Origin of the sequence: uncultured Streptomyces sp. (assembly GCF_947488945.1) — a bacterium.
Taxonomy (GTDB): Bacteria; Actinomycetota; Actinomycetes; order Streptomycetales; family Streptomycetaceae; genus Streptomyces.
Window position 1 is genome coordinate 55546 of the sequence record NZ_CANLBS010000023.1, and the last position, 57661, is coordinate 113206.

43 protein-coding genes (1 of these 43 cut by a window edge) are annotated in these 57661 nt (G+C 71.5%); 18 read left to right on the forward strand and 25 right to left on the reverse strand.

The features are described 5' to 3' along the window. The 3 genes from murC to Q0994_RS28500 all read right to left on the reverse strand — a co-directional run. Window positions 1-917, reverse strand: partial view of a UDP-N-acetylmuramate--L-alanine ligase gene (murC, locus tag Q0994_RS28490; protein WP_299540152.1) — the 5' portion only. It extends 481 nt beyond the left edge of the window; only the first 917 of its 1398 coding nucleotides appear in the window; its start codon is at window positions 915-917; the stop codon falls past the left edge of the window. Between the two features lie 41 nt (window positions 918-958). After that, window positions 959-1411, reverse strand: a complete 453-nt coding sequence (locus Q0994_RS28495; protein ID WP_299540155.1) for an indole-3-glycerol phosphate synthase — start codon at window positions 1409-1411, stop codon at window positions 959-961. A 201-nt stretch (window positions 1412-1612) separates the two neighbouring features. Beyond that, window positions 1613-2416 (reverse strand): pyrimidine reductase family protein, encoded by an 804-nt coding sequence (locus Q0994_RS28500; protein ID WP_299540157.1) that lies wholly within the window; start codon window positions 2414-2416, stop codon window positions 1613-1615. 37 nt (window positions 2417-2453) lie between these two features. Between Q0994_RS28500 and zapE the strand changes: the two genes are divergently transcribed. From zapE to Q0994_RS28520, 4 genes are all read left to right on the forward strand, one after another. Next, window positions 2454-3548, forward strand: coding sequence for a cell division protein ZapE (gene zapE / locus Q0994_RS28505; RefSeq protein WP_299540159.1), 1095 nt, complete (start codon window positions 2454-2456; stop codon window positions 3546-3548). Between the two features lie 82 nt (window positions 3549-3630). Next, window positions 3631-4056 (forward strand): OsmC family protein, encoded by a 426-nt coding sequence (locus Q0994_RS28510; protein WP_299540161.1) that lies wholly within the window; start codon window positions 3631-3633, stop codon window positions 4054-4056. 394 nt (window positions 4057-4450) lie between these two features. Continuing rightward, a complete protein-coding gene (locus Q0994_RS28515) occupies window positions 4451-6043 on the forward strand; it encodes a nucleobase:cation symporter-2 family protein (protein ID WP_299540163.1) in 1593 nt (530 codons plus the stop codon). A 64-nt stretch (window positions 6044-6107) separates the two neighbouring features. Continuing rightward, window positions 6108-6974, forward strand: a complete 867-nt coding sequence (locus Q0994_RS28520; RefSeq protein ID WP_299540258.1) for a polysaccharide deacetylase family protein — start codon at window positions 6108-6110, stop codon at window positions 6972-6974. A gap of 110 nt (window positions 6975-7084) precedes the next feature. Here Q0994_RS28520 and Q0994_RS28525 read toward each other — a convergent pair whose 3' ends face one another. Both Q0994_RS28525 and Q0994_RS28530 read right to left on the reverse strand, forming a co-directional pair. Continuing rightward, on the reverse strand, window positions 7085-7264 hold the full coding sequence (locus tag Q0994_RS28525) for a hypothetical protein (protein ID WP_299540165.1): 180 nt from the start codon (window positions 7262-7264) through the stop codon (window positions 7085-7087). A 131-nt stretch (window positions 7265-7395) separates the two neighbouring features. After that, window positions 7396-8073 carry an AIM24 family protein gene (locus Q0994_RS28530; protein WP_299540167.1) on the reverse strand — a complete coding sequence of 226 codons (678 nt, stop codon included), beginning with the start codon at window positions 8071-8073 and terminating at the stop codon, window positions 7396-7398. A gap of 86 nt (window positions 8074-8159) precedes the next feature. Here Q0994_RS28530 and Q0994_RS28535 point away from each other — a divergent pair, with 86 nt between their 5' ends. The 4 genes from Q0994_RS28535 (at window position 8160) to Q0994_RS28550 (ending at window position 12436) form a co-directional block, all read left to right on the forward strand. After that, entirely contained in the window at window positions 8160-8945 is a 786-nt protein-coding gene (locus tag Q0994_RS28535) for a peptidyl-tRNA hydrolase (RefSeq protein ID WP_299540260.1), read from the forward strand. Window positions 8946-9112: 167 nt separating this feature from the next. Then, window positions 9113-10426, forward strand: a complete 1314-nt coding sequence (locus Q0994_RS28540; protein WP_299540169.1) for a DUF692 domain-containing protein — start codon at window positions 9113-9115, stop codon at window positions 10424-10426. Further along, a complete protein-coding gene (locus Q0994_RS28545) occupies window positions 10423-11457 on the forward strand; it encodes a TIGR04222 domain-containing membrane protein (RefSeq protein ID WP_299540171.1) in 1035 nt (344 codons plus the stop codon). The genes Q0994_RS28540 and Q0994_RS28545 overlap by 4 nt, the downstream gene beginning before the upstream one ends. A 124-nt stretch (window positions 11458-11581) precedes the next feature. Then, window positions 11582-12436: a TIGR04222 domain-containing membrane protein gene (locus Q0994_RS28550; RefSeq protein WP_299540174.1), complete on the forward strand. Its 855-nt coding sequence runs from the start codon at window positions 11582-11584 to the stop codon at window positions 12434-12436. Between the two features lie 376 nt (window positions 12437-12812). Here Q0994_RS28550 and hemQ read toward each other — a convergent pair whose 3' ends face one another. Together hemQ and hemG are read right to left on the reverse strand one after the other, a co-directional pair. Further along, complete coding sequence (gene hemQ, locus Q0994_RS28555) at window positions 12813-13526, reverse strand: hydrogen peroxide-dependent heme synthase (protein ID WP_299540177.1); 714 nt, start codon at window positions 13524-13526, stop codon at window positions 12813-12815. A 4-nt stretch (window positions 13527-13530) separates the two neighbouring features. Next, window positions 13531-15045, reverse strand: coding sequence for a protoporphyrinogen oxidase (gene hemG, locus Q0994_RS28560; protein ID WP_299540180.1), 1515 nt, complete (start codon window positions 15043-15045; stop codon window positions 13531-13533). Window positions 15046-15315: 270 nt separating this feature from the next. Here hemG and Q0994_RS28565 point away from each other — a divergent pair, with 270 nt between their 5' ends. Together Q0994_RS28565 and Q0994_RS28570 are read left to right on the forward strand one after the other, a co-directional pair. After that, window positions 15316-16245 (forward strand): DUF4349 domain-containing protein, encoded by a 930-nt coding sequence (locus Q0994_RS28565; RefSeq protein WP_299540263.1) that lies wholly within the window; start codon window positions 15316-15318, stop codon window positions 16243-16245. A 42-nt stretch (window positions 16246-16287) separates the two neighbouring features. Further along, entirely contained in the window at window positions 16288-17670 is a 1383-nt protein-coding gene (locus Q0994_RS28570) for an FAD-dependent oxidoreductase (protein ID WP_299540183.1), read from the forward strand. A 96-nt stretch (window positions 17671-17766) separates the two neighbouring features. Here the strand turns inward: Q0994_RS28570 and hemE are convergent, their stop codons facing one another. Continuing rightward, entirely contained in the window at window positions 17767-18840 is a 1074-nt protein-coding gene (hemE, locus tag Q0994_RS28575) for a uroporphyrinogen decarboxylase (RefSeq protein WP_299540186.1), read from the reverse strand. 92 nt (window positions 18841-18932) lie between these two features. Here hemE and Q0994_RS28580 point away from each other — a divergent pair, with 92 nt between their 5' ends. From Q0994_RS28580 to Q0994_RS28600, 5 genes are all read left to right on the forward strand, one after another. After that, window positions 18933-19592 (forward strand): DUF3000 domain-containing protein, encoded by a 660-nt coding sequence (locus tag Q0994_RS28580; protein WP_299540188.1) that lies wholly within the window; start codon window positions 18933-18935, stop codon window positions 19590-19592. A gap of 227 nt (window positions 19593-19819) precedes the next feature. Continuing rightward, a complete protein-coding gene (locus tag Q0994_RS28585; RefSeq protein WP_299540191.1) occupies window positions 19820-20482 on the forward strand; it encodes a response regulator transcription factor in 663 nt (220 codons plus the stop codon). Window positions 20483-20642: 160 nt separating this feature from the next. After that, complete coding sequence (locus Q0994_RS28590) at window positions 20643-21917, forward strand: ribonuclease D (RefSeq protein WP_299540194.1); 1275 nt, start codon at window positions 20643-20645, stop codon at window positions 21915-21917. 541 nt (window positions 21918-22458) lie between these two features. Then, entirely contained in the window at window positions 22459-23688 is a 1230-nt protein-coding gene (locus tag Q0994_RS28595; RefSeq protein ID WP_299540196.1) for an acetyl-CoA C-acyltransferase, read from the forward strand. Beyond that, window positions 23685-25814 carry a 3-hydroxyacyl-CoA dehydrogenase NAD-binding domain-containing protein gene (locus Q0994_RS28600; RefSeq protein WP_299540199.1) on the forward strand — a complete coding sequence of 710 codons (2130 nt, stop codon included), beginning with the start codon at window positions 23685-23687 and terminating at the stop codon, window positions 25812-25814. Before Q0994_RS28595 ends, Q0994_RS28600 begins: the two co-directional genes overlap by 4 nt. Before the next feature lie 137 nt (window positions 25815-25951). On the opposite strand, the gene Q0994_RS28605 is transcribed toward Q0994_RS28600, so the two are convergent. The 6 genes from Q0994_RS28605 to galE form a co-directional block, all read right to left on the reverse strand. After that, entirely contained in the window at window positions 25952-27343 is a 1392-nt protein-coding gene (locus tag Q0994_RS28605) for a hypothetical protein (protein WP_299540202.1), read from the reverse strand. A 49-nt stretch (window positions 27344-27392) separates the two neighbouring features. Then, complete coding sequence (locus tag Q0994_RS28610) at window positions 27393-30266, reverse strand: stealth conserved region 3 domain-containing protein (protein ID WP_299540203.1); 2874 nt, start codon at window positions 30264-30266, stop codon at window positions 27393-27395. Continuing rightward, window positions 30263-31225 carry a hypothetical protein gene (locus tag Q0994_RS28615; RefSeq protein WP_299540205.1) on the reverse strand — a complete coding sequence of 321 codons (963 nt, stop codon included), beginning with the start codon at window positions 31223-31225 and terminating at the stop codon, window positions 30263-30265. The genes Q0994_RS28610 and Q0994_RS28615 overlap by 4 nt, the downstream gene beginning before the upstream one ends. After that, window positions 31222-33024, reverse strand: coding sequence for a stealth family protein (locus tag Q0994_RS28620; RefSeq protein WP_299540207.1), 1803 nt, complete (start codon window positions 33022-33024; stop codon window positions 31222-31224). Before Q0994_RS28620 ends, Q0994_RS28615 begins: the two co-directional genes overlap by 4 nt. A 247-nt stretch (window positions 33025-33271) precedes the next feature. After that, window positions 33272-34321, reverse strand: coding sequence for a hypothetical protein (locus tag Q0994_RS28625; protein WP_299540209.1), 1050 nt, complete (start codon window positions 34319-34321; stop codon window positions 33272-33274). Between the two features lie 216 nt (window positions 34322-34537). Then, window positions 34538-35524 carry a UDP-glucose 4-epimerase GalE gene (gene galE, locus Q0994_RS28630; RefSeq protein WP_299540211.1) on the reverse strand — a complete coding sequence of 329 codons (987 nt, stop codon included), beginning with the start codon at window positions 35522-35524 and terminating at the stop codon, window positions 34538-34540. A gap of 182 nt (window positions 35525-35706) precedes the next feature. On the opposite strand from galE, the gene Q0994_RS28635 reads away from it, so the two are divergent. Then, window positions 35707-36819, forward strand: coding sequence for an LCP family protein (locus Q0994_RS28635; RefSeq protein WP_299540214.1), 1113 nt, complete (start codon window positions 35707-35709; stop codon window positions 36817-36819). Window positions 36820-36874: 55 nt separating this feature from the next. Here Q0994_RS28635 and Q0994_RS28640 read toward each other — a convergent pair whose 3' ends face one another. The 9 genes from Q0994_RS28640 to ngcE all read right to left on the reverse strand — a co-directional run bounded on the left by Q0994_RS28640 (window position 36875) and on the right by ngcE (window position 49000). After that, window positions 36875-38395, reverse strand: coding sequence for an amino acid permease (locus tag Q0994_RS28640; protein WP_299540217.1), 1521 nt, complete (start codon window positions 38393-38395; stop codon window positions 36875-36877). Window positions 38396-38537: 142 nt separating this feature from the next. Further along, the gene (gene dxs / locus Q0994_RS28645) at window positions 38538-40466 is read right to left on the reverse strand and encodes a 1-deoxy-D-xylulose-5-phosphate synthase (protein ID WP_299540220.1); all 1929 of its coding nucleotides are present in this window, start codon (window positions 40464-40466) and stop codon (window positions 38538-38540) included. A gap of 189 nt (window positions 40467-40655) precedes the next feature. Beyond that, the gene (locus Q0994_RS28650) at window positions 40656-41948 is read right to left on the reverse strand and encodes a sugar ABC transporter permease (protein ID WP_299540223.1); all 1293 of its coding nucleotides are present in this window, start codon (window positions 41946-41948) and stop codon (window positions 40656-40658) included. After that, window positions 41945-42733, reverse strand: a complete 789-nt coding sequence (locus Q0994_RS28655; RefSeq protein ID WP_299540226.1) for an ATP-binding cassette domain-containing protein — start codon at window positions 42731-42733, stop codon at window positions 41945-41947. Before Q0994_RS28655 ends, Q0994_RS28650 begins: the two co-directional genes overlap by 4 nt. Window positions 42734-42953: 220 nt before the next feature. Continuing rightward, a complete protein-coding gene (locus Q0994_RS28660; RefSeq protein ID WP_299540228.1) occupies window positions 42954-44069 on the reverse strand; it encodes a sugar ABC transporter substrate-binding protein in 1116 nt (371 codons plus the stop codon). Window positions 44070-44188: 119 nt separating this feature from the next. Further along, window positions 44189-45388, reverse strand: a complete 1200-nt coding sequence (locus Q0994_RS28665) for an ROK family transcriptional regulator (RefSeq protein ID WP_299540266.1) — start codon at window positions 45386-45388, stop codon at window positions 44189-44191. Window positions 45389-45655: 267 nt separating this feature from the next. Next, window positions 45656-46585, reverse strand: a complete 930-nt coding sequence (locus Q0994_RS28670) for a carbohydrate ABC transporter permease (protein WP_299540231.1) — start codon at window positions 46583-46585, stop codon at window positions 45656-45658. Continuing rightward, window positions 46585-47505 carry a carbohydrate ABC transporter permease gene (locus Q0994_RS28675; RefSeq protein WP_299540233.1) on the reverse strand — a complete coding sequence of 307 codons (921 nt, stop codon included), beginning with the start codon at window positions 47503-47505 and terminating at the stop codon, window positions 46585-46587. Before Q0994_RS28675 ends, Q0994_RS28670 begins: the two co-directional genes overlap by 1 nt. A gap of 49 nt (window positions 47506-47554) precedes the next feature. Further along, complete coding sequence (gene ngcE, locus Q0994_RS28680) at window positions 47555-49000, reverse strand: N-acetylglucosamine/diacetylchitobiose ABC transporter substrate-binding protein (RefSeq protein WP_299540236.1); 1446 nt, start codon at window positions 48998-49000, stop codon at window positions 47555-47557. A 495-nt stretch (window positions 49001-49495) separates the two neighbouring features. On the opposite strand from ngcE, the gene Q0994_RS28685 reads away from it, so the two are divergent. After that, window positions 49496-53338 carry a GH92 family glycosyl hydrolase gene (locus Q0994_RS28685; protein ID WP_299540239.1) on the forward strand — a complete coding sequence of 1281 codons (3843 nt, stop codon included), beginning with the start codon at window positions 49496-49498 and terminating at the stop codon, window positions 53336-53338. A gap of 106 nt (window positions 53339-53444) precedes the next feature. Here the strand turns inward: Q0994_RS28685 and Q0994_RS28690 are convergent, their stop codons facing one another. Then, entirely contained in the window at window positions 53445-54062 is a 618-nt protein-coding gene (locus Q0994_RS28690) for a histidine phosphatase family protein (protein WP_299540241.1), read from the reverse strand. A 197-nt stretch (window positions 54063-54259) separates the two neighbouring features. On the opposite strand from Q0994_RS28690, the gene Q0994_RS28695 reads away from it, so the two are divergent. Beyond that, the gene (locus Q0994_RS28695; protein ID WP_299540244.1) at window positions 54260-54892 is read left to right on the forward strand and encodes a hypothetical protein; all 633 of its coding nucleotides are present in this window, start codon (window positions 54260-54262) and stop codon (window positions 54890-54892) included. Between the two features lie 102 nt (window positions 54893-54994). On the opposite strand, the gene yicI is transcribed toward Q0994_RS28695, so the two are convergent. Further along, window positions 54995-57235: an alpha-xylosidase gene (gene yicI / locus Q0994_RS28700; protein WP_299540247.1), complete on the reverse strand. Its 2241-nt coding sequence runs from the start codon at window positions 57233-57235 to the stop codon at window positions 54995-54997. Window positions 57236-57661: the final 426 nt, after the last annotated feature.

Genomic DNA, 57661 nt, shown 5'->3' on the forward strand with positions numbered 1-57661 from the left:
TTGTGCGCGGGGATGCCGAGCGCGACGCCCGCCGCGAGGGCGGCGACGGCGTTCAGGGCGTAGTGGCGGCCGGGCACGGAGACGGTGAAGGTGAGGAACTTGCCGTTCAGCAGGACCGTGACCTCGCTGGTGAGGCCGCGCGGGGTGATCTTGTGCACCTTGACGTCGGCGTCGGCCGCCTCGCCGTAGGTGACGACGGTGGTGTCGCCGGCGGCGCGGACCCGGCGGGTCAGTTCGACCGCTCCGGACTGGTCGGCCGAGATCACCAGGGTGCCGCCGGGGACGATCTTGCCGGCGAACGTCTCGAAGGACGCGTAGATCTCGTCCATCGAGGCGTAGTTGGCGTGGTGGTCCAGCTCGACGTTGAGGACGATCGCGACCTCGGGGTCGTACTTCTGGAAGCTGCGGTCGCTCTCGTCGGCCTCCGCCACGAAGAGGTCGCCGTCGCCGTGCGTCGCGTTGGTGCCGGGGCCCTCCAGGTCGCCGCCGATCGCGTACGACGGGTCGAGGGAGAGCGAGGACAGGGCGACGGCCAGCATCGACGTGGTGGTGGTCTTGCCGTGGGTGCCGGCCACCGCGATGGCGCGGGTACCGGTCATCAGGGAGGCCAGCGCGTCGGAGCGGTGCACGACCGGAACGGCCAGTTCGGCGGCGCGCACCAGCTCGGGGTTGTCGGCGCGGATGGCGCTGGAGACGACCACGCAGCTCGCGTCGTCCGCCAGGTGGGCGGCGGCGTGGCCGATGTGGACCGTCGCCCCCAGGGCGCGCAGGGCCTCGGCGGTGGGCGACTCCTTGGAGTCGCTGCCCGCCACCTTCGCCCCGCGCAGCGCGAGGATCTTCGCGATGCCCGACATTCCGGCTCCGCCGATGCCGATGAAGTGCGGCCGTTCCATGGCGGCAGGAATACCGGGTGCCATGCGCGTGTCTCCCAAGGTCGATCGAGGTACGGCCCCCAAGCCTATTCGCTGTGCGCGAAGAGCTTGAGCACCGGTACGCCGACCTTGTGGCGCGCCCGGGAGGCCCAGTCGCGGTGGAAGAACTCCTCGACGTAGTGCGGGGCGGTCATCACGATCACCTCGTCCGCGCCGGAGTCGTCCACCACGGTCTTCAACTTGTCGAGGGGATGTTCCTCGACGACCTCGCCGACCGCCTCGGAGCCCGCGGCGCGCAGGGCGCGCAGCGAGTACTCCAGGGACACGGCGGCGGTCTCGCGGGCCTCGTCGCCCTCGGGGAGGTCGCCCTCGCGGACCGCTTCCTTGAGCTCCCCCATCGCCACGTCGTCGATCGCGCGCAGCAGGACGTCGGCCTGGTCGCCGCGCGGCTGCATGAGGACGATGAACGAGATCTGCTCCTCGCCGTGGAGGGTCGTGACGAAGTCCACGTCCTCGGGGCTGAGGGGCTTCTCGATCATCAAAACGCTTCTGAACACGACAGGCGCCCTTCCGCTTCAATCCGTACGGCCCGGTGAGGGCCGCCGCTTACGGCCGGTGGGGCCGCTGCTGAAACCATCCTTCCCCGTGATCGCACGAGGACTACAGCATTCATAGTGCCCAGCCCGGAGCGAAGCGGAACGAGGAATTCCGATTCTCGTGCCGATCCGGCGGGCACCGGGTCAGGACCGGATCCGCCGGTACCGGGTGAAGAGGAAGCCCTCCTCCTCCAGCAGCGACGCCAGGGCGAACCGTTCCGGCACCGCGACCGGCGGGCCGCCGGCGATCCGCTGGGCGTCGCCGGCCGTCAGCAGCGGCGCGACGGTCAGGCACAGCTCGTCCAGCACCCCGGCGGCGACGAACTGGCCGAGCAGCCTCGGTCCGCCCTCGGTGAGCTGCCGGTCCAGGCCGCGCGCGGCCAGTTCGGCGACGGCCCGCGCGGGGTCCACCCGGGTCCCCTCGCCCGCGACGACCACCTCCACGCCCGCCTCCCGTGCCGCCCGCAGCCGGTCGGCCGGGGCGTCCGCACCGGTCAGCACCAGGGTGGGGACCAGCGGGGCGGCGTACAGCGGGAGCGAGAAGTCCAGGTCCAGGCTGCCGCTCACCACGGCGATCGCGGGGGCGGGCCCCTGTCTGGCGGCCTCGCGGCGGGCGGCGAAGACGTCCCGCGCCCGCGCGGGCCGGTACCCCTCGGACCGTACGGTCTCGGCCCCGGCGATCACCACGTCCGCGAGGCCGCGCAGGGTGCCGAAGATCCGCATGTCCGAGGCGCAGGAGATGCCCTGCGAGCGGCCGTCGTGCTGGGCGGCCCCGTCGAGCGTGGAGACCATGTTGGCGCGCAGCCAGGAGCCGCCGGAGGCGGGGTAGGCGTACGCGTCGGCCAGCTCGTCGACCGTCCACTCGCGGTCGTCCTGGCCGGTGGGAGCGTTGTCGGCGGCCCGGCCGGTCGCGGATGTCGGGTGCGTCACAGGGAACAGGCTTCGCATGCCGTGCAGTCTGGCACGGCCCGTAGAGTGGACGGTTGTGTCGTCCTCCACCTCCGCTCCGGGGCCGGGCCCCGTCTCCGAAGCGTCCCCGCTGTCCCTGTGCGCCCGCGAGCCGCACGTCCCCGCCGACCGCCTGGTCGCCGAGATGGTGCCGCCGCCGCGCTTCGACTCCGTACGGTTCGATACGTACGTCCCCGACCCGAACCAGCCGAGCCAGAGCGAAGCCGTCACGGTGCTCTCCGGCTTCGCGGCCGGCCTCGGCGGGGCGCACGCCTCGGGGGCCGGCAAGCGCAAGTGGTTCGGCAGGAAGACGGAACCGGCGTCCTCCGGGCCGCGCGGTGTGTACCTCGACGGCGGCTACGGCGTCGGCAAAACCCACCTGCTGGCCTCCCTCTGGCACGCCACCCCGGCGAGGCCCGAGCTGAAGGCGTTCGGGACGTTCGTCGAGCTGACCAACCTGGTCGGCGCGCTGGGTTTCCAGCAGACCGTGAAGACGCTGAGCGGCCACCGCCTGCTCTGCATCGACGAGTTCGAGCTGGACGACCCGGGCGACACCGTGCTGGTGTCCTCGCTGCTCAGTCGGCTGGTGGAGGCGGGCGTGGCGCTGGCGGCGACCTCCAACACCCTCCCCGGCAAGCTCGGCGAAGGCCGCTTCGCCGCCGCGGACTTCCTCCGGGAGATCCAGGGCCTGTCCGCGCACTTCCGGCCGCTGCGGATCGACGGCGAGGACTACCGCCACCGGGGCCTGCCGGACGCCCCGCCGCCCTACTCCGACGAGCAGGTGACGCGGGCCGCGTACGCCACCGCCGGTGCGTCCCTGGACGACTTCCCCGCGCTCCTCGACCACTTGGCGCGGGTGCACCCCAGCCGCTACGGGGCGTTGACCGACGACGTGCGGGCGGTCTGCCTGACGGACGTGCGCCCGGTGCCCGACCAGTCCACCGCGCTGCGGCTGGTGGTGCTGGCCGACCGGCTGTACGACCGGGAGGTCCCGGTGCTCGCCTCGGGCATGCCGTTCGACCGGCTGTTCAGTGAGGAGATGCTGAACGGGGGGTACCGCAAGAAGTACTTCCGGGCCATCTCGCGGCTCACCGCCCTGGCGCGTGACGCGAAGGACTTGGTGGAGCAGTAGGTTCGGGGGCGTACCACCACGGGGCGTCCCCGGACGGCCCGTACCTCCCGTGCGACAGCGCACACCGTTCGAAGGGATCAGCATGGCTACCACGCGTCAGGCGCACACCGTCTGGGAAGGCAACCTGGTCGAGGGCAAGGGTGTCGTCACCCTGGACTCGTCCGGCATCGGGGAGTACCCGGTCTCCTGGCCGTCGCGCGCCGAGCAGGCCAACGGCAAGACCAGCCCCGAGGAGCTCATCGCGGCCGCGCACTCCAGCTGCTTCTCGATGGCGCTCTCCAACGGTCTGGCGACGGCGGGCAACCCGCCCACCAAGCTGACCACGCAGGCCGAGGTCACCTTCCAGCCCGGCACCGGCATCACCGGCATCCACCTCACCGTCCAGGGCGAGGTGCCCGGTCTCGACGAGGCGGGCTTCGTCAAGGCCGCCGAGGACGCCAAGGCCAACTGCCCCGTCAGCCAGGCGCTTTCGGGCACCACCATCACGCTGACGGCCTCGCTGGCCTGATCTTCGCCCGCCGCCCGGCCCCGTCGGGTCCGTGCGGGCAGGGGCCACCGCCCGTTCCGGGAGACCGGGACGGGCGGTGGCCCTTCGGCGTTCCGGGGGACCCGGACCGACAGTGGTCCCTCGGCGTTCCGGGGATCGTGGGGGGCGTGTTTCCTGCGGCGTTTCCGCTGTCCGGGGCCGCCGGGACCGACGGCCCGTCCGGGCGCGGGGCGGCGGCCACGCGGATGCGGGGCAGCCGATCCCGCGGGGCGGGACAACAGCCACGGGTGGCCGGAAAACGCCTCCGCACACCCGTTCGTGCCGTAACGCACGCGTAATCGCCCGGTCGCACGTCCTCAAAAAATGCCTGGCTCAATGCACTTCACCGCACCAGCCTGCAGCGAAGGGCACGACATTGAGCGATGCAGTAGTCTCCGCCACGCCATCGGTCACGGGGGGCCTGCACCCCGTCGACCGGCGTCCGCCGCTGGGCAAGCTGGCGACCTTCGGATTCCAGCACGTGCTGATCATGTACACCGGCTGCGTGACCGTGCCGCTGGTGTTCGGAGCGGCGGCCGGCCTCTCGACCTCGACCATCGGGCTGCTGATCAACGCGGACCTGCTGGTGGCCGGCATCATCACGCTGCTGCAGAGCCTCGGCGTCGGCAAGATCCTCGGTGTCCGGCTGCCGATCGTCACCGGCGCCACCTTCGCGGGCGTCACACCGATGATCCTGATCGCCGGTGAATACGGCATGCAGGCGGTATACGGCTCGATGCTCGCGGCGGGGCTCTTCGGCCTGCTGATGGCGATACCCTTCGCCAAGCTCGTACGGTTCTTCCCGCCACTGGTCAGCGGCGTGGTGATCACCGTGGTCGGCCTCTCCCTCATCGGCGTCGCCGCCGGGCTGATCACCGGCAACGACCCCGAGGCTCCGGACTACGCCTCGACGACCCGGCTCGGCCTGGCCGCCGGCGTCATCCTCTTCATCGTCCTCTTCGCCCGCTTCGTACGCGGCTTCGCCGGCCAGATCGGCATCCTGATCGCGCTGGTCATCGGCACGCTGGTCGCCGTACCGCTGGACCTCACCGACTTCTCCGGGATCTCGGACGCCGACTGGGTCGGACTGACCGGCCCGTTCCACTTCGGCGCCCCCGAGTTCCCGGTCTCCGCGGTCATCTCGATGTGCGTCGTGATGCTGGTGATCTTCACCGAGTCGACGGCGACCATGATGGCGGTCGGCGAGTCGGTCGGACGCCCCGTCACCGACAAGGACCTGGCCCGCGGCCTGGCCGCCGACGGCCTGTCCGGCGTGCTCGGCGGCACCATGAACTCCTTCATGGACACGGTCTTCACCCAGAACGTCGGTCTGATCCAGCTCACCCGCGTCTCCAGCCGGTACGTCACCGCGGTGGCCGGCGGGATGCTCGTGGTGCTCGGCCTGATCCCGCGCCTCGGCGAACTGGTCGCCGCGCTGCCGGGTCCGGTGGTCGGCGCCGCCGCCCTGGTGCTGTTCGCGACCGTCACCATGGTGGGCATCAACACCCTGCGCCGGGTGGAGCTCGACCGCGGGCACAACCTGACCATCGCGGCGGTCGCGCTCGCCGTCGGCCTGCTGCCCGAGATGTCCGAGGGCATCTACGGCGGCCTTCCGTCGTGGGCCCAGATCGTCTTCGGCAGCGGCATCACGAGCGCGGCGTTCACCGCCTTCCTGCTGAACCTGCTGTTCAACCACACCCCGTGGGGCCGCCCGGAGCCGCAGGGCGCGACGGAGGCCGGGGCGGAGGCGGAGGCCGACGGCGCGGCGGAGGCCGCGGCGACGAAGGCGGCTCCCGCGGTCGATCCCGTCGGTTCCGTCGATTCCGCGAAGGACGCGGCGGTCGGCGCGAAGGCACCCGTCGAGGAGCCCGTGACCGCGTCGGAGCCCGCAACCCCTTCCGAGCCCGTGCCCGCGGCCGGGAGCGCGTCCGCCGATCGGGGCGCCCCGAGCGCCACGAGCACTCCTTGACCAACTTGTACGACTTGTCCGTTATTTTCCGTGAGTGACCACTCATGCACGGAAAGTTTCACCACTGATCACTTTGACCGCACTCGCGGTCCTGGGTGGGGTGGTCGCCGGGTGCGGAAGCCCCGACGGCCACCCCACCGGCACGTCGGGGGGCGCCGCCTCCCCCGTGCCCCGGTCCCCCGGCCCGGAGCCGACCGCCACGCAGTCCCCTGCTCCCGGGCCGCCCACCCTGGCGGCGGGGCCTGCGGGCCGCACGCCCGTCTTCGAGCGCAGGCCGAAGACCGGCCCGCATGCCGGGGAGAAGGTGGTCGCGCTCACCTTCGACGCCGACATGACCGCCGACCAGGGCGAGCGGGCGGCCGGTGGCGAGCGCTTCGACAACCCCCAGCTGATCTCACTGCTGCGCGGCCTGAAGGTGGAGTCGACGCTCTTCATGACGGGCCGCTGGGCCGAGGAGTACCCGGAGGAAGCCCGCTCCATCGGAACCGATCCGATGTTCGAGATCGCCAACCACTCCTACAGCCACTACGCCTTCTCCTCGCCCTGCTACGGCCTGCCGGTGGTCGAGGGACCTCAGATGCGCGAGGACGTGGAGCGCGCCTTCGAGGCGTTCCGCGCGGCGGGGGCCCGCAACGTCGTGCCGTACTTCCGCTTCCCCGGCGGCTGCTACGACGACGAGGCGCTGCGCGCGCTGGCCCCGGCGAAGGTGACCGCGGTCCAGTGGGACGTCGTCAGCGGCGACGCGTTCGCCACGGACGCGGACGCGGTGGCCGACCAGGTACTGGAAGGGGTGCGCCCCGGGTCCCTGGTCGTCATGCACTGCACCCGGTCCGCCGCCCCGGTGACGGCCGACGCCCTCCGCAGAATCGTTCCGGAGCTGCGCGAGCGCGGTTACCGCTTCGTGAAGGTCTCCGAGCTGATGCGGGGGTGACGCCCGGAGCGGGCCGAAGGGCGCGCCGTCGGCGGGCGGGCGTCGGGAGACGCGCGGGGCGGGCGGGCGGCCGGAGCGCGGGCAGGCGGGGGCGTACGGCGCGGGGCCGCTCAGCCCGAGCAGGCCGTGCGGCCCGCCTCCTGCCATGCGCAGACCGGACAGAGCGTGGCGCCCTTGGTCGACTCCGGGTACTCGGTCGGCTTCCGGCACAGCACGCACTCCGCGTACGGGGGCCCCGCGTCGGCCGGTACCGGCGGGGGCGCGGGCGTCTCGCAGTAGGCATCGTCCATGCCCACGAGCGTACCCACGCCCCCGGCGCGACCGGGCGGCGGCGGGGCGTGGGCACGGACGCGGGCGGCGGGGCGTGGGCACGGACGCTGGTGGGGTGTGCAGCTTCAGCCCCCGGACGTCTTCTCCGGCTTCAGCCCGCCGAGGGCTTCTCCGGCTTCAGCTCGCTCGGGCGCACGATGACGAAGCCCTCACCCTGGAGCATCAGCTGCACCGCCTCGCCGGAGCCGCCGCGCAGCATGGAACCGACGCTCTGCGAGCGGTGCAGCGAGGTCGACAGCCGGGCACTCCAGCCGACGACCGCGTCCGTGTCGACGTACACCGGCTGCTGCGCCGTGACCGGGATGACCAGCGGGTTGCCGTCACAGATCAGGCCGAGCTTGCCGTGGCCGGTGAAGACGCTGTTGAAGAGGCCGCCGCCGGTCATCCCGGCCCCCTTCACGGTCTTGATCTCGTAGGAGAGCGTCGCGTCGAAGCAGAGCACGTTGCGGCCGTTGACGGTGATCTCGTCGCCCTGTTCCATCTCGACGATGAAGCAGTTGGCGGCCTCGTGCGCGAACCACGCCTCGCCCCGTCCGCGCACGGCCATCAGCGCCAGCCCCTCGCCGGTGACCGCGCGCTTGAGCATGCCGCCTATGCCCTGCCCCTTGCGCTCGAACTGGAGGTCGCCGCGGAAGGCGATCATCGATCCCTGCCGGGCGTGCATCTCCCCGTCCACCGCGTACTTGATGGACTTGGCGTTCTGCAGGGTCATGCCGGGTGCGGTCGCCGGCTGGGCCAGGTGCTCCGAGGAAAACAGGTCGCTCTTCATGGACCGTATCTTCGCCCGGAGCATGTCATTCCGTCACGTCGTCGCGCGGAACCGCCTGGCAGACTGGTCCGGTGAGCAGCAACGACGTGAGTACCGACGACACCACCGCCCCCGCACCGGCCCCGGCTTCCGCGACCGCGCCGGCCGTCCCGGTCGCCGACCCGGCGGACAGCCCCTTCCGGACCGAGCCGACGTCCCGCGACGAGGCGCCGCAGTACGTACTGCCGCTGGTCGTGCACCTGGAGAAGACGGAGCCGCCGGCCAGGAACGACGCCCTGCGGACGGCGGCGCGGGCCGTGCTCACGATGCTCTCCGACCCCCGCTCGCTCGACGAGGGCGAATGGGCGCGGGCCGTGCGCGACTGGCAGGACGCCCGCATCCGCAAGGTGGTGCGCCGGGCTCGCGGGGCGGAGTGGCGCAAGGCGTCCGCACTGCCCGGCATCACGGTCACCGGCGCCGGGGCGGAGGTCCGGGTCTATCCGCCGGTCCCGCTGGACGGCTGGCCCAAGGAACTCGCCAAGCTCCAGGTCTCCGGCACCGACCTGGACGACCCGGAACCGCCGGCCGCGCCCGCCCCCGGCGAGCCGGTGCTGTGGCTCAACCCGGAGCTGGACATGTCGGCCGGCAAGACGATGGCCCAGGCCGGCCACGGCGCGCAGCTCGCCTGGTGGGAGCTGACCGACGACGAGCGCGACGCCTGGCGCGAGGCGGGCTTCCCGCTCGCGGTGGCCACCCCCGACCCGGACCGCTGGCAGGCCCTCACCACGAGCGGCCTGCCGGTGGTCCGCGACGCCGGCTTCACCGAGATCGCCCCCGGCTCCTGCACCGTCGTCGCCGACCACCCGGCCCTGCGGAGCCGACTGGCGGGGTGAGGCGGGCGCGACGCCCCCGGACACGTCCCCCCGCCGCCCCGGAACCTCAAATGTTGCTCTGAACGTCCTCCCGGACGGATTCGGCGCGGTCCGGCGGGGCCATCACCCCTGCACACGCCGCGAGGGCACACGGCGCGGTGGCACGGGGCGCGGACAGGGGGAGGACCATGGAACTCACGAGGCTGGGGACCGGTATCGGGTGGCGGCCGGAGATCGCGGACGCGGTGGAGACGCTGGACGGCGTCGACTGGGTCGAGGCGGTCGCCGAGAACATCTGCGAGGACCATCTCCCGGAGCCGCTGGCGCGGTTGCGGGCGCGCGGCGTCACCGTGGTGCCGCACGGGGTGTCGCTGGGGCTCGGCGGGGCGGACCGCCCCGACCCGGTCCGCCTCGCGGGGCTGGCCGCCCGCGCCGAACTGCTGGGCGCGCCGCTGGTGTCGGAGCACGTCGCGTTCGTACGGGCCGGGGGGCCGCTCACCGGGTCGGCGGGGCTGGAGGCGGGGCACCTGCTGCCGGTCCCCCGCACCTGGGACGCGCTGGCCGTGCTGTGCGAGAACGTACGGATCGCGCAGGACTCGCTGCCGGTGCCGCTGGCGCTGGAGAACATCGCGGCACTGATCGCCTGGCCCGGCGAGGAGCTGACCGAGGGGCAGTTCCTCGCGGAACTGGTGGAGCGCACCGGGGTGCGGCTGCTCATCGACGTGGCCAACCTGCACACCAATCACGTGAACCTGGGCGAGGACCCGGCGCGGGCCCTGGACGAACTGCCGGTGGAGGCCGTGGCGTACGTCCACGTGGCGGGCGGGACGCAGGTGGACGGGGTCTGGCACGACACCCACGCCCACCCGGTGACCGCCCCGGTCCTCAAGGTGCTGGCCGAGCTGCGGAAGCGGGTGGATCCGCCGGGCGTGCTGCTGGAACGCGACGACGACTTTCCGCCCGCCGCCGAGCTGGCCGGTGAACTGGACGCGATCCGGGCCACGTTGGCGGCCGGGCCGGCCGTCCCGCGCCCGGCACCGCGTGCCGCGCGGCCGGCCGGGCCGGCAACGCTCGCACCGGGTGGCCGGGACCGGGTGGCCGGCGCGCAGGAGACGCTGCTGCGGTCGCTGGTCGCGGGGGCGCCCGCGCCGGAGGAGTTCGACGCCGACCGGCTCGGCGTGCAGAGCCGGGCGCTCGCCGCGAAGCGGGCCGGGGTGGTGGCCAAGCTGGTGCCGGACCTGGTGGTGATCCTCGGCGACGGCTTCCGGGCGGCGTTCCTCGCGTACGCGGCGGCCCGCCCGATGTCCGGCGGGTACCGCCGGGACGCCCTCGCCTTCGCCGAGCACCTGCTGGTCGCCGGGGAACCGGCCGACGACGCGGCGCGGCGACGGCTGACGCACTGGTGGGAGGACCGGGCGGGGGCCCGGCCGACCCCGCGCGCCGCCAAGCTGCTCCGTGCGGCCCGTTCGCTCGTGTCCGCCCGTGGGGAGGTGACCTCGTGAACGTTCTGGCTCTGCTGCTGACTCTCGCCGCCGCCGTCTCCTCGGTCCTGCTGGTCGTTTCGACCGTCCGGGCCGGGCACCGCCGGACCGCGCCGAGCGATCTGGTCCTGCACGACCTGTACGAGGCGGCCTTCCTGAGCGGCGGGCCGCCCCGCGTGGTGGACACCGCGCTCACCGGCCTGCAGGCCGACGGGCGCGTCGCGGTGGGCGGTCCCGGCATCGTCGTCGTACTCCGCGCGGAGGCCCGCGACCCGGTGGAGCGCGCGGTGTTCGAGGAGGCGGCCCGGCTGCCGGCGGGCTCGCTGTCCGCCCTGCGGGCGGCCGTGATGACGCACCCCGCGGTGCAGGAGATCGGCGACGGACTGGCGGCGCGCGGGCTGATGCTCGCGCCGCGCGACCGCCGGCCCCGCCGCCGGTGGGCGATCGTCCAGACGGTCTGCTGCTTCGCGCTGTTCCCGCTGTCGATGCTGCTGACCTTCGTCGAGTACGCGGCGATCGACGGATACGGGGACATGCCCCTGCCGTTCGTGGTGAAGATGCTGCCGACAGTCTTCGTCGGCGGTCTCCTCGGGATCGTGGTCGCGGCCGGCTCGAAGTCCCGTGTCACCAAGGCGGGCCGCGCGGCGATCGTCGGCTTCCGGACCGCGTTCGCCCATGTCACCACACCCCAGCACCTGGTGGCGGTCCTGGGCCTGGGCGCGCTGCCCGACCCGGAGCTGAGGGCGCAGTTGCTGGCCGCCGCCCGGGTGCGGCGGACCCCGCGCGGCGCGTACGTGAGCGCCGGGTCCTCGCCCGCCGCGGTGCCGGTGGTGTGGTGTGCCGGGGTGGGTCCCGGCGGATCGAGCTGCGGCTCCGGCAACGGCGGCTCGGGATGCGGCTCCGGGTCGGGTTGCAGCTCGGGGTCGAGTTGCAGCTCCGGTTCCGGCTGCGGGTCCGGTTCCTCCGGTTCGAGCTGCGGCGGGAGCAGCGGGGGCGGCGGTTCCAGTTGCGGCGGGGGCGGCGGGTCGAGCTGCGGCGGCGGGGGAAGCTGACGGACACCGCCGGGGCCGCCCGGCGCCCTCGCACGGGGCCCCGGCGGCACGGTTCTCCGTGGCGGGCGGTCCGGATGCCGGACAGCCCATGGCGCTCGTCCCGGCGGTCACATATGAATCCGGCATGATCTGGGTCATCCTGCTGCTGGTCGCGTGGTTCGCGGCCATGCTCACCTGCCTGCGCTTCTGTCTCGCCTCCGCCAGGGCCGCCCGGCCGCCGTCCGACACGCCGCCGACGACGGCCGACGCCGGGCTCACGCTGTACGAGACGGCGTTCCTGGCGGGCGGACCGGAGCGGGTGGTGGACGTGGCGATGGTCACCATGCACGTGCGCAAGAGGCTGCTGCTGGCCCACACCGGCTGGGTGACCGTCGTCGACCCGGAGGGCCGCGACGACGTGGAGCGCACGGTGATACGGGCCGTCGGCCCCGGCCGGCAGTCCCCGACAGAGCCGGTCCGGGCCGCGACCGCGGCGGCCGAGGCGGTGCGTTCGCTGGCGGACCGGCTGGTCGGGGCGGGTCTGGCGGTGCCGCACGCGGTGCGTTCGGGCCTCGACGCGGCGCACGCCGCGGTGCGAAGATCCGCGGTCCTCGTGGTCGTACTGGCCGTCGCCGCGGTGCTGCTGCCGGGTCAGGAGGGGCAGCTCGACTGGCTGGTGGCGGCCTGGTTCGGGCTGCCGCTGCTGCTGTCCCTCGGCTGCCTGGCCATCCAGCGGGCCGAGAGCCGTTCCTACAGCGCCTGGGCGTCCCCGGTGGGCCAGGACCGCCTGGACGCGCTGCCGAAGCCCGTACGGGGCGTACAGCGGCCGGCCGACGGGGCGGACGGAGGTGGCGCGGACGGGAACGGGCCGGACACGGTGGCCGGGGAGCGTGCGCTGCTGGTCGCCGTCGCCGTGAGCGGGGCCCGCGCAGTGCGCGATCCGCTGCTGCGGGCGGCGCTGACGGGCAGTCGCCGGGTACGGGCCCCGTACGCCGGCTGAGCCCGCCCGGACCGGTGGGGCGAGGGACGGGGCAAGGGGACGGCGACGGGTGCAGGGCGGGGGCGGGGCCCCGGACCGGAGACCGGTACCGGAGACCGGGTCGAAGTGCTGAAGAAGTCCCGGAGAGAGTCCCGGAGAGAGTCCTGGAAAAGACGCCGGTGCGGCGCGCTGGAGGCGCGCCGCACCAGGAGCCGGACCCGGTGTCGCTGGAGCGGGGCCGCACGCGTGAGTGCGCGACCGCCGTCTGATCTTCCGGGTCGGGGTGGCCGGGAAACGCTGGCTTTGCGAGTCCGGTCACCAGGTCTGCGGGATGCTCCCGCACCCCTGCCGGCAGGTCGTGGGCAGGGCCGCCCGCGAAACAACCGACCGGAGGACCCTACGCGAGACCGGCGACGAGGTCCGCCACCGACTTCCGCCGACCGGTGTAGAACGGCACTTCCTCGCGCACGTGCAGCCGTGCCTCGGAGGCGCGCAGGTGGCGCATGAGGTCCACGATGCGGTGCAGTTCGTCGGCCTCGAACGCGAGGATCCACTCGTAGTCGCCGAGCGAGAACGAGGCGACCGTGTTGGCGCGCACGTCCGGGAATCCGCGGGCCATCTTGCCGTGGTCCGCCAGCATCCTGCGGCGGTCCTCGTCGGGCAGCAGGTACCAGTCGTAGGAGCGCACGAAGGGGTAGACGCTGATGTAGTCGCGGGGGGTCTCGTCGGCCAGGAAGGCCGGGACGTGCGACTTGTTGAACTCGGCCGGCCGGTGCAGGGCCATGTTCGACCACACCGGCTCCAGCGCGCGCCCGAGCTTGGTGCGGCGGAAGAGGTTGTACGCGTCCTGGAGCTCGTCCGAGGTCTCCGCGTGCCACCAGATCATCAGATCGGCGTCGGCGCGCAGGCCGGACAGGTCGTAGGTGCCGCGGACCGTGACGTCCTTGGCCGCCAGCTGGTCGAACAGCTCCTGGACCTCGTCCGCGTACCCCACGCGGTCGGTCGGCAGCACGTCGCGCAGCTTGAACACGGACCACAGCGTGTAGCGGATGACCTCGTTGAGGTCCTTGGCCTTCTTGCCGGCGTTGGGGATCTTCTCAGGAGCACTCATGCGGCTATTCTCCCGCCTCGTCGCGGGTGCCCGGTACCGGGGTGGGCGTGGCGATGATCTCCCCCGCCGTCTCCCCCGCCGCCCTCCGCCCCGCCGACTCCCCGGCCAGGTCGCGGACGAGTTCGTCGGCCGCGCGGTGGGCGCTCGCGACGCAGGCCGGGATGCCCACGCCGTCGTAGACCGCGCCGCAGAGCCGCAGTCCCGGCAGCGCCTCCACACCCGCGCGGATGCGGGCGACCCGGTCGAGGTGGCCGACCGGGTACTGGGGAAGGCCGCCGATCCAGCGGGTGACGGTGCTGTCCACCGGTTTCGCGGTGAGCCCGGTGGCGGTGGCGAGGTCGCCGAGGGAGACGTCGACCAGTTCGCCGTCCTCGCGGTGCAGGTGCGCCTCGTCGCCGTACCGGCCGACCGAGGTGCGCAGCACGAAGAGGTCGGGAGCGGCGTCCGCGACCCACCGCCACTTGTTGCTGGAGAAGGTGGACGCCTTGATCGTGCGGCCGTCGACCGGCGGCACGAGGAATCCCGAGCGGCCCTCCAGGGCGGGCACGGAGGCGAGGTCGGAGCGCCGGAAGGCCATCGTGATCAGCGCCATCGACGCGTACTCCACGGCCGCCAACTCCGCGGACACCGCCGGGGATTCGGCCGCCAGGAGGGCGGACGCGGACCAGGCGGGGGTGGCGAGGACGATGCCGTCGGCGGTGAGCACACCGGTGTCGGTGAGGACCGTCCAGTCCCCGCCGGTGCGGGTCAGGCCGAGGACGGGCGTCTCGGTGCGGATCTCCGCGCCGCCGGCCCGTACCGCGTCCGCGACCGCGCCGGGCAGGGTGCCGATGCCGCCGGCCAGTCCCTGGAAGACGGGGCCGGTCTGCTGCCGGGCGGCGGCCCGTTCCTGGATGGCGCGTACGCCGTCGAGGAGCGGGCCGCCCGCGCGGGCGACCTCGAAGAGCTGGGGCACGGCGGCGCGCAGCGAGATGCGGTAGGCGTCTCCGGCGTACACCCCGCCGAGCAGCGGCTCGACGAGGCGGTCGACTACCTCCCGGCCGAGCCGTCCGGCGACGTACTCGCCGACCGCGACGTCGTCGCCGACCTCGGCGGGCGGCAGGTCGCGCTCGGCGGCGATGCGGGCGATCCCCTCGGGGCTGAGCAGGCCGGCCAGGGCCTCCGGGTCGCCGGGGACGCCCATCACGTGGCCCTTGGGCATCGGTTGCAGGGCGTCGCGCGTCCAGACCGAGGCGGTCGCGGTGGCGGGCGGCTGGAGGCGGTCGCCGAGGCCGGCCGCGCGGGCCAGGCCGACGGCCTCGGGGCGGCGGGCGAGCATCGACTCGGCCCCGAGGTCGACCTGGACGCCGGCCACCTCGCCCGTCATCAGTTTCCCGCCGAGCCGGTCCGTCGCTTCGAGGACGGTGACCCGGAGCCCGGTGCCGAGCAGCCGGTGGGCCGCGGCGAGACCGGCGATGCCGCCGCCGATCACGACGACGTGACCCGGGTGTGTGCGCGCGTGCTGTGAGGAACCCTGCATGGCTCCACTCTCTCAAACCCGGCCGGGACCGTGACCGTTTCGAGACGGGCGAACGGCAACCGGGGCGCGGGACGCCACGTCGAACCGGCGTCAGCCACCGATGCCTTGGGGGGACCAGGTATGCAGCAGGAACAGCGGGACCGGCCGGAGCACAGCGGGTCCGTGACGGCGGCGCACGCCGTGCGGACGCGGAAGCGGCGGGGAGGCGCGGTGTTCGCCGCGGGGACGCTCGCCGTCCTGCTCGCCGTGGGCGGGTGCGGCGCGAACGACATGGGGGCGAGCAGCGGGGACTCCAAGCCCGCCTTCTCCGGCCGCGGCGTCGCGGGCGGGGAGAGGGCGGACGACACCGCCGGCGCGAAGGAGGGTTCCGACGGCGCGAAGCCGGACGGGACCGCGAAGAAGGCCGCGGTCAGCCAGGTGATCCGGACGGCGTCCCTCAGCGTGCGGGTGAAGGACGTGCCGAAGGCGGTGGCGGCCGCCCGCCGCGCGGCCGAGGGCTCCGGAGGGCTGGTGCAGAGCGAGACGACGGAACGGGTGGACGACGCCTACGACACCTCCACCCTGGTCCTGCGGGTGCCGGAGGACCGCTACCAGCGGGTGCTGTCGGACCTGGCCGGCGCCGGGAAGCTGCTGTCGCGGAGCTCGGAGGCGAAGGACGTCACCGACCAGGTGGTGGACGTGGAGAGCCGGATCGCCACGCAGCGGGCGAGCGTCGACCGGGTCCGCGCGATGATGGACAAGGCGGAGAAGCTCAGCGACGTCGTGCTGCTGGAGGGCGAGCTGAGCAGCCGCCAGTCGGAGCTGGAGTCGCTGCTGGCCCAGCAGGCCACCCTGAAGGACCGCACCTCGCTGGCGACGATCACGCTGGACCTGTACGAGCCGGAGGCCGTCCCGGACGACGCCGCCGACGACGACCCCGGGTTCCTGGACGCGCTGGAGGGCGGCTGGAACGCCTTCGTGACGATGCTCCGCTGGATCGCGGTGTCGATCGGCGCCTCCGCGCCGTTCCTGGCGGCGCTGGCCCTGCTGTACGCGCTGGTGCGGGCGGTCTCCCGCCGGCGCCGGGCAGCCGGGCCGGCGGCGGACACGGACGACGCCCCGGCGGCGTCCCGCGCCCCGGCGGCGTCCGGCGCCCCGGCGCGGCCCGTGGCGGCCGACGCCGACGGGACCGGGGAGGCGCGGGACACGTCCGCCGGCTGAGCGTCGTAGCGTGGTCCCCACACTGCGGCGAAGGGACCGGCAATGGCGGCGGAGCGACTGGTGGTCATCGGGGGCGACGCGGCGGGCATGTCCGCCGCGTCGCAGGCCCGCAGGCTGAAGGGCCCGGACGAGCTGAGCATCGTCGCGTTCGAGCGCGGCCACTACTCCTCGTACTCGGCCTGCGGCATCCCCTACTGGGTCGGCGGGGAGGTGGACGCGCTCGACGATCTGGTGGCCCGGACGCCCGAGGAGCACCGGGAGCGCTCCATCGACCTGCGGATGCGCACCGAGGTGACGGAGATCGACGTGGCGGGCCGCCGGGTGCTCGCCCGCGACCTGGACGGCTCCACCACCGCCTGGACGCCGTACGACAAGCTGGTGATCGCCACGGGTGCCCGTCCGGTGCGGCCCGATCTGCCCGGCATCGACGCGCCGGGGGTCCACGGGGTGCAGACGCTGGACGACGGGCGGGCGCTGCTGGACTCGCTGGAGCGGGCGAAGGGGCGGCGGGCCGTCGTGGTGGGAGCGGGGTACATCGGTGTCGAGATGGCCGAGGCGATGCTGAACCGGGGCTTCGAGGTGACCGTCCTCAACCGGGGCGAGCAGCCGATGGCCACCCTCGACCCCGACATGGGGCGCCTCGTCCACGACGCGATGGACGGGCTGGGCATCACCACGGTGAACGGCGCCCGGGTGACGAAGATCCTCACCGGTCCGGACGGCCGGGTCGCCGAGGTCGCCACGGAGGCGGACACCTATCCGGCGGACGTGGTGGTGCTGGGCATCGGCGTGGAGCCGGAGACGACGCTCGCCGCGGCGGCCGGGCTGCCGCTGGGGCCGCACCGGGGCCTGCTGACCGACCAGGCGATGCGGGTGGTGGGCCACGAGGACATATGGGCCGGCGGCGACTGCGTGGAGGTGCTGGACCGGGTGGCCGGCCGTACCCGGCACATCGCGCTCGGCACCCACGCCAACAAGCACGGGCAGGTCATCGGCTCGAACGTGGCGGGCGGCTACGGCACCTTCCCGGGTGTGGTGGGCACCGCGGTCAGCAAGGTCTGCGACCTGGAGATCGCCCGGACCGGGCTGCGCGAGAAGGACGCCCGCGCGGTCGGCCTGCGGTACGTCACGGCGACCGTCGAGTCCACCGGCCGGGCGGGCTACTACCCGGGGGCGCGGCCGATGACGGTGAAGATGATCGCCGAGTACCGCACCGGCCGGCTGCTGGGCGTGCAGATCGTGGGCCGTGACGGCGCCGCGAAGCGGGTGGACGTGGCGGCGGTGGCGCTGACGGCCGGGATGACGGTGGAGGCGATGACCGCCCTCGACCTCGGCTACGCGCCGCCGTTCTCCCCGGTCTGGGACCCGGTCCTGGTGGCGGCCCGCAAGGCGACCACAGCGGTGCGCGAGGCGGGCACCGCCTGACGGACGCACGTCCGCCGGAGGACCCGGCACGCACGCGACGCGGCGGCCACCGGACACCCGGTGGCCGCCGCGTCGCGTTCTGGCGTCCTCGGCGTCTCAGCGCGCGGTGCGGGTGTGCACGTACTCCACGAGTCGGGTGAGGGCGGCCGGGTCGGTGGTCGGCATGACGCCGTGGCCCAGGTTGAAGATGTGCCCCTCCAGGCCGGCGGCGGACTCCAGCACCTCGTCGGTCTTCGCCTCGACCGTCGCGGTCGGCGCGAACAGCACGGCCGGGTCGAGGTTGCCCTGGAGCGCCTTGCCGGGGCCGACACGGCGGGCGCCCTCGGCCATCGGGACGCGCCAGTCGACGCCGACGACGTCCGCGCCGGCCTCGCCCATCGGACCGAGCAGTTCGCCGGTGCCGACGCCGAAGTGGATGCGCGGGACGCCGTATCCGGCGACCGCGTCGAAGACCTTGGCGGAGGCCGGCATCACCGAGCGGCGGTAGTCGGCCGGGGCGAGCGCGCCCACCCAGGAGTCGAAGAGCTGCACCGCGGAGGCGCCCGCCTCGATCTGGACCTTCAGGAACGCGCCGGTGATCTCCGCGAGACGGTCCACCAGGTCGGCCCAGAGGCCGGGGTCGCCGTACATCATGGCCTTGGTGCGCTCGTGGTTGCGGGACGGGCCGCCCTCCACGAGGTAGCTGGCCAGGGTGAAGGGGGCGCCCGCGAAGCCGATCAGCGGGGTGGCGCCCAGCTCGGCGGTGAGCATCCCGATCGCCTCGGTGACGTACGGGACGTCCTCGGGCGTGAGGTCGCGCAGCCGGGCGAGGTCGGCACGGGTGCGGACCGGTTCGGCGATGACCGGGCCGACGCCGGGCTTGATGTCGAGGTCGATGCCGATGGCCTTGAGCGGGACGACGATGTCGCTGAAGTAGATCGCGGCGTCGACCTTGTGGCGGCGGACCGGCTGCAGGGTGATCTCGGTGACCAGCTCCGGCATCATGCAGGAGTCGAGCATCGCGATGCCCTCGCGGGCCTTGAGGTACTCGGGGAGCGAGCGGCCGGCCTGGCGCATGAACCAGACCGGGGTGTGCGGCACGGGTTCGCGCCGGCACGCCTTGAGGAACGCCGACTCGTGGGTGGCGGAGGTTTGCGTCTGCTGGCCCGGAGGGCGTTCGTTGGCACTCACGCACAGAATCTTCGCACGCACGGCCAAGGAGCCGGGCCCCGCACGGGTGTCCCTCCCCGCACCGGAGTCCGCTTCCGCCTACTCTTCCCCGCATGGCTCCGGCTCAGGGACAGCACTCCGAACATTCCGATGGCACCGACGGCAAGGACGGCGCCGAGGTCAAACAGGTCCCGCCCGCGTTCAGGTCGGCGGTGGACGCGCTGCGTTCCGCGCGGCTGCGCCCCGAGCTGGAAGTGGAGACGACCCGGCCGCCGCAGCGGCTGGCTCCGCACGCGTACGCCCTGGAGGCGGCCGTCGTGGACGGCGAGGAGGATCTCGCCGACGGCCGGCTGGTGCTGCTGCACGACCCGGCCGGACACGACGCCTGGAAGGGCACGTTCCGTCTGGTGACGCTGGTGCGCGCCGAGCTGGAACCGGAGATGGCGGCCGACCCGCTGCTGCCCGAGGTGTGCTGGTCCTGGCTGACGGGCGCGCTGGAGGCGCGCGGTCTGACCTACGGGGAGGCCGGCGGGACGGTGACCCGGGCGGGGTCGCACTATTTCGGCGAGCTCGCCTCCCGGCGCCCGGCGACCCAGATCGAGATCCGGGCCTCCTGGACGCCGCGCGAGGGGCGGGGCGGCTTCCCCGACACGGCGGCGCACCTGATGGCCTGGGGCGACCTGCTCTGCCAGATCGCGGGCCTGCCGCCCTCGGGCCCGGCCGACGCCGCGGTGGTGACGCTTCCCCAGCGGCGGGGACCGCAGAGCCTCTGACCCTTCACCAGGACTTCGACACCGCGTCATGAGAGCCGGTCACGGACCGGCTCTCTTTTCGTACAATCGATCGCGCGTCCTATTTGCCCGAATTGTTACTCACTAAATGGTGATCTTCCCCTAAAGGAGGACGGGTCTGCTGCCGAAGAGGTCAATGACCCTTCAAGCATGGTTCGCCCCGGCCGCCCCCCAGCCGGCCCGTTCCGCCACTCCCCCCAGGAGGCCTGGTGTCCGTTCTCCTCGAGCAGCCCGCAAGCCTGGTCGCCTACCGCCCGAACAAGCCGACGGCCATGGTCGTCGTGGCCGACCCGCGCGTCCGTTCCACCGTCACCCGCCATCTGTGGGCCCTCGGAGTTCGTGACGTCATCGAGGCGTCGTCCATCGCGGAGGCCCGTCCCCGCGTCGGCAGCCCGCGCGACATCTGCGTGGCCGACGTCCACCTGCCCGACGGTTCCGGGCTGACCCTGCTGTCCGAGACCCGCGCCGCAGGCTGGCCGAACGGTCTCGCCCTCTCCGCCGCCGACGACATCGGCGCCGTCCGCAACGCCCTCGCGGGCGGTGTGAAGGGCTACGTCGTCACCGGCACCCGCAACAACATCGGCCACCCCAACCGACCCGGCGTCGCCCCCATCGGCGCCAACGCCGCCCGTATGCACCGCCGGCCCCCCGGCACCCCGAGCCACCCGGGCGGCTACCGCGAACTGTCCGGCCGCGAGGTGGAGGTGCTCCGCCTGGTCGCCGAAGGCCAGTCCAACAAGGCCATCGGCGTCTCGATGGGCCTCTCCGCCCTCACGGTCAAGTCCCACCTCGCCCGCATCGCCCGCAAGCTCGGCACCGGAGACCGCGCCGGCATGGTCGCCGTCGCCCTGCGGACCGGCATCATCCACTGAGTCCCGCGTGGTCGCCGCCGCCGCGCGCGCCCGCGCCCTCCACCGACCCCCGACCCGCCGGTACCTGCAGGGATGCCGATCCGGCCGGTTTACGCGCCTCGCACCCGTCGACGGAACGTTCCGTCGACGGGTGCGGCGTCGGCACGGATACCCTTGACAGGTGACCGACGCCCAAGAGACCGCAGCAGACACGTCACTGCGAACCACCGGGGGCGCTCCCCCGGACGACGTCGCCCCGGCGCCGATCCCCTTGCTCGAACCGCGCGAGGGCATCCCCCCGGTGGTGGCGACCGACGACGCCCTCGCCAAGGTGATCGCCGCCTTCGCCGCGGCCACCGGCCCCGTGGCCGTCGACGCCGAGCGCGCCTCCGGTTACCGCTACGGCCAGCGCGCCTACCTCGTACAGCTCCGCCGCGAGGGTGCGGGCAGCACCCTGATCGACCCGGTGGGCTGCCCCGACCTCTCGGGGCTCGGCGAGGCCCTGTCCGGTACCGAGTGGATCCTGCACGCCGCGACGCAGGACCTGCCGTGCCTCCGCGAGATAGGCATGATCCCCTCGTCCCTCTTCGACACCGAGCTGGCCGGGCGCCTGGCCGGCTTCCCCCGGGTGGGGCTCGGCGCGATGGTCGAGAACGTCCTCGGGTACGCCCTGGAGAAGGGCCACTCCGCCGTCGACTGGTCGACCCGGCCGCTGCCCGACCCGTGGCTGCGCTACGCCGCGCTCGACGTCGAACTGCTGATCGACCTCCGCGACGCGCTGGAGAAGGAGCTCGACCGGCAGGGCAAACTGGAGTGGGCCCGGGAAGAGTTCGAGGCCATCGCCTCGGCGCCGCCCGCCCCGCCGCGCCAGGACCCCTGGCGCCGGACCTCCGGCATGCACAAGGTGCGCCGCCGCCGTCAGATGGCGGTCGTGCGGGAGTTGTGGAACGTCCGCGACCAGGTGGCCCGCCGCCGGGACGTCTCGCCGGGCAAGGTGCTCGGCGACGGCGCGATCGTCGAGGCGGCGCTGGCGCTGCCGGTGAACGTGCAGGCGCTCACCGCGCTGCCCGGTTTCGGCCACCGCATGGGTCGGCGGCAGCTGGAGCAGTGGCAGACCGCCGTGGACCGCGCCAAGGCGCTGCCGGACAACGAACTGCCGCAGCCGGGGGCCCAGCTCGCCGGCCCGCCGCCGCCGCGCGCCTGGGCGGACAAGGACCCGGCCGCCGCGGCCCGGCTGTCGGCGGCGCGGGCCGCCGTGTCGGAGCTGGCCGAGCGGCTGACCATGCCGCAGGAGAACCTCATCACCCCGGACACCGTCCGCCGGGTCTGCTGGGAGCCGCCGAAGAACCTCACGCCGAGTGCGGTCGAGGATCTGCTCGCGGGGTACGGCGCACGGCGCTGGCAGATCGAACAGGTCGCCCCGCTGCTGGTGCGCGCCCTGGCCGCACAGGCCTGAGTCGGCCCCTCCCCCCACGAAGACCCCGGCCCCGGCCGGGGTCTTTCGCGTGTCCGGGGTCTTTCGCGTGCCGGGGTCCGGCGTGCGCCGGGCTCTTGTGCGCGCCGGGGCCGGGCGGGGCTGCTCCGCGGACTCCGGCAGGGGCGAAATCCAGCCAGGTTGGTGACGGCCGCCGACGGGCCCCGGGGCGCCTCGGAGCAGCGGCTGCCTCCCGTGTCCGGCGCTGCCGCACGCCGTCCCCCCACCCGCTTCAGGCCGCCGCGCATGGCCCGCGCGCCGGTGTCCGGCGTTGCCGCGGGGCACCGGTGGCGGCCCGGCCCCGGCCCCGGCAGGTGCGGCGGTGCGGGCGGCGGTGTGCGCGGGAGGCCGGGGCGTCGGCGCCCGCTCCCGCGCGCCGGAGCGCGGCCGTCCGCGTGTGACCTTCGACGCTCCGGGCACGGGGGGTGGGCAGTCTGGTTACCCGCAAGTAGCATGAGGGTGGCGGCGCGCCTGTGGGCGTGCCCCGCAGCAGTGCCATCCCGCACCCTGGAGGAGAGCCACCGTGCCTCGTACCATCCGGGACGTCGTCTTCGTCGACGGCGTCCGCACCCCGTTCGGCAAAGCGGGCCCGAAGGGCATCTACCACGAGACCCGCGCCGACGATCTCGTCGTGAAGGCCATCCGGGAGCTGCTGCGCCGCAACCCGGACCTGGACCCCGCGAAGATCGACGAGGTCGCCATCGCCGCGACCACCCAGATCGGCGACCAGGGCCTCACCCTCGGCCGCACCGCCGGCATCCTGGCCGGTCTGCCGCAGTCGGTCCCCGGCTACTCCATCGACCGCATGTGCGCCGGCGCCCTGACCGCCGTCACCTCGACGGCCGGCTCCATCGCCTTCGGCGCGTACGACGTGGTCGTCGCCGGCGGTGTCGAGCACATGGGCCGCCACCCGATGGGCGAGGGCGTGGACCCCAACCCGCGCTTCGTGTCGGAGAAGCTGGTCGACGAGTCCGCCCTCTTCATGGGGATGACCGCCGAGAACCTGCACGACCGCTACCCCACCATCACCAAGGAGCGCGCCGACGCCTACGCCGTCCGCTCCCAGGAGAAGGCCGCCAAGGCCTACGCCAACGGCAAGATCCAGCAGGACCTGGTGCCGGTCTCGGTGCGCCGGACCAACGCCGAGGCGGGCGAGACGGGCTGGGGCCTGGTCACCGCCGACGAGCCGATGCGTCCGGGCACCACGATGGAGTCGCTGGCCGGTCTGAAGACCCCGTTCCGCGCCCACGGCCGCGTGACGGCCGGCAACGCCGCGGGTCTCAACGACGGCGCCACCGCCTCGCTGCTCGCCGCCGAGGACGTCGCCGAGGAGCTGGGCCTGCCGGTCCGCATGCGCCTGGTGTCCTACGCCTTCGCGGGCGTCGAGCCGGAGGTCATGGGCTACGGTCCGATCCCGGCGACCGAGAAGGCGCTGGCCAAGGCCGGTCTCCGCATCGACGACATCGGTCTCTTCGAGATCAACGAGGCGTTCGCCGTGCAGGTGCTCGCCTTCCTGGAGCACTACGGCATCGCCGACGACGACGCCCGCGTCAACCAGTACGGCGGGGCCATCGCGTACGGCCACCCGCTCGCCTCCTCCGGCGTCCGCCTGATGACCCAGCTGGCCCGCCAGTTCGAGGAGCAGCCGCAGGTCCGCTACGGCATCACCACGATGTGCGTCGGCTTCGGCATGGGCGCGACCGTCGTCTGGGAGAACCCGCACTTCACGAGCGCCGACGGAGGCACCGAGTGAGCACCACCGCTGAGCTGCTGAAGGGCGCGGCCGAGCTGTTCCCCGGCGAGGTCGTCACCCAGGCGCACGTGCGCCACCTCGACCTTCCGGCGGGCGCCGGCAGGTTCGCGCTGATCACCCTGGACAACGGCCTGGACCACACCAAGCCGACGACCTTCGGCCCGCAGTCGCTGGCCAACCTGGACGCCGCGATCGACCAGGTCGAGAAGGAGGCGTCCGAGGGCTCGATCGTCGGCGTCGGCATCACCGGCAAGCCGTTCATCTTCGCCGTCGGCGCCGACCTCAAGGGCGTCGAGCTGCTGAAGCGCCACGAGGACGCGCTCGCCATCGGCAAGGGCGGCCACAACGTCTTCCGCCGCCTGTCCGGCCTCGCGGTCCCGACGTTCGCCTACTACAACGGCGCGGCGATGGGCGGCGGCGTCGAGGTCGGGCTGCACTGCTCGTACCGCACCGTCTCCCGCGCGCTCCCGGCCTTCGCGCTGCCCGAGGTCTTCCTCGGCCTGGTACCCGGCTGGGGCGGCTGCGCGCTGCTCCCGAACCTGATCGGCGCCGACCGCGCCGTGACGGTCATCATCGAGAACGCGCTCAACCAGAACCGTCAGCTCAAGGGCGCCCAGGTCCGCGAACTCGGCATCGCCGACGCGCTGTTCGACGGCGCGGACTTCCTGGAGCAGTCCCTGGTGTGGACCGCGCAGGTGCTGAACGGCTCGGTCACCGTGGAGCGCCCCGAGGTCGACCGCGGCGAGGCCTGGGACCAGGCCGTCGCCCGCGGCAAGGCAATCGCGGACTCCAAGGTGCACGGTGCGGCCCCGGCCGCGTACCGCGCGCTGGAGATCATCGCGGCGGCCAAGGACGGCGACCTGGACAAGGGGTACGACGCCGAGGACCAGGCCCTGGCGGACCTGATCATGGGCGGCGAGCTGCGCTCCGGCCTGTACGCCTTCAACCTGGTGCAGCGGCGGGCCAAGCGCCCCGCGGGCGCGCCGGACAAGAGCCTGGCCCGTCCGGTCACCAAGGTGGGCGTCGTCGGCGCCGGCCTGATGGCCAGCCAGCTCGCGCTGCTGTTCCTGCGCCGCCTGGAGGTCCCGGTCGTCCTGACCGACATCGACCAGGCGCGCGTCGACAAGGGCGTGGGCTACGTCCACGGCGAGATCGACAAGCTGCTCGCCAAGGGCCGCGTCAACCAGGACAAGGCCAACCGTCTCAAGGGCCTCGTCTCCGGTGTGCTGGACAAGGCGGAGGGCTTCTCCGACGCCGACTTCATCATCGAGGCGGTCTTCGAGGAGATCGGCGTCAAGCAGCAGGTGTTCGCGGAGGTCGAGGCGGTCGCCCCGGCGCACGCGATCCTCGCCACCAACACCTCCTCGCTGTCGGTCACCGAGATGGCGTCGAAGCTGAAGAACCCCGAGCGGGTCGTCGGCTTCCACTTCTTCAACCCGGTCGCGGTCCTCCCGCTGCTGGAGATCGTGCGCGGTGAGCGGACCGACGACGCGTCGCTCGCGACGGCGTTCGGCGTGGCGCGCAAGCTGAAGAAGACCGCGGTGCTGGTGAAGGACGCCCCGGCGTTCGTCGTGAACCGCATCCTGACCCGCTTCATGGGCGAGATCCAGAACGTCATCGACGAGGGCACCCCGGTCGCCGTCGCGGAGCGCGCCGTGGAGCCGCTCGGCCTGCCGATGTCCCCGCTGGTGCTGCTGGAGCTGGTCGGCCCGGCGATCGGCCTGCACGTCTCCGAGACCCTGAACCGCGCCTTCCCGGAGCGCTTCACCGTCTCCGAGAACCTCGCGGCCGTCGTGAACGCGGGCAAGCGCGGCTTCTACGTCTACGACTCCGGCAAGCCGGAGCTGGACCCCGAGGTCGCGGCGCTCCTGAAGCAGGGCGACAGCGTCCTGACGGAGGAGCAGACCCGTGACCGCGTCCTGGACGCGGTGGCGCAGGAGATCGGCCTGATGCTGGACGAGGGCGTCGTGGCCGAGGCGCAGGACATCGACCTGTGCCTGATCACCGGTGCGGGCTGGCCGTTCCACCTGGGCGGCATCACGCCGTACCTGGACCGCGCGGGCGTCTCCGAGCGCGTCAACGGCAAGCCGTTCCTGGCGCCGGGCGTGGCGAGCGTCCCGGCGTAACGCCGCCGCACACACACGTCCGGGCCGCACGGGATCTCCCGTGCGGCCCGGACGTGCGTCTCGGTACCCGCCCCCACCCCGTCAGCCGGACCGGAGGCCGGGCACGGGTGCGTGGTGGCCGAAGCCGTGCGCTCCGGTCACCACCGGCCCGCGAACGGGAGGTGGTCGCACTTGTCGGAGCAGGGTTCCCGCGACATGGTCGACTCCTTGATCCAGTTGCCGTCGGGCACCCCGTGCACCCGTAGCCGGTAAGGGGTCGGCGCGGAGTGGAGGGCGCTGAAGACCGAGACGAACTCCAGGTCGTGCGTGCCCGGCTTCCAGTCGTGGGGGTGGGTGATCTTCCACGTACCGTCGCTCTGCACGGCCGTGTCGGCGATCAGCCGTCCTGACTCCCGTACGACGACGCGGGTGACGCCCCGCGAGGCGGTCCCGGAGAAGCGGGGGCGCGGGCCGCTCAGCTTGCCCTCCTTCGGCCCGAGGACCATGGGCGGCTCGACGTGGTCGAGGACGGTGAACGCGAGGCCGGCGGGCGGCGACACCCCTTGTGCGGTGAGTCCGACGGCCTGGATCAGATGGTCGCCGGCCGGCCACTTGACCGCCCTGCGCCACACCCACTTGCCCTCGCCGTTGACGTGCGTGCCGCCGACGTAGGCGCCTGCGGAGAAGAACAGCATGTACGAGGTGCCGGAGTCGGCGGTGCCCCAGAACTTCTGGAGCCCGCTGACCGCCTGGCCGGGGCGGGGCCCGGCGAAGACGGGTCCCGCCCCGGCCCTGGTGGCCGCGTTCAGCGCGTACTCGGGAGCTTCGACCGTGAACTCCGGGAGCACGGGAGGGTACCCGGCGGTGGGCACCAGAGCCTCACGGTCGACCATGCCGAAGGGAAGCCCCGGCGTGGTGTCCAGGGCCATCGCCACCAGGCGGGCCACGTGACGGGCACCGGCCTCGTTGAAGTGCGAGGCGTCGATGAGCCCGTCGGGGTGGTTGGGGTGCTCTCCGGCGTCGACCCATCGGTAGTACTGCCGTGCGCGCTGCGGTCCGAGCTCCTGGAGCATCGCCATGGTGTAGGCGTTGAGGTCGAGCAGTGGCGTGCCCGTCTCCGCCGCCACCTCGCGCACCAGTTGCGGGTACCCGTCCCGGGTCTCGCCGACGGATCCGTCCGGCTCGAACACGCACCGGGCGCACGGGGTGAGCAGAACGGGCAGCGCCCCCTCCCCGCGGATCGCGGCCACGTAGAGGTAGAGGTACTCCTTGAGTTCGCGCGGACCGTGGTAGAGGCCGGATTTGTCGATGCGCTGCTCGACGCCGCCGAAATCGATGGCGACGACGTCGCCCGGAGCGAGCAGGTTCAGCAGGGAGACGAAACGTTCGTTGTAGTAGGTGCGGGCGGTCAGGGCGTCGCGCGCGTAGTTCCGTACCTCGAAATAAGGGGTCAGGAAACCGTCGAGGAACTGCCCCCACCCGGCGAAAGGAGCTTCCTTCTCCGTGCGTGGCGCCGCCACGGAGTTCCCGATGATGCAGAACTTGGTCATGCGTTCCCCTTCCTCGCTGACGGGCGGTGTACGTCGCGGCTGCCCGGGCTCACAGGGGCCATTCGGGCATGCGACCCGCGTGGTAGTACTGGTTCCGGGGCGCCCCGGCCTCGAATTGGCTCGCGACCGGGAAGTAGCTCGGCAGGAACGCCGCCAGAATGGCGTCCTGCTCCTCCTCGGGTACGTCTCCGTCGTGGAAGTCGTTCAGGCAGAAGACGTCGTTGGGGCGCGTGGTGAGCAGCCGGTTGAGTCGCGTCCGGTGCTCGCGCAGACCGACGTTGACGAAGCCGCAGGAGATGGATCCGGGCACGCTGCGTCCCGTGTGGTACGCGAAGTAGTGGTGCAGCGAGGAGGCGATCGAGATGTCCGCGTGGTTCCGCAGACGACTGGCGGACGTCTGCGCCACCTGCTCCGGATACGTCCTCTCCAGGTCCTCCATCACGCTCTTGCGCAGGACGTACGGCGCGTGGAGGAACGAGTGGGTGAGGAGCTGCCCGAAGTGTCCGCCGATCAGTTCACGGTTGTTCTTCGCGGCGCTGATGTTGAAGTCGTCGGTGCTCAGGGGCGGCAGCATCGGTATCGCCGTCGGGGACGTGAAGTGCTTGGTCTGCCCGTTCCCCAGGAAGAACATGCTCGGCAGCACGGTGCGCCCGATGAAGAAGTCGTCGTTGAAGTACAGGAAGTGCTCGGCGAGCCCCTGGATGTGGTGCAACCGGCTCTCGATGGCGTGCGAGTTGAAGGTGGGCAGCGCGCCCTGGTCGCCGAAGATCTCCCGGTGGTCGACGACACGCACCCGGTGGTGGGTTTCGTCGAGCCACGGGGGGACCTGCTGGTCCGTCACGATGTAGATGTTCCGGATCCACGGCGCGTACATGTCGATGGACCGCAGTGAGTAACGGAGTTCGTCGCGGCTGCGGAACCGGGCCGCGCTGGCGGCCGCGTCGACCGTCTCCAGCCCCAGCATCGCGAGTACCTGGTTCTTGCGTTCCAGCCACTGGACGTCGGCCCCGTCCACCCAGGTGTACACGGCGTCGACCGGGAACCCGATGTCTCCGTGCAGCGGTTGCGCGAACGGAGCGATGGTGGGATAGGTGCGTCCGGACAGGACCATGCTCGCCCGCCGCATGGAGTGCTGCGGAATCCGGTCTCCGATGAGCGTGCGGGTGGTCGACACCAGGACGTCGCCCTCCTCGGGATCGTTGTCCCAGAAGGTGATGGTGCACCCGTACACCGCGCCGAGCCGCAGCGTGCGGGAGACGGAGACCACGTTCTGGTAGACGCGGACACCGGAGCAGGGCTGGTCCGCGTACTCCCCGAGCAGTCCGGCGAGAACCGTCGTGGTGGCGTTCTGCCGGTCGTTGAGGAGAGCCGTGTAGACGCCTTCCTTGCCGTACTGGCCGGCCAACGACTTCAGAACGGATTCACGGTAGGAGGCGTGCACCGCCACCGTGCGGCGGACCATGGTGTCCCGCACCACGACGTAGGGGACGTCCGCCGCCTCCAGTGCGGTGGCGGCCAGCGCAAGGTTGGCCTGCACGATGTCGAACGGCGACTCCGACTCGGTGACCCGGCACAGCTGGCCCCCGTCCTTCACCAGTTCCGGCCGCCTCTTCGCCACCTGCTGTTCGAGCTGGCGGTGCGCGCCGGAGCGCACCTGGCTGGGCGGCGCCGGAGCCGCGGGGGCTGCCGCTCCGTCGGGTCCGCTGTACGCCGCGTGCATCGCGAGCCGGTCCGCCTTCGCGGCCGCCCGGCGACCGCTGCTGCGCTCGTCGACGAGATCCTGGAAGAAGGACTCCCAACGGGCGGTGACGAGGGGCGGCGCGAACCGAGTGATCGACTCCGCGGCCTCCGCCCCCATCCGGTGCCTCAGCGGGGCGTCCGTCATGAGCTGGTGCAGACGCGCGGCGAGCGCGTCGACGTCGCCCGGCGGCACGAGAAGGCCCGACCGCCCGTCGAGCACGATCTCCCTGGGGCCGTTCGGACAGTCGTACGAGACCACGGGGACACCGGCCGCCTGCGCCTCCATCAGCACCAGCGGGAACGCCTCGTTCTTCGACGTGAGCAGGGCGATGCTTGCCTTGGCCCACTCCTCCGCCAGATGCGGGGAGTTCCCGTTGAGCTGGACGGAGTCGTGCAGGCCGAGCTGGGCGATCTGCTTGCGCAGAGCACCGCTCAACGGTCCGTCGCCGAAGATCCGCAGGGTCCAGGCCGGATGGTGCGGCGCCAGCAGCGCCCACGCGTTCAGCGCCTGGTCGAGCTGCTTCTCCCCCACGAGCCGGCCGGCGATCACGACGGTCCTGGTCTCCAGGGTGGAACGAGGCCGGAAGCCCGCCGGAAGCGCGTTCGGCACGACCTCGATCCGGGGAGCGGTCCGCCCCAGGGTCTCGGCGAACCATTCCCGCGTGCGGTCACTCAGGACGGCCAGCGCGTCGAGCCCCGCGGCATACCGGAAAAGCGGCTCCCCGCTGGTACCGCGGAGTTCGGACACCCGGTGCTCCTGGTGCACCGTGATGACCGAGGCGGGAGCGAGCTGAACGGCCAGCGCCATCAGGGCCGGAGTGGTGGTGATCAGGATGTCCGTGTCGGTGCGCTCCAGCGCCAGCCCGAGCTCGATGTCGGAGAGCCGGTTGAAGGCGGCCTCCCACGCGCGGTCCACCAAGGCGCTGGGCTGGGCCGTCAGAGCGGCGTAGACGGATTCGTCCAGCCCCGCGCGCCGCACGGGCCGCGACACGGGGCCCGTCGCGTCCACCAGGTATTCCAGCCGCACACGGGGGTCGATGGGGAAGAAGAGCTCTTTCTGGCTCCGGAAAACGCTCAGGACACGAACGTCGTGGCGCTCGGCGAGTTCGGCGGCCTGGTTGAAGACCGCTCGTTCCGTCCCTCCGACGGCGTCGGCGGTGGTCAGCAGAAAAGTGATCTTCATCGGGCTTCCCGCCCTGCTTCGGGCATGCGGCTGCACGTGACGCGGAAGTTGCCCGCGGGCGTGTACCGGGGGTGGACGAGCAGAGGCGTCCGGCCCGGCGGGGCGACGGCCGCCTGGTGCACGGCGAAGACGCGCAGCGGGTTGCGCACGTCGTGCAGACGCCGCCCGAGCCTCATGGGCCGGTGGTCGGTCGTGCAGAACGCGATGTCCCAGTGTTCGGTGGCCCTGCGCTGCGGCGTCATCTCCTCCACCGGGACGACCACCCGCCAGACACCGTCTCCCAGGTCTTCGAGCGGGCGCTGGAGCTTGCGGCCGGTCGCGGCGAATTCCGCCCAGGGGCCGTCGGCCGAGCGCCCCATGACGCGGAAGTCGACGACGAGCCCCGTGTGGGAGAGGTCCACCTTCGTGACCTCGGCGGAAGGACGGGCGGGGGAGACGACCACGCGGAGGTTGCCGGTGACGGTGCGTCCCAGCCGGATGCGTCGGCCGCTCACCGGTGACACGGCCATGGGCATGGTCGGTCCCGCGTACGGTTGGGGCGGTTCCACGAGGAGCAGGGGGAACGTGGCCCTGCTCCGCTTCGACCGTGTCTCCAGCCGGACCTTCCAGCGACCGTCGTCGACCGGGACCCCGCCGGCTTCGGAGCCCAGGAGGACCGTCGCGTCCATCAGCAGGCGCCCCTCGCCCCGGTACACCCTGGCCGAGGACTGGAACCGCCGCCGTCCCCGCCGCAGGACCAAAGTGGCGTCGTCCGGCAGCCGCGCGGACCGCGGGAGTTCGGCGTGCAGGTTTACCGTCTGGCCGTCGAGCACCGCGGCGTACCTCAACCGGGCGGTGCGCCCGGAGCGCGTCGGCAGGAAGACGCGCCGCATGAGCCAGGCGCGGAGGGGAGCGAGGCGGACGGTGAGGCGCCGGCGCACCAGGGAGAGGTGGCGTCGGCGAGGTATCGGGAGTCTCATGCTCCGGTGGCTCCCAGCTCGGCGGTGGGACGGGTGGGGAGCCCTTGTGCGTCGGGCAGCTCGAACGGACTGGGCACGGGGAAGTAGGCCTCCAGGAACCGTCGCACCATGCGTTCCTGCGCGGCCGGGTCCGCGGGGACCACGGTGTCGTTGATGCAGAAGGTGTCGAAGTCCCTCCTGGCCACCAGCCGGTCCAGCCTCCGTTGGGCCAGTACGTCGCCGATGTCCACGTACACGTAGCGCAGGTTCCCGAGCGTCGCGCGCGCCTGGTGGTAGGCGTAGTAGTGATGCAGTGACGAGGCCACCGGGATGTCGTGGGGCGAGCGGAACCGGGAATGCTGGGTGACCCAGTGAGCCCGCTCGTACGTCTGCTCGATCTCGGCGAGCACCGTGCGGCTCAGCGCGTGCGGTGTGTGCTTCATCTTCTGCGAGATCACGGTGCCGAACTGCTGGGCGATCAGACCGCGGCTGTTCTTGCCCGCCGCATCGACGGGCAGGTCCTCGGGACTGATCCGGCCGGACGGTATGAGCGCCTTCGACATGAAGAACTTGGTCAGGCCGTTGGGGTGGAAGAAGTGCTCGGGCTCGACGGGGCGTCCGAAGAAGACGTCGTCGTTGAGGTAGAGGAAGTGCTCCGCCAGGTCCGGTATGTGGTGCAACTGGCTTTCGATGGCGTGCGAGTTGAACGTCGGGAGGGCGGCCGGATCCGAGAAGATCTCACGGTGGTCGACCACGCGCAGACCGGGATGGCTCGCGTTCAGCCAGCCGGGCGTCTGGCCCGCGGTGACGAGGTAGATGTTCCGCACCCACGGGGCGTACTGGTGGATGGAACGCAGCGAGTAACGCAGCTCGTCGCGGCTGGTGTAGCGCGCGTCGTTGTCCGCCTGCTCGTGCAGGTTCTCCGTCGTGTCGGGGGTCAGGAGCCCGCGCGCGGCGTCCTTGCTCGCCCGCCACTCGGGGTCCGAGTCGTCGACCCACGTGTACACGACGTCGATGGGATAGGCATGGTCGCCCGGCAGCCTCGCGGTGAAGTCGGGGACCGTGCGGGCGAAACCGGTGTGGTACTGGCGCGGGACAGGACTGAAGAGGGCCTGCTCGGCACGGCGGAGCTCGGTGTCGACGGGAATGCGCGTCACGACGGAGTTGGACCGCGGGGCGGTGAGATGACCGTCCTTCTCCGGCCAGAACTCCAGTTCGCATCCGGATTCCGGCCCGAAGACGAGATGCCCCGTGGGGTCGCAGACGTTCCAGACGAGCCTCAGCACCGCTTCCCCGCGCAGTCGCCGCCACGTCTTGGCGGATGCGCCGGTGCGCAGCTGGCCCCCCGTCGCCTCACGGACGTAGCCGGGGTTGCGCCCGAAGGCGATCTGGAGCACCTCCTCCACCTCGTCGCGATGCCGGGAGGGCACCGCGACGCAGGGGACGGACCTGCCGGTGCCCCTGACCGCGAAGTACTCGATCTCGGCCTCTTCCAGCAGAGCGACGACCATGTGCAGGTTCCGCGCGCGGGCGGCCCATTCCGTCGCACCGGCTACGACGACCGCACGGACGTGCTTGCCCTCGGACCTGACGACCCGCAAGGAGGCGTCCACACTGTGCCGCGCGGGATTGCTCCGGCCTCCCAGGGCACGTACGACGACGGCACTGCGGGCGGAGTCGAAACCCGCCAGGAAGTGCATGACCACGTTGCGAAGGGGTACGGGAACACGACGCACTATGCGCCGCCGCGCCCGCACGGGGACCAGGGACCGATATGTCGACACCAGCGAACTGGTCTCAGGGTTGCTCACGCTCGCCACAGGGTTCTCGAACCATCCGTACTACCCACGGGGAGCATCGCCCCCACCGCCGCACCTTCGCCCGCCGGGTGTTCAAGTGCGCCGGGCGCCCTCACCCCAGACAGGAATGACAGCCACAGGATTCTCACACCTTGAACACCCGGTGTCCATCAATGGCCGATGAATCTGCTTACCTGTTACCTACACGCAACATGATCATGCAGGTCAGCCGCGTGCTTATGGGACGCGTCACAGAGGTGACGCCGGTTCAGACGTGGATCGCGGGGCCCATCACGAGTCCGGGCTCCTCCGCCTGCCGGGCGATACGAAGACGGCCGCTCTCGTCGAGCGTCGCGACGACGACCCGGCCGTACGCGTCGGCGGCAAGAGCCGGCGGGCCCGCCGAGCGCTCCCCCGTGGGCGCCCACCACAGCCCCGCCGCCTCGTTCTCCGTGGCACAGGCCGCCAGCATGACGTCGCCGGTAGGAGCGCGGTGCGCCAGGACCGTGCAGTCGTAGCCGTCGAGCGCCGTACGCAGGACCGAGATCCGTCCGTCCGACTCGCCGGCTCCGCCGAGCGGGATGATCCACTCGCCGGGGCGGTGGGCGAGAACGGCGCCTGTGGCCGTGTCCGACCAGTAGTAGGTCATCCGGTCCGGCGCGGTCTCCAGCACTGCCAGCGTGCCCGGCGCCGGCGCGATGTGGATGTTGGGACACCGGGTCATCTCCCCGTCGGGGGTGTCCTGTCTCCATCGCATGGCCCGGCCGTTGCCGGCCGGAACGAGCAGTTCGACGAGACCGGAGGCCGACGTGGCGGCGACCATCCCCTCCTGGGACAGCTGCCCCCTCAGGCCTCGCCAGGCGGGCCAGCCGCCGTCGGCCGCCTCGTGCCGGACGGAAACCCCTCCCCCGGACCTGGCCAGGAAGAGGTGCAGACGCCCGGAAGGCCCGAGGGCCGCCGCGGGCGGGAGCACCGACCGGGCCTGCTCGGCGTCCTTGTACGGCGTGCCGACGGCGTGCCACCGCGTCAGCGGGCGGCCGGTCTGGTACTGGACGGCGTGGACCACGACGGGCAGGTCCGTGGCTCCCGCGGCACGAACTCCGAAGAAGTGCAGGAAGCCGTCGGCCCCCTGAGCCATGCCGAAGTGCAGGAACCGCGGTGAGGCGATCAGCTCGGGGCCGTCCCACACCGACGCGCCGGGGGCCGACTGCGTCCACCGCAGCAGCCCCTCCTCGGCCCGGGCGAAGGCCGTCAGGCGGTGATCCCGTCCCAGGAAGAGCCGCGCGCCCTGCGCGGAGAGCACGTGCTTCCCGGCCACGGGCTCCGGCCGGCCGGAGCCTCCGGAGACAGCGGCTCGCGCCGCACCGCTCCCCGACCTCGCCCGCACCCCGCCCACCCTGCTCTCCGTCCCCGCGACCGCGTCCCCCGGCTACCGTCCGGCCGGTCTGCCGTACGTTTCGGGCCTCGGGTCCAATTCTTCAGAAGTCTGCCACACGGGGTTCGCGCGCCTCACCCGCGGCGTACACCCGCGAGCTCAGCGGCGCGCCGACGGATGCCGCAGGCACCAGCCCTCCCAGGCGGACGACACCATCTCCCGGGCGTCCCGGCGGGCGGACCAGCCGAGTTCACCACGGATCAGTTCCGCCGACGCGACCACCCGGGCAGGATCCCCCGGGCGGCGGGGGGCGACGACCGGGGCGGCCCCGGCTCCGTGACCCGTCACCTCGCCGATGAGACTGATCATCTCCTTCACGGAGACGCCTTCCCCCCGGCCGACGTTGACGGTGAGATCGGTGCCCGGCGCACGGACGGCCAGGGCGCGGGCCGCCGCGAGATGGGCCGCCGCGATGTCCTCGACATGGATGTAGTCCCGCACGCAGGAGCCGTCCGGGGTCTCGTAGTCGTCACCGAAGACGACCGGTGACACTCCCTCGGTGAGCCGCTGGAAGACCATGGGCACCAGGTTGGACACCCCCGTGTCCGCAAGGCGGGGAGCCGCCGCGCCCGCCACGTTGAAGTAGCGCAGCGAGGCGGTGGCCAGGCCGTGGGCCCGGCCCGCGGCGCGCACCATCCACTCCCCGGCCAGCTTGGTCTCGCCGTAGGGATTGATCGGAGCGCACGGTGTGCCTTCGGTCACCACATCGACGTCCGGCATGCCGTACACGGCCGCCGAGGACGAGAAGAGGAACGCCCGCGCACCATGCTCGGCAGCCGCTTCCAGCAGGGTCCTCAGTCCCTCGACGTTCTCGCCGTAGTAGTGCAGCGGACGTTCCACCGACTCGGCCACCTGCTTCTTCGCGGCCAGGTGGACGATCCCCCGCACCGAGTGCTCCCGGAGGGCCTGGCGCACCCGGGCACCGTCGAGCACCGACCCCGTCACGAACGGGACGTCCGCCGGGATCCGCGAGCGGTCGCCCGTCGAGAGATCGTCGTACACCACGACGTTCTCTTCGGCCTCGCGCATGGCCTTCACCACGTGCGCGCCGATGTATCCCGCTCCACCAGTGATCAACCAAGTCATGGCCGAATCGTAGTTCGACCCCGCTCCGGGTCCCGCCACCGGTCTCGGGAACGCACTGCGCACGATCAGTTGTTCTATAGTGCTCGGTCAGTCATGCATTCACGGACCGGTCACACCCCCCCACCCGAGTCCCCGCGCTCCACCGCCCCCAGCGGGCCATGAGATTTGAGGACTCGAACCGGATGAGCCACGACGCCCTGACCCCCGACCACGGGTCCGGCGGGACGGCGGGCGGCGACGCCCGGCGGGACCGCCGCCGCAAGGCCCCCCGCAAGCGCCGCCGCGGCCTCAAGATCACGCTCGGGATCCTCCTCGTGCTGCTGATCGCCGGCGCCGGTACCGCGTACTGGATGTACCAGGACCTCGACGGGAACATCAAGGCCGTCGACATCGACACCTCGCTGGACGAGAAGGACCGGCCCGAGAAGCTGCCCACGACCGGGCAGAACCTGCTGGTCCTCGGGTCCGACTCGCGGGCCGGGGCGGAGAACCAGGAGCTGGGCGGGGGCGGCGCGGTCGGCGGGGCCCGGTCGGACACCGCGATGGTGGTGCACATACCCGAGGGCCGGACGAGGGCCGTCGCGATCTCCATCCCGCGCGACACCCTGGTCACCCGGCCCGAGTGCGTCAAGAGCGACGGCTCGACGATGAAGTCCGCCGAGCGCGTGATGTTCAACTCGGTCTACTCGCAGGTCGGTCCGGCCTGCGTGGTGAAGACCGTCGAGAAGATGTCGGGCGTCCGCATCGACCACTACCTGGAGATCAACTTCTCCGGGTTCAAGGATCTGGTCGACGCCATCGGCGGGGTCACCGTCGAGGTCGAGGAGCCCATCAAGGACCCCTCCTCGGGTCTGGACCTGACGGCCGGCACCCACAAGCTCAACGGCACCGAGTCCCTCGCCTTCGTCCGCACCCGGCACGGCGTCGGCGACGGCAGCGACCTCGGCCGCATCGGCCTCCAGCAGGAGTTCCTCTTCGCGCTGCTGAAGGAGATCAAGACCCAGGACCTGCTGGGCAGTCCGACCACCGCATACAAGATCGCCAATTCGGCCACCAAGTCGCTGACGACCGACTCCGGTCTCGCCTCGCTGACCTCGCTCGTGGAGTTCGCCCGCTCGATGAACGGCGTCGATCCCGGCACGATGGAGACCATCATGCTGCCGGTCTCCTACGACACCCAGGACCCCAACCGCGTGGTGGCGGCCGAGCCGCAGGCGGGCGATCTGTGGAAGGCCGTGCGCACCGACTCCGAGATCCCCGAGTCGGCCAAGAAGTCCCCGGCCACCGGCGGCTGACGGTACGGCGGCGAGCGCGGCGGGCCCTCGTGGGGCCCGCCGCGCCCGTGCGTCCTCAGGCGTCGCGCGCGACGCCCCGCCCCGCACCCAGCCGGCTGTGCCGGCGCCCGTAGGCGAAGTAGACGATCACGCCGAGGACCATCCAGACCCCGAACCGCAGCCAGGTCTCGGCCGGCAGGTTCAGCATCAGCCACACCGAGGCGGCCACCGACAGCGCCGGGAGCAGCGGGACCAGCGGGGTGCGGAAGGCCCGGGGCAGCTCGGGCCGGGTGCGGCGCAGCACGATGACGCCGAGCGCCACCACGACGAACGCGAAGAGCGTGCCGATGTTCACCAGGGTCGCCAGTTCGTCGATGCTGGTGAAGCCCGCGACGACCGCGATGATCACTCCCAGCAGGATCGTCGGGCGGTACGGGGTGCCGAAGCGCGGGTGGGTCACCGAGAAGAAGCGCGGCAGCAGCCCGTCCCGGCTCATCGCGAAGAAGACGCGGGTCTGGCCCAGCAGCAGGATCATGCAGACCGTGGTGAGGCCGACCGCCGCCCCGAAGCTGATGACGCCCGCGTAGAAGGGGTGTCCGACCGCCTTGAAGGCGTCGGCCAGCGGGGCGCTGACGGAGAGTTCGGTGTAGTGCTGCATGCCGGTCACGACGACGGAGACGGCGACGTAGAGGACGGTGCAGATCACCAGGGAGCCGAGGATGCCGCGCGGCATGTCGCGCTGCGGGAGCTTGGTCTCCTCGGCGGCGGTGGCCACCACGTCGAAGCCGATGAAGGCGAAGAAGACGATCGAGGCGGCGGTGAAGATGCCCATCACCCCGAAGTTGGTGGGGGCGTAGCCGAAGATGAGCTGGATCAGCGGAGCGTCGAAGCCGCTGCCGGAGGGCTGCGGCTCGGCGGGCGGCACGAACGGTTCGTAGTTGGCCGTGTCGATGAAGAAGAGTCCGGCCACGATCACGACGAGCACCACCGCGACCTTGATGGCGACCACCACGGTGGTGACCCGGGCGGACAGCTTCATGCCGACGACCAGGATCGCGGTGAGCAGCAGGACCAGGACGAAGGCCAGCAGGTCGAAGCCGAACCCCTCGGCGACGTCGGTGCCGGACAGCACGTCGGGCAGGTGCCAGTCGGCGTTGTCCAGCAGGGAGCGGACGTAGCCGGACCAGCCGACCGCCACCACCGCCGTCCCCAGGGCGAATTCGAGCACCAGGTCCCAGCCGATGATCCAGGCCACCAGCTCGCCGAGCGAGGCGTAGGCGAAGGTGTAGGCGGAGCCGGCGACCGGGACGGTGGAGGCGAACTCGGCGTAGCAGAGGGCGGCCAGCGCGCAGACCACGCCGGCGGCCACGAAGGCGATGGCGGTGGCGGGTCCCGCGGTCTCCTTGGCCACCTTGCCGGTGAGGACGAAGATGCCGGTGCCGATGACGACGCCGACGCCGAAGACCGTCAGGTCGAGGGCGGAGAGCGACTTCCTGAGGGCGTGCTCCGGCTCCTCGGTGTCGCGGATGGACTGCTCGACCGTCTTGGTCCTCAGCAGTCCCCCTCCGCTCGGGGGTGTGTCCTTGGGCGAGCTCACCGGCGTACCTCCACGCACTCGTCGTGGACGCCATGATCGGGAGTCGGGCCGGGCCGGGCGCACCGGCCGGGCCATGTCGCGCGAACGGGCCGCGCCGATCACCCGTACGTGGGGATTGGCGCGGCCCATTCGGCCGTACGGGTCAGTCCCGGGCGGGCTCCACCGGGGACGGCGCCGCGGTGTCGGTGCCGTAGCGGCCGTCCAGCTTGGCGACGAGACCGGTGACCTGGCGGGCGATGTCCGGGGCGGTCAGTCCGATCTCGGCCATGACCTCGTTGCGGGAGGCGTGGTCGAGGAAGACCGGCGGAATGCCGAAGTCGCGCAGCGGCACGTCCACCCCGGCGTCGCGCAGTGCCTGCGCGACGGCGGAGCCGACGCCGCCGACGCGGCTGTTGTCCTCGACGGTGACGACGACCCGGTGGCGCTCGGCGAGCGGGGCCATCGCCTCGTCCACCGGCTTGACCCAACGGGGGTCGACGACGGTGGTGGAGATGCCCTGGGCGTCGAGCAGGTCGGCGATCTCCAGGCACATCGGGGCGAGCGCCCCGACGGAGACCAGCAGGACGTCCGGGCGGGTGGCGCCGGACTCGCGCAGCACGTCCATGCCGCCGGCCCTGCCGACCGCCTTGACGGCGGGGCCGACCGCGCCCTTGGAGAAGCGGACGACGGTGGGCGCGTCGTCCACCGCGACGGCCTCGCGGAGCTGGGCGCGGACCTGGTCGGCGTCGCGCGGGGCGGCGATCCGCAGGCCGGGCACGCACTGCAGGATCGACATGTCCCACATGCCGTTGTGCGAGGCGCCGTCGGTGCCGGTGACGCCGGCCCGGTCCAGGACGAAGGTGACGCCGCACTTGTGCAGCGCCACGTCCATCAGGACCTGGTCGAAGGCGCGGTTGAGGAAGGTGGCGTAGACCGCGAAGACGGGGTGCAGTCCGCCGGTGGCGAGGCCGGCCGCGGAGACCGCGCCGTGCTGCTCGGCGATCCCGACGTCGTAGATCCGGTCCGGGAAGGCCGCCTCGAACTTGCCGAGGCCGACCGGCTGCAGCATCGCGGCCGTGATGGCGACGATGTCCTGGCGCTCGTGGCCGAGTTTGACCATCTCCTCGCCGAAGACCGAGGTCCAGTCGAGGCCGGAGGTGGCGATGGGCAGGCCGGTGTCGGGGTGGATCTTGCCGACGGCGTGGAAGCGGTCGGCCTCGTCCTCCAGGGCCGGGGTGTAGCCGCGGCCCTTCTCGGTGATGCAGTGCACGATGACCGGGCCGCCGAAGCGCTTGGCGCGCTGGAGGGCGGTCTCCAGGGCCTCCAGGTCGTGGCCGTCGATCGGGCCGACGTACTTCAGGCCGAGGTCCTCGAACATGCCCTGCGGGGCGATGAAGTCCTTGAGGCCCTTCTTGGCGCCGTGCAGGGTCTCGTAGAGCGGGCGCCCGACGACGGGGGTGCGCTCCAGGAAGTCCTTGCCGCGGGCGAGGAAGCGCTCGTAGCCGTCGGTGGTGCGCAGCGTGGCCAGGTGGGTGGCGAGGCCGCCGATGGTGGGCGCGTAGGAGCGCTCGTTGTCGTTGACGACGATGACGAGCGGGCGGTCCTTGGCGGCGGCGATGTTGTTGAGCGCCTCCCAGGCCATGCCGCCGGTGAGCGCGCCGTCGCCGATGACGGCGACGACGTGGTCGTCCTTCTTCAGGACCTCGTTGGCCTTGGCGAGGCCGTCGGCCCAGCCGAGCACGGTCGAGGCGTGCGAGTTCTCGATGACGTCGTGCTCGGACTCGGCGCGGGAGGGGTAGCCGGAGAGGCCGCCCTTGCTCTTGAGCCGGGAGAAGTCCTGGCGGCCGGTGAGCAGCTTGTGCACGTAGCTCTGGTGGCCGGTGTCGAAGAGGACCTTGTCGCGCGGGGAGTCGAAGACGCGGTGCAGGGCGATGGTCAGTTCGACCACGCCCAGGTTGGGGCCGAGGTGGCCTCCGGTCTTGGACACGGCGTCCACGAGGAACGTACGGATCTCCCCGGCGAGCTGTTCCAGCTGGTCGAGGCCGAGCCGGTCCAGGTCGCGCGGTCCCTCGATGCGGGTCAGCAGGTCCACCCGTGCCTCCTTGCGTTGAGCTGGTCGAGCGTGCCGATTTGGACGAGTCTAATGTTCCGCCTCCGGGGGCGGGTCACCCCATGGGCGTTCTCCGTCCCACTTGTGGCAGGGCCGTGACGGCGGCGGACGCGCGAAACGGGTGACCGGCGCCCCTGAGGGAGGCGCCGGTCACCCGTGGGAGTGGGCAGGTCAGGCGCGACCCGCGGTCTTCTGCGTCTTGCGCGAGACGGAGTCGATGCAGACGGTGACGAGCAGTACGCCACCCGTGATCATGTACTGCACCGGGGTGGCGATGCCCTCTAGGCCCAGACCGTACTGGATCGAGACGATCACCATCACACCGAGCAGGGCGTTCCAGGTGCGGCCCCGGCCGCCGAAGAGGCTGGTGCCGCCGATGACGGCCGCCGCGATGACGTTCATCAGCAGGTCGCCGGTGCCGGAGCCCTGGTTCGCGGAGGCGATCTTGGAGGCCCAGAACAGGCCGCCGACGGCCGCGAAGCCCCCGGCGATGGCGAACACCGAGATGCGGATCGCGGTGACGTTGATGCCCGCGCGGCGGGACGCCTCGACGCTGCCGCCGAGCGCGAAGATCTTCCGTCCGTAGCCGGTGCGGCGCAGGACGAAGTCCGTGGCGACGAGGACCACCAGGAAGAGGACGAAGGCCAGCGGCAGGCCGCGGTACTGGTTGAACATGAACGCGGCGGCGAAGGCGACGATCGCCAGGACGACGGTGCGCAGCACGAGGTCGGCGAGCGGACGCGAGGGGATGCCGGCGGCCTCGCGGCGGCGGCTGTCGAAGAACGCCGACAGGAAGTACCCGGCGACGGCGACGACGGCGAGGATGTAGGCGGCGGCGATGTCGCTGAAGTAGTACGTGGTCAGCTGGGCGACCACGCCTTCGCCGTCCAGGTTGATGGTGCCCGTGTCGCCGAGCAGGTTGAGCATGAAGCCGAGCCAGAACAGCAGACCGGCCAGGGTGACGGCGAAGGCGGGCGCGCCTATCTTCGCGAAGAAGAAGCCGTGGACCGCGCCCATGACCGCGCCGCTGACGATGGCGACGAGGATCGCGAGCCATTCGTTCATGCCGTGGGTGACGCTGAGCACCGCGATGATGGCGCCCGAGACACCGCTGACCGAGCCGACCGAGAGGTCGATCTCGCCGAGCAGCAGCACGAAGATGATGCCGACGGCCATCATGCCGGTGGCCACCATCGTGACGGAGATGTTGGTGAGGTTCTCCGCGGAGAGGAACGAGGAGTTCATGCTCTGGAAGATCACGCAGATGATCACCAGGCCCACGATGACCGGGAGCGAACCGAGGTCACCGGCGCTGATCTTGCGCTTGAACTCGCCGAGGTAGCCGCTGAGGCCCTGCTCGCGGACGAGCAGCCGGGGGTCGATCGCGGTGGCGGCGCCGTCGGCGGCCTCCGGGTTCACGACCGGGGCGTCCGCCGGGGCGGTGGAGGTCTTGTCCGTGGTCACTTCGAAACCTCCGCGGTGCGCGCCGCACGACGGGTCACGGCGTTGTCCGTGGCGCCCGTGATGGCAGAGATGATCTCTTCGTGCGAGGTGGTCTTCACGTCGAAGACGCCGTTGTTGCGGCCGAGGCGCAGCACGGCGACCTTGTCGGCCACCGCCTTGACGTCGGCCATGTTGTGGCTGATGAGGATGACCGCGAGGCCGCGCTCGCGCAGCCGCTCGACCAGGTCGAGGACCTGGGCGGTCTGCTCGACGCCGAGGGCGGCGGTCGGCTCGTCGAGGATGACGAGCTTGGGCTCGCCGAGCATCGAGCGGGCGATGGCCACCGTCTGGCGCTGACCGCCGGAGAGCGAGGCGATCGGGATGCGGACGCTCGGGATGCGGATGGAGAGCGTGGAGAGCAGCTCCAGGGAGCGGCGCTCCATCTCGACCTCGTCGAGGACGCCGAAGCGGCGCAGTTCCCGGCCGAGGTAGAGGTTGCCGACGACATCGATGTTGTCGCAGAGCGAGAGGTCCTGATAGACCGTCGCGATGCCCAGACCCTGGGCGTCGTGCGGGCGGTTGATGTGGACCGGCTTGCCCTCCCACTCGATGACGCCGTCATCGATGGGGTGGACGCCGGCGATCGTCTTGACCAGCGTTGATTTGCCGGCGCCGTTGTCGCCGACCAGGGCGACCACCTCGCCGGCGTGGACCTCAAGCTCGACGTCGGTCAGTACCTGGACCGCACCGAATCGCTTGGAGACCCCTCGCAACGCCAACACGGGCGTAGCGGACACGTGAACCATCTCCTTCGCCGCCTGACCGGCGGGGATGCCGCGCCGCCCGGGGAGGGCGCGGTGGTTGAGCAGAGGGGGGTGAGGAGTGTTCCGTCCGGCGCCCCGCCCGTAGCGGGGCTGTTGCTGGGCGGGGCGCCGGACAGGCTTCCTGGTGCGCGCCCGCGCGGAAGGCGGGGCGCACGGGGCCGGACCGGTCACCGCGGGGCGGTGACCGGTGCGGGCCGCGGGACTACTTCAGACCGAGCTTGTCGCACGCGGCCTTGTACTGGCCGGAGCAGATCTCGTCGATCGTGTAGACGCCGTCCTTGACGACGGTGTCGTTGATGTTGTCCTTGGTCAGCGAGACGACCGGGACGAGGAAGGTCGGAACGCCCTTGGTGGTGGGGCTGTCCACGGTGGAGGTGGCGACCGAGGCGGGGATCTCCTCGCCCTTGGCCAGCGCGACGGCCATGGTGGCCGCGGCCTCGCCCTCCGGGGCGTACGGCTTGTAGACGCTCATGAACTGCTCGCCGGCGACGATGCGCTGGACGCCCTGGAGCTCGGCGTCCTGGCCGGTGACCGGCGGGAGCGGGCTGATGCCGGCGGACTTGAGGGCGGTGATGATGCCGCCCGCCATGCCGTCGTTGGCGGAGTAGACGCCGACGATCTTGTCCTTGCCGAGGGCGGTGATCGCCGCCTCCATGTTGGCGTTGGCGTTCTCCGGCTTCCACTCCTTGGTGTCGTAGGACTTGCCCACGGTCACCTTGCCGTCGAGGACCGACGTGGCGCCGCTCTTGAAGAGCTTGGCGTTCGGGTCGGTGATCGCGCCGTTCATCATCACGATCGTGCCGCCGTCGGCCTTGTCGCCGAGGGCCTCCAGGAGGGCCTTGCCCTGCACGCGGCCGACCTCTTCGTTGTCGAAGGAGGTGTAGGCGTCGATCGGGCCCTCGGCGAGGCGGTCGAAGGCGACGACGGGGATGCCGGCGTCCTTGGCCTTCTTGACGCTGTTGGCGATGGCCGCGGAGTCGACCGCGTCCAGGATCAGCGCGTCGACCTTGTTGGTGATCATCGTGTCGACCTGCTGCGCCTGGGTCGTGGCGTCCTGCTTGGCGTTGGCGTAGACGACCTCCGCCTTGCCGCCGGTCAGATCGCTGATCTTCTTCTCGATGATCGGCCGGTCGAACTTCTCGTAGCGGGCCGTCTGACTCTCGGGAAGGAGCAGCCCTATCTTGAGGGCGTCGCCCTTCTTCGCCGAGCTGTCGTCCTTCTTGTCGCCCGACTCCTTGGCGCTGCCACAGGCGGCGAGAGAGACGGCCATCGCGGTGGCGGCGACGGCGACGGCGGCACGGCGCATACGCGTGTTCATGTGGAACCTCCCTGACGAGGCCGCGACGTTGCGGCCGAGGTGGACGGAAGTCAACTCGGCCCCGGAGGCAGCGTCAAGGAGTAAATACTTAACGAGATGACAACGGTGCCATTCGTTATCTAAGTGAAGGCGGGGGTGGCCGGGGAGAGGGTGCTCTCCAAAAGGCTCGAATCGCCCATCTCGCTCAGTACGAGGGCCAGCGCGCCCAGTACCTCGGCGCGGGCGCCGAGGGCTCCGGGGAGCACCGAGAGCTGCCGCGCGGCGCTCGGGATGGAGTACCGGGAGACCGAGTCCCGGATCGGTCCCAGCACGAGTTCCCCCGCCTCCGCGAGCGAACCGCCGAGCACGACCCGGCTGGGGTTGAGCAGGTTGCAGAGGTTGGCGACACCGCTGCCGACGTGCCGGCCGATGTCGCCGACCACCCGGCGGCAGCCGGGGTCGCCCTCCCGGGCGAGCTGCACCATCCGCTCCATGCTGAGATCGGCGCCGTGGCTGGGCCTGAGCAGCGGCAGCACGTACCGGGCGGCGGCGAAGGTCTCCAGGCAGCCGCGGTTGCCGCAGCGGCACACCGGGCCGGACTCGTCGAGCGTGATGTGGCCGATCTCGCCGGCCGTGCCGCCGGGGCCCCGGTAGATCGACCCGTCGATCACCAGGCCCGCCCCGACGCCGCTGGCGACCTTGATGTACGCCAGGTCCTTGACCCCGCGCCCGCTCCCCCACACCAGCTCGCCGAGGGCCCCGAGGTTGGCGTCGTTGTCGACGTACACGGGGACGCCGAGGCGGGCGGCGAGCTCGTCGCCGGGGTTGATCCCCCTCCAGCCCGGCAGGATCGACGTGGAGCCCAGCGTGCCGGACTCCACGTCGATGGGGCCGGGGACGCCGAGGCCGACACCGATGACCTTGTCCCGGCCGATGCCGGTGGCCCCGATCAGCCGGTCCACCAGCGCCTGGGCCCGTCCGAAGCCCTGCGCGGAGGAGGCGTCGACGTCCAGCGGCTCGGACTCCTCGGCCAGCACCTGGTGGGCCAGGTTGCCGACCGCGACGCGCAGATGGGTGTGGCCGAAGTCCACCCCGATGACGATGCCCGCGTCGCCGCTCAGCGAGACGCTGCGGGCCCTGCGGCCGCCCGCGGAGGTGGGGGTCACCTCGACGGTGCCGCCGTCCTTCAGCTCCCGGACGATGTTGGAGACCGTGGCGGCCGACAGGCCGGTCCCTCTGGCGATCTCGGCCTGGGTGAGCGACCCGGCCATCCGTACCGCGCGGACGACCCGTTCCAGATTGGCCCGATGCAGAGACGTCTGCGACCCCGGAGTCTCCATCGACTCACTCACTCCCACCGTTTTCTCCAACATGTGAACCCTAAGCTGACCGTTTTGGGGCACCCCCCGTCAAGAGCTTGAGCGGCGGCAGCCCCGGATGAGCACCGGGCCTCCACGCTCCGGGGCCCGCCGGATGCGGTCAAAGGCACACGAAAACCGCCCAACGGCGCTGTGCCGTCGGGCGGTTCCGGTCAGATCGTTACGTTCGGTGGCGGGCTCGTCCCGGTCCGGTTCCGTTCAGGACTCCGTCTCGCCGCGCCCTCTCGCTCACTTGAGCGCGCCCGCGGTGAGCCCGGCCACCACCTGACGCTGGAAGACGATGTAGGCGGCCAGCACCGGCAGCATGGCGATCACCAGGCCGGCGAAGAGGCCGGAGTAGTCGCCCTTGTACCCCTGGCTGGTGGAGAGCTCCACCAGGCCCTGGGCCAGCACCCGCTTCTCCGGATCGGTGTTGAGCACCGTCGGCAGCATGTACTGGTTCCACTGCCCCAGGAAGTTGAAGATGCCGACGCTGATCAGGCCCGGCTTCGCCATCGGCAGCATCACCTGGAAGAACGTCCGGGTGTGCGAGGCCCCGTCGATGAGCGCCGCCTCCGCCACCGACGTCGGCAGCGTCCGGAAGAACGAGGTCAGGAAGAACACGGTGAACGGCAGCGAGTACGCGATGTACACGAAGATCAGGCCGTGGATCGTGTTCAGCAGCCCCATGTTGTCCATGACGTAGAACAACGGGACCAGCGCCAGCATGATCGGGAAACTCATGCCGCCGACGAACAGGAAGTAGATGAACCGGTTGCCGGTGAACTCGAAGCGGGCCAGCACGTAGGCCGCCATCGAGCCGAGCACCAGGGTGCCCACCAGCGAACCGCCCACCACGATCACGGTGTTGAAGAAGTACTCGCTCATGTGGGCCTGGCTCCAGGCCCGGCCCCAGGCGTCGAAGCTGAGGCTGTCGGGCAGCGCCCAGGGGGTGTTGAAGATGGCCTTGTCCGTCTTGAAGGCGGACATGACGGCCCACAGCAGCGGCAGGATCACCAGGATCGCCCAGATGACCAGGACGCCGTGCGAGAAGACGTTGAGGACGTGGCCCTCGCTGCTCTTCGCCTTGACGGCCGGGGGCCGTCCGGAGGTCTTGGCGATCCGGGGGCCGGGGACGCCGGCGTCGGTGCCCGCCGGGGGCGGGGTGTCGGTCTTCATCAGTACTCCAGCCGCTCGCGCCGGCCCAGCTTCATCACGACGGCGGCGAACGCCAGCGTCACGAGGAGCAGGGCGACGCCGATCGTGGTCGCGTAGCCGGCCTGTCCGTCGCGGAACGCCGCCTGGTAGACGTACAGCGGCAGGACGGTGGTCGAGTAGTCGGGCCCGCCGGGGCCGACGCTCATGATGTGCACGATGGCGAAGCCCTCGGCCCCCAGCGCCAGGATGCCCATGTACACCCAGCCGGACTGCACGGTGTCCCACAGCAGGGGCAGCGTGATCCGGAAGAAGGTGGTGATCCGGCTGGCGCCGTCCAGCAGGGCGGCCTCGTAGAAGTCCTTGGGAATGGAGGCCATTCCGGCGGAGAACAGCACCACGAAGAAGCCGGTCGTGCACCAGACGAGCACCGCCATGATGCACCAGAGGGCGAGTTCCGGATCGCCCAGCCAGTTCGGCAGGTGCTCGAATCCGAGTTCCCGCAGCGAGCCGTTGATCATTCCCTGCGCGGGGTCGAACGCGAACTGGAAGAGAATGGCGACGATCGCGATCGACAGCACCTGCGGGAAGAAGTAGGCGATCTTGTAGAAGCCCGAACCGCGGACTCCCCCGATGGCGGCGCCCTTTCGGCGCCGCCCGCCCACATTGAGCATGAAGGCGAAGAAGAGCGCGAGGCCCAGCGTCACCAGCGGCAGCAGAAGCGCGAGCAGCACACTGTGCCACAACGACTTCCAGAAGACGTCGTCGTGGAACATCTTGGTGTAGTTGTCGAAGCCGACCATTTCGAAGTCGGGGCTCAGACCGGTCCAGTCCGTGAACGAGTAGTAGATGGACTGGATGAACGGCCAGACGACGAATATGACGTACAACGTCATCGGGACCACCAGGAACCCGATGATGAAGCGGTACTTACCGTGTTGCATCGTTACCGACTCCGACCTCTCTGCCGTGCAGCCGCTGGTGACGCGTGGATCACTGGTGCTTGAAGTGCTTGATGGACTGGTCCTTCGCTGCGGCGTCGGCGAAGGCCTGGATCTTCTTGATCGTCTCGGCCGGGGTCGCCCGGCCCGCCATCATCTCGCCGAGGCCCGAGACGCCGATCTGCTCCTTCTGGAGCTTGACGTACCAGTCCTGGAGGCGCGGGTTGACGACGTTGGTGCCGGCCTTCTCCAGCGCGGCCACACCGGACTTGAGGCCCGGGGACAGCTCGATGCCGTCGGTGCCGCCGTTGAAGGCGGAGAGCGACTTCGTGGAGGAGGTGAAGGACTTCGAGGAAGCCTCGCTCAGCATGATGCGCAGCTGCTCCATGCCGCCCGCCGTGTTCTTGGCGTTGGCGGGGACGATGAACGGCTCGCCGCCGGACGCCCAGATGGTGCCGAACGGCATCTTGTCGGAGGAGTCCAGGCCGGAGGGGGCGCCGACCGCGAGGTTGAAGTCCGCCGGGATGACGGAGGCTTCCTCGTTCTCGACCCAGGAGCCGTTCGGGATGAAGAGCGCCTTGCCGTTGGCCCACGCGCCCTGCGAACCGCGGTGGTCCAGGCCCGGAGTGCCCTCCAGGACGTAGCCCTTCTTGTACAGCTCGTAGTACGCCTCGAAGGCCGCCTTGACCGCGGGGTGCTCCCACGCCTTCGGCTCCAGGTTGTCGATGGCGTCGAGGACCTCGACGCCGCCGATCTTGGCGATGAAGGGGTAGAGCGAGAACGGCAGGTAGTACGGGTACTTGCCGGCGTAGGTCCAGCCGGCGATGCCCTTCTTCTTCGCCTTCGCGCAGAGCGCGAGCATCTCGTCCCAGGTCTCCGGGTACGCGGCGTCGAGCTTGTCCAGGGCGGTCTGCGAGTACCAGACGCCGTAGACCGTGTACGCGTAGTACATGATCCAGACCGGGTCGCCGTCGAACTGGCCCATCTCGACGATGCCGGGGCGCAGGGTGTCGCGCACGGTCTTGGCCGGGTCGTCGATCGACGGGGCGTCGAGCAGCGGGGTCAGGTCGGCGAGCTGCTTCTTGCCGACCAGGACGCCCATGTCCATCTGCTGGGCACCGGAGTTGTCGATCAGGTCCGGCGGGGTGCCGCCGTTGAAGCGCGGCTGCAGGACCGACTGGATCTTCTGCGTCTTGGAGAACTTGACCTTCGCCTTCGGGAAGTTCTTCTCGTAGACGGCCTTGGCGTCCTCGGCGTACTTGGTGCCGAACCCGCCGTCGAAGATGACGAGTTCGAGCGGTGCGCTGTCGTTGACGGCCAGCGGGTTCTCCGCGGACTTGGTGCCCTTGGCCGCCTTGTCCTCGGAACCGCTGTCGCCGCTCGCGCAGGCCGACAGGAAGCTCATGGTCGGAACCGTGATCAGACCGAGTGCGGCGGACCGCTTGATCAGGTTGCGCCGGCCGAGGCCGTCATTCTTGTGGGCGGAGGTGGATCCCATGCTCAAGTCCTCACCTTCATCAGGACTCAGGCGGTGTACCGGTCGCCCGTGAAGAATTCGCCTCAGGCGAAGGGCCCCGCCACCGCGGTCGGTTGCGCTTGGGTGCTGCTTACACCGGATTTCGCGCCCGGACCGGACGCGGAGGCGACGGACCGCGAAGTCGCCGAACGGCGCCCCCCGACCTCGCTCCCCGGTCCTTCCCGAACGCGCAGCCACGGATCGGGCTGTGCGGACGCCGACAGGTATAGTCCACTCCTCGCCAACTGAGCAAGATCAAAAGCGGGTTCGAGCGGGCATCTTTCCCGAGTTGAGACCTCGGGGACGATTCGGCACCGCATGCCCGGAGCCGGACGGTGACTTTTCCCGAATGCGCGCGATTGACCGGACACCTCTTTCGTAACACCCTTGACACACCGCACCAGTTGCCTCCCTACTGGTCTCCGCATCCCGTTTTGACAACGTTGTCCAACCATCTCCGGGGAGGAATGGCTCGGTATGCAGCCCCCACATGATCTTCATCTCCGGCCCCGCAGGGGCCGCAGACGCGCCGTCACCGTGGTCACCGCGGCGCTCGTCCTGATCGGCGCCGGCCCCTCGCTCGCCGCCCCGCAGGGCGCGCCCCAACGGCCCTCGTCGGAGCGGACGTTCCACTCGTCCTTCGAGACGGACGAGAGGCAGCCGGACTGGCTCGACACGGTGGAGACCGGACCGGACGGCAAGGACCTCTCGCAGGGCGTCGACGGTGGCTTCGCCGACGGCATCCCGGGCAACGTCACCGACCGGGTGACCGGCCTGCGCGCCAGCGACGAGAACACCGGCGGCGGCGAGGTGAAGGAGAACCTCGTCGACGTGGCCTCCGGCACCAAGTGGCTGGCCTTCGCGCCCACCGGCTGGGTCGAGTTCGACCTGAGCGAGGCCGTGGCGGTGAAGACCTACGCCCTCACCTCCGCCAACGACCACGCCGAGCGCGACCCCGAGGACTGGACCCTGAAGGGGTCGGCCGACGGCACGGACTGGACCACGCTCGACACCCGGACCGGACAGACCTTCGGCGAGCGCCTCCAGACCCGCTCGTTCGATCTCGCGGAGCCCGCGGCGTACGCGCACTTCCGGCTGGAGTTCACCAGGAACCACGGAGCCACGGACGCCCTCCAGCTCGCGGACGTCCAGTTCTCGAACGGCGACACCTCCGCCCCGGCCCCCGAGCAGATGCGCAGCCGGCCCGACCGCGGACCGTCCGGGTCGCCGACCGCCAAGTCCGGCGCGGGCTTCACCGGTACCAGGGCGCTGCGCTACGCGGGCACCCACGACCCGAAGGGCCGGGCGTACGCGTACAACAAGGTCTTCGACGTCGACACCGAGATCACCCGGTCCACCGAACTGTCGTACCTGGTGTATCCGCAGATGACGGAGACCGACCTGGCCTACCCGGCGACGCACGTCGCGGTGGACCTCGCCTTCACCGACGGCACCTACCTCAGCGGGCTCGGCGCCACCGACAGCAACGGCGGCGCGCTGACCCCGCAGGGCCAGGCGGACGCCAAGCGGCTCTACGTCAACCAGTGGAACAAGGTCTCCTCGTCCATCGGCGCGGTCGCCGCCGGCAAGACGGTCGACCGCGTCCTGGTGGCGTACGACTCCCCCACCGGCCCCTCGAAGTTCCAGGGCTGGATCGACGATCTCTCGATCGCCCCGAAGGCGCCGGAGAAGCGCAAGGCGCACCTCTCGGACTACGCGCTGACGACCCGCGGCACCCACTCCAGCGGCGGCTTCTCGCGCGGCAACAACATCCCGGCCACCGCCGTCCCGCAGGGCTTCAACTTCTGGACGCCGGTCACCAACGCCGGGTCGACGAGCTGGCTGTACGACTACGCGCGCGGCAACAACGCGGACAACCTGCCCACCTTGCAGGCCTTCAGCGCCAGCCACGAGCCGAGCCCCTGGATGGGCGACCGGCAGACCTTCCAGCTCATGCCGTCCGTCGCCACCGGCACCCCGGACGCGTCGCGGACCGCGCGGGCGCTGCCCTTCCGCCACGAGAACGAGACGGCGAGGCCGCACTACTACGGCGTCACGTTCGAGAACGGCCTCAAGGCCGAGATGACCCCGTCCGACCACGCGGCCCGGATGCGGTTCACCTATCCCGGCGACGACGCAAGCATGGTCTTCGACAACGTCTCCGCCGACGGCGGGCTGACGCTGGACGCGGACACCTCCTCGTTCACCGGCTTCTCCGACGTGAAGAGCGGCGGCTCCACCGGCGCCACCCGGCTCTTCGTCTACGGCGTCTTCGACGCGCCCGTCACCGCGAGCGGCAAGCTCACCGGGGGCGGCGGCGGTGACGTCACCGGCTACTTCCGCTTCGACGCCGGCAAGGACAGGTCGGTCGGGCTGCGCCTGGCCACCTCGCTGATCAGCGTCGACCAGGCGAAGAAGAACCTGGCCATGGAGATCCCGGCCGCCGCCTCCTTCGGCACGGTGCAGAAGCGGGCCCAGCGGGCCTGGGACGGCATCCTCGGCAAGGTGGAGGTGGAGGGCGCCGACGCGGACCAGCTGACCACCCTCTACTCCAGCCTGTACCGGCTGTACCTGTACCCGAACTCCGGTTTCGAGCAGGTCGACGGCGTCAGCACCTACGCCAGCCCGTTCTCCGCGCAGACCGGCGAGGACACCCCGACCCACACCGGCGCGAAGCTGGTGAAGGGGAAGGTGTACGTCAACAACGGCTTCTGGGACACCTACCGGACGACGTGGCCCGCCTACTCGCTGCTCACCCCGGAGAAGGCCGGTGAAATGGTCGACGGCTTCGTCCAGCAGTACAAGGACGGCGGCTGGATCTCCCGCTGGTCCTCGCCCGGCTACGCGGACCTGATGACCGGCACCAGCTCCGACGTCGCGTTCGCCGACGCGTACGTCAAGGGCGTCGACTTCGACGCGGAGGCGGCCTACGACGCGGCGGTCAAGAACGCCACCGTCGCCCCGCCGTCCTCGGGCGTCGGGCGCAAGGGCATGGAGACCTCGGTCTTCACCGGGTACGCGGACACCTCGACCCACGAGGGACTGTCCTGGTCGCTGGAGGGCTACCTCAACGACTACGGCATCGGCCGCATGGGCCAGGCGCTCTACCAGAAGACCAAGAAGCAGCGGTACAAGGAGGAGTCGGAGTACTTCCTCAACCGCGCCCAGAACTACGTCACGCTCTTCGACGGCGGGGCGGGCTTCTTCCAGGGCAAGGACGCCGGGGGCGACTGGCGCGTCCCGTCGGCGAGTTACGACCCGCGGATCTGGGGCTACGACTACACCGAGACCAACGGCTGGGGCTACGCCTTCACCGCCCCGCAGGACAGCCGCGGCCTGGCCAACCTCTACGGCGGGCGGCAGGGCCTCGGGAAGAAGCTCGACACCTACTTCTCCACCCCCGAGACCGCCGCGCAGGAGTTCACCGGCTCCTACGGCGGAGTCATCCACGAGATGACCGAGGCCCGCGACGTGCGGATGGGGCAGTACGGCCACAGCAACCAGGTGGCCCACCACGCCACCTACATGTACGACGCGGCCGGGCAGCCGTACAAGACGCAGGAGAAGGTCCGCGAGGTGCTGGGCCGGCTCTACACCGGCAGCGAGATCGGGCAGGGTTACCACGGCGACGAGGACAACGGTGAGCAGTCGGCCTGGTACCTCTTCTCGTCGCTGGGCTTCTACCCGCTGGTGATGGGCAGCGGGGAGTACGCGATCGGCTCGCCGCTGTTCACCAAGGCCACCGTGCACCTGGAGAACGGCCGCACCCTGGTGGTGAAGGCCCCGGAGAACAGCGCGAAGAACATCTACGTGCAGGGGCTGAAGGTCAACGGCAAGAGGTGGACCTCCACCGCGCTGCCGCACGACCTGCTGGCCCGGGGCGGGGTGCTGGACTTCGACATGGGGCCGAAGCCCTCGAAGTGGGGCACCGGCGAGAACGCCGCTCCCGTCTCCCTCACGAAGGACGACGAGGTGCCGGACCCGCGGCACGACGTGCTGAAGGGTGCCGGAGCACTGTTCGACGACACCTCCGCCACCTCGGCCGAGGCGGGCGCCGTCGACCTGCCGGTGGGCACGGCGACCAAGGCCGCGCAGTACACCCTGACGTCGGCCGAGGCCGGTGGGGCGCCTGCCGCATGGGTGCTCCAAGGCTCTGCGGACGGCAAGAGCTGGCGGGACCTCGACAGGCGGTCCGGCCAGAGCTTCGCCTGGGGGCAGCAGACCCGCGCGTTCTCGGTGGCCCGGCCGGGCCGTTACGCGCACTACCGGCTGGTGCTCGACACGGCGGCCACCCTCGCGGAGGTGGAACTGATCTCCTGACCCGAACCGCCCGGAGCGCGCGACCGGGCGGTGCGGCAGGGCCGGCGGCCGGCACCCCGTGGCGGGGGTGCCGGCCGCCGGTGCGTGCGGCACCGCCCCGGACCGCTCAGGACTGCTGGAGGCTCTCCGGCAGGGCCAGGTTGAGCGCGGCGACGACCGGATAGCCGTGCTCGGTGGAGAGCAGGGTGACGGAGCCGGTGGCGAGCTGGAAGAGGCGGCCCTCGGCCGGGGTCAGCCCGAGATAGCGGGCGATGAAGACCCGCAGGAAGTGCGAGTGGGCGACCAGCGCGAGGTCGGCGCCGCCGAGCCCCTCGGCCGCCGAACGCACCCCGGCCAGCACCCGGTCGGCCCGCTCCCCGACCTCCCGGGGGCTCTCCCCCGGGTGGTCGTCGTCGCCCGGGTCCACGCCGTCGGTCCACAGGTTCCAGAACGGCCGGGTGCGGCGGATCTCCTTGGTGGTGATGCCCTCGTAGCCGCCGTAGTCCCACTCGTGCAGCTCCGGGGTGACACGGGGCGACCCCAGCCCGGCCAGCGCGGCGGTGCGCCGGGCGCGCACGGACGGGCTGACCAGGGTGAGCCCGATGTTCCGGTCGGCCAGCAGCGGGGCCAGCGAGCGGGCCTGCCGCTCCCCGGCCGCCGTCAGCGGAAGGTCGGTGTAGCTCGTGTGCTGCCCGGAGCGCGACCACTCGGTCTCGCCGTGCCGGATGAGGATCAGCTCGCCCATGGGGTTCCGTTCTCTGTACGGGTGGTGCGCGCGGGACGGATGCGGCCCCGCGGACCCAACGATCGCACCCCGGTCCGGCGGCCTCCCGGACGCGGTGCGGTGCGCGGGGCCGGGTCCGGACGAAACCCGTACGGCACCCGCGACCCCGTCACGTACCGTAAGGCCCTCACCCGATCGACTTCCCGTGGGGGGAACTGATGTCGGACGTCTTCGCTCCGCCGCCGCCGGACCAGCAGCCGCAACCGCCGGTCCCGCCGTGGCCGCAGGCCGCGGCCCCGTCCGCGCGCGGGGCGCGCACCGGGCTGGTGGCCACGCTGACGGCGGTCGGCGGGCTCCTGGTGATGGCCGCGGTGGGCACGGCCACCTACCGCTTGGCCGACTCCGTCCTGGACCCGGCGGACTTCACCTCCAGCTCGTCCTCCGAGGACCCCTACGGTGAGTACGACGAGTACGGCGAACCGTACGGGGACGAGTACGGGGACTCCTACGACGACCCGTACGGGGACGAGTACGAGGACCCCGAGGAGCTGCCGGACGTGCTGAAGGACGCCACCGGGGACGTCACCGTCACCTCCTGCGTCCGGGACTCCACGATCGGGTGGCAGTCGGCCGGGCTGAAGGTCGTCAACAGCACGGACGACGCGGTGGACTACACCGTGTTCGTCGACTTCCTCGACACGAAGGGCAAGGTGGTGGCACAGGGCGTCACCGGCGTGCTGGACGTCGCGCCGGGCGCGACGGCCACCGAGAAGGTCCAGGGGCTGGGCGAGGTCCCGGCCGGCACCACCTGCGAGGTCAGCGAGGTGGCGCGGACACCGGCCGCGCGGTGAGCGGCCCCCGGCGCCCCCGCGCGCAAACCCCCGCCCGCGGGTCCTGTCAGGTGGACGCGCGGGCGGGGGCCGGTGCGGGGGCGCCCGGCGGGGGCGCGGGCGTCAGCCGACGACGGTGACCGTGTACGGCCGGTCGGTGGCGGTCTGGACGCGGACGGCGCCGTCCTCGCGGATCACCTCGTAGACCGCGGCGGCTTCGCCGGTGAGGCCGGGGACGGTCACCGTGCGGGTGAAGTCGCCGGTGCCCTCGGGAGCGAACACACGCAGCTCCAGGCCGTCGAGCCAGTCGCCGTCCGGGCGCTCCTCGTCGGCGCCGAGCGCCAGCACCGCGCCCTGACGGACCAGCAGTGGCAGGCTGTCGAAGCCGTGGGTCTCGTCGCGCCAGACCGGTCCGGTGACCGTCTCGCCGGTGAGCAGGTGGGTCCAGGTGCCCTCGGGCACGTAGTACTCCACCCGCCCGTCGGCCGAGAAGACCGGGGCGACCAGCAGGTCCGGGCCGAGCAGGTACTGCCGGTCCAGCGGGCGGGCCGACGGGTCGCCGGGGAACTCCAGCAGCATCGGGCGCATCATCGGGACGCCGGTGCGGTGGGCCTCGACCGCCGCGCCGTAGAGGTACGGCATCAGGCGGTGCTTGAGGCGGGTGAACTGCCGGGCGACGTCGACCGCCTCGTCACCGAACTCCCACGGCACGCGGTAGGACGAGGAGCCGTGCAGGCGGCTGTGCGAGGAGAGCAGGCCGAAGGCGAGCCAGCGCTTGAAGACCGCCGGGTCGGGGGTGCCCTCGAAGCCGCCGATGTCGTGGCTCCAGAAGCCGAAGCCGGACAGCGAGAGCGACAGGCCGCCGCGCAGGGACTCGCCCATCGCCTCGAAGGAGGACCAGCAGTCGCCGCCCCAGTGGACCGGGTACTGCTGGCCGCCGGCGGTCGCCGAGCGGGCGAACAGGACTGCTTCGCCCGCGCCGCGCTCCTTCTCCAGGACCTCGAAGACGGCCTTGTTGTACAGGTGGGTGTAGTAGTTGTGCATCCGCTCGGTGTCGGAGCCGTCGTGCCACACCACGTCGGTGGGAATGCGCTCGCCGAAGTCGGTCTTGAAGCCGTCGACGCCCTGGTCGAGGAGGGCCTTGAGCTTGCCCTGGTACCAGGCGGTGGCCTCGGGGTTGGTGAAGTCGACCAGCGCCATGCCGGCCTGCCACTTGTCCCACTGCCAGACGTCGCCGTCCGGGGTCTCGACGAAGTAGCCCTTGCGCGCGCCCTCCTCGTACAGCGCGCCCTTCTGCGCGATGTAGGGGTTGATCCAGACGCAGATGCGCAGGCCCTTCTCCTTCAGCCGGGCGATCATGCCCACCGGGTCCGGGAAGACCTCCGGGTCCCACTCGAAGTCCGACCACTGGTACTCGCGCATCCAGAAGCAGTCGAAGTGGAAGACGGAGAGCGGGATGCCCCGCTCGGCCATGCCGTCGACGAAGGAGTTCACCGTCGCCTCGTCGTACGAGGTGGTGAAGGAGGTGGTCAGCCAGAGGCCGAAGGACCAGGCCGGCGGCAGCGCGGGGCGGCCGGTGAGGCCGGTGTAGCGGGTCAACACGTCCTTGGGCGTGGGACCGGCGACGACGAAGTACTCCATCGTCTGGTCCTCGACGCTGAACTGGACCTGGCCCACGGCCTCGGAGCCCACCTCGAAGGAGACCTTGCCGGGGTGGTTGACGAAGACGCCGTAGCCGCGCGAGGAGAGGTAGAACGGGACGTTCTTGTACGCCTGCTCGCTGCTGGTGCCGCCGTCCGCCTGCCACATGTCGACGACCTGGCCGTTCTTGACGAACGGGGTGAAGCGTTCGCCGAGGCCGTAGACCTGCTCGCCGACGCCGAGGGCGAGCTGCGCGAAGACGTGGTGGCCGCCGCCGTCGACGGTGGCGAACGCGGTGCCCTTGCGGCCGGCGGAGGTCAGCACCCGGCCGTCGGCGTCGAGGAACTCCAGGCCGAAGTCGCCCTTGGTCGGCAGGCGCAGGGTCAGCGGGCCGCTGGTCAGCTCCGCGGTGTCGCCGTCTCGGGCGGTGGTCGCGGAAGACGCGGCACCGGTGTGCCCGTCGGCGCCGGGGAGTTCGAAGTCCGGGCCCTTGCGGCGCTTGCCGGCGTGGTGGGTGACGCGGACCGCGATGACGCCCTCGGCCGGGGCGTGGGCCTCCACGGTGATCAGCGGAGCGTTCAGGGTGTCGCCGCGGCGCGTGACGCGCTGCACGGCCGCGTAGGCGGCGAGACGGTCGCCGCTCAGGCGGACGTCGCGGACTTCGGTGGCGTACGAGGCGTGCACTCCGTCGCGCAACTGCCAGAAGCCGTCGGTGAACTTCATGGGGGTGGTCCTTAGCCGATCAGAGGGCTGGGGAGCGGGACGTCGGGGCGGCTACGGCGAGCGCGGCGGGTCCTCTCGGTTTTGATCGTACACAAAACAAAATGTGACGGAGAAGGCAGCGCGGGGGCCGAATGAGCGGATTGTCCGCGTCACTCCTCGTTCACCTGCATCACACGGTGGCCATATTGGCGCGGTGTGGTCGACATGTCACGGAAACGGTCTAGAAACCGGAGCCGGGATGGAGTATTAGTACTGCAAGCAAACAAATTGGCCGGGCGGCAAAGAGGCTGTCCGGACCCGTCGACACAGAGGCTGCGTCATGCCGGACAACTTCGCCCCCACCGCCGCGGACAAGTTCACCTTCGGTCTGTGGACCGTGGGCTGGCGCGGGAACGACCCCTTCGGTGAGCCGACCCGGCCCGCGCT

Bases quoted from the DNA above. Each gene is read 5' to 3' on its own strand.
- Q0994_RS28495 (WP_299540155.1), bottom strand. From the start codon at position 1,411: ATGATCGAGAAGCCCCTCAGCCCCGAGGACGTGGACTTCGTCACGACC.
- Q0994_RS28500 (WP_299540157.1), bottom strand. From the start codon at position 2,416: ATGCGAAGCCTGTTCCCTGTGACGCACCCGACATCCGCGACCGGCCGG.
- Q0994_RS28510 (WP_299540161.1), top strand. From the start codon at position 3,631: ATGGCTACCACGCGTCAGGCGCACACCGTCTGGGAAGGCAACCTGGTC.
- Q0994_RS28525 (WP_299540165.1), bottom strand. From the start codon at position 7,264: ATGGACGATGCCTACTGCGAGACGCCCGCGCCCCCGCCGGTACCGGCC.
- Q0994_RS28530 (WP_299540167.1), bottom strand. From the start codon at position 8,073: ATGAAGAGCGACCTGTTTTCCTCGGAGCACCTGGCCCAGCCGGCGACC.
- Q0994_RS28540 (WP_299540169.1), top strand. From the start codon at position 9,113: ATGGAACTCACGAGGCTGGGGACCGGTATCGGGTGGCGGCCGGAGATC.
- Q0994_RS28550 (WP_299540174.1), top strand. From the start codon at position 11,582: ATGATCTGGGTCATCCTGCTGCTGGTCGCGTGGTTCGCGGCCATGCTC.
- hemQ (WP_299540177.1), bottom strand. From the start codon at position 13,526: ATGAGTGCTCCTGAGAAGATCCCCAACGCCGGCAAGAAGGCCAAGGAC.
- hemG (WP_299540180.1), bottom strand. From the start codon at position 15,045: ATGCAGGGTTCCTCACAGCACGCGCGCACACACCCGGGTCACGTCGTC.
- Q0994_RS28565 (WP_299540263.1), top strand. From the start codon at position 15,316: ATGGGGGCGAGCAGCGGGGACTCCAAGCCCGCCTTCTCCGGCCGCGGC.
- Q0994_RS28570 (WP_299540183.1), top strand. From the start codon at position 16,288: ATGGCGGCGGAGCGACTGGTGGTCATCGGGGGCGACGCGGCGGGCATG.
- Q0994_RS28580 (WP_299540188.1), top strand. From the start codon at position 18,933: ATGGCTCCGGCTCAGGGACAGCACTCCGAACATTCCGATGGCACCGAC.
- Q0994_RS28605 (WP_299540202.1), bottom strand. From the start codon at position 27,343: ATGACCAAGTTCTGCATCATCGGGAACTCCGTGGCGGCGCCACGCACG.
- Q0994_RS28610 (WP_299540203.1), bottom strand. From the start codon at position 30,266: ATGAAGATCACTTTTCTGCTGACCACCGCCGACGCCGTCGGAGGGACG.
- Q0994_RS28615 (WP_299540205.1), bottom strand. From the start codon at position 31,225: ATGAGACTCCCGATACCTCGCCGACGCCACCTCTCCCTGGTGCGCCGG.
- galE (WP_299540211.1), bottom strand. From the start codon at position 35,524: ATGACTTGGTTGATCACTGGTGGAGCGGGATACATCGGCGCGCACGTG.
- Q0994_RS28635 (WP_299540214.1), top strand. From the start codon at position 35,707: ATGAGCCACGACGCCCTGACCCCCGACCACGGGTCCGGCGGGACGGCG.
- Q0994_RS28655 (WP_299540226.1), bottom strand. From the start codon at position 42,733: ATGGTTCACGTGTCCGCTACGCCCGTGTTGGCGTTGCGAGGGGTCTCC.
- Q0994_RS28660 (WP_299540228.1), bottom strand. From the start codon at position 44,069: ATGAACACGCGTATGCGCCGTGCCGCCGTCGCCGTCGCCGCCACCGCG.
- Q0994_RS28665 (WP_299540266.1), bottom strand. From the start codon at position 45,388: ATGGAGACTCCGGGGTCGCAGACGTCTCTGCATCGGGCCAATCTGGAA.
- Q0994_RS28670 (WP_299540231.1), bottom strand. From the start codon at position 46,585: ATGAAGACCGACACCCCGCCCCCGGCGGGCACCGACGCCGGCGTCCCC.
- Q0994_RS28675 (WP_299540233.1), bottom strand. From the start codon at position 47,505: ATGCAACACGGTAAGTACCGCTTCATCATCGGGTTCCTGGTGGTCCCG.
- ngcE (WP_299540236.1), bottom strand. From the start codon at position 49,000: ATGGGATCCACCTCCGCCCACAAGAATGACGGCCTCGGCCGGCGCAAC.
- Q0994_RS28685 (WP_299540239.1), top strand. From the start codon at position 49,496: ATGCAGCCCCCACATGATCTTCATCTCCGGCCCCGCAGGGGCCGCAGA.
- Q0994_RS28690 (WP_299540241.1), bottom strand. From the start codon at position 54,062: ATGGGCGAGCTGATCCTCATCCGGCACGGCGAGACCGAGTGGTCGCGC.
- Q0994_RS28695 (WP_299540244.1), top strand. From the start codon at position 54,260: ATGTCGGACGTCTTCGCTCCGCCGCCGCCGGACCAGCAGCCGCAACCG.
- yicI (WP_299540247.1), bottom strand. From the start codon at position 57,235: ATGAAGTTCACCGACGGCTTCTGGCAGTTGCGCGACGGAGTGCACGCC.